The organism is Bacillus sp. AR2-1 (assembly GCF_008368755.1).
GTDB lineage: Bacteria > Bacillota > Bacilli > Bacillales > Bacillaceae_G > Bacillus_A > Bacillus_A wiedmannii.
This window is the reverse complement of record NZ_QORY01000003.1, coordinates 1-57,671: the sequence shown is the minus strand read 5'-3', so window position 1 is coordinate 57,671 and position 57,671 is coordinate 1. Positions and strand designations below refer to the sequence as shown.

The following is a 57,671-nucleotide window of genomic DNA, read 5'->3' as shown; positions in this document are numbered from 1 at the left end:
ATTAATAGATAGTTTTAGAGTTAATTAGCTTATTTTCAGGTGGATTACTAGCCACTTAGCAAAGCTTGAAGTGGGAATTTTACAATTAAAGGAATCGATTATGAAATAAAACATTTTAAGTATATATTAAAATAAATATATGTAATATTGCATGAGAAAATCGGTTGTTATTTTTATAAATTGTAACTATACTGATTACAGGTTGACCGTATCCAATCCAACAAATTACATCATTATGAATGAAGATGTTACATTAGGAACCTTCACATCATTTAAAACAGTTGCAGTAGAATTACCATTTGCTTTAGGCTCTCTTAGTTTTTTCGCCAATAGGGCCTAATTAGACATCTATTCAATATGATGTAACATCATATTTACTTATATGCACAGTGTCAATGATTACCCTTTACAAATATGTATAAAATTTGTACAAAAAATTTGTGTGAATTACTTTTTTTAAATAAAACTTAATATCATGTTGACGTATTAATATTGGCTTAATTATAATAAATTATAGTTAATTTTCCGTATATTTAAATTTAATAATTTATCCGAAAACTTTTAATTGTATATTTTTTTTGACATATCTGTAGATTTTTCGCCATAAAACAACACAAATAAAAGACGAATTAGGAGAAGGAATTATGTATACAAAACTATTAAAATCAATTACATCATTATCACTTATAGGTGGTGCCATATTATATACAAATGGCAATGATGTGAAAGCTGCTGAGACAGTGCAAAATAAAAAGCCTGCAGTTATGGTACAAGATACAGGGGATGCGGCATTATTAACAGCGTTTAAAGAGGAAGTACAAAAGCGTATTAATGCGTATGAAACAAATATTATACTTCCATATAAAACGGAAAATAGTAATAGAAAAGAAGTGATGGATACACTAATTAACGCATATGAAGAAGTGGCAAGTAAAAATGAGTATACAAATTATAATAGATCGAATGTTTCATATAAACAATCAGGATTACCTGGAAATTATACATTTACGATAAAGATTACATATCGTGAAACGAAAGAACAAACGGAATATGTAATGAAACAAGCGAAAGCAATCGTTTCTTCTATTACTCAAGTTGGAATGGATGATCACGAAAAAGTGAAGGCAATTCATGATTATGTTGTAAAACATGTTTCTTATGATACGTCTTATACAGCTTACACAGCATATGAAGCACTCGTAAATCGTTCTGCGGTTTGCCAAGGTTACGCACTATTAACCCATCAATTATTAAACGAAGCTGGTATTGAAAATCATTTCGTAACAGGAACTGGTGACGGACAACCTCATGCTTGGAATTTAGTGAAAATCGAAAACAAATGGTATCACTTAGATACAACATTCGATGATCCGGTTCCTGACAAACAAGGTCGCGTAACGTATTCATACTTCAACTTATCGGATGAGCAAATTGAAAGAAATCACGTGTGGAACAAAAGTGATTATCCGCAAGCCACAACAAATTATTATGATACACTGACGAGTAAAATCGCAGGTGGCAACTCTAAAACAGCTGCATATCAACAGATTTTAAAAGATACAAAGTTAAATTATTTAGGAAATGAATATATCGCAAATAACTATAACGAATTAAAAAATAAAATGCAGCAACGTTATAGTGAAAGACCAGAAAAAATTGAAATTCTTTATAAGCAATCAATAAATGGTGCATTGCAAGATGTGAGAAAAGCAATTGGAGAAATCGGTTATCCGCAAGGGTCAAATCGGATTTCTTATAAAGCAGAGCCTTACAATGCGAAAGAAGGATATTCTTTGGTGACAATTACGTTTATATATTGAGAATGAGAACAGGTGGTTTTATTTTCCATTAATTTGTTTTCATACCTGCAGATTCTAATAAAATTTCAAAAATTTCATTAGAAAATTTATTACCCAAATGTGCTTGTTACGTATCTAGTCATACTTAATCAACTAGCTTATGTATAAATTCATACTTTTTCAAAAATAACCATTGACAATAAAAAAGATGTACGTATAATAAAATTTAATTCATTAAAAATTTTTATATTCAAATATAAACATAGTGATTGGGAGTAGTAGAAGCTCATTATTTGGTCCAGAGAGCTACGGGTTGGTGTGACGTAGTCCAATAATACTTTGAACTCGCCCAGGAGTGGTAATTCAGAAAGAGTGCAGAGGTATTCTCTAAGTATTAACGACTAACCTTCGTTATCAGGTTTTAAGCAGGGTTCTATTTTAAGAACCAATAAGAGTGGTACCGCGGTTGGCTAAAGCTTATCGTCTCTTCTCTCATTTAATAATGAGGTAGAGATCGATAAGCTTTTTATTTTATAAAAAATGGAGGAAAAGATTATGGAAAAAGAAAGCCAGAGTTTACAACGTAAAATGAATTCACGTCACATCACGATGATGGCGTTAGGAGGAGCAATTGGAGCTGGCCTCTTTAAAGCAAGTAGCTCAGCTATTGATATGGCTGGCCCCTCAGTTATCATTGCATATTTAATTGGCGGAATAATTTTATTATTTATCATGCAAGGTCTTGCTGAAATGGCAGTTCGAAATAGTAAGGCACGAACATTTCGTGATTTAGTTCAATCGGTATTAGGAAAGTATCCAGCATATTTTCTAGACTGGATTTATTGGAAAATGTGGGTATTAAATATTGCTGCTGAAGCAGTTGTATCTGCTATTTTCATTCAGTACTGGCTTCCTGATTATCCAATTTGGATGCTTGCTTTAGGTGTATCTGTTATTATCACATTCATTAATTTGCTTTCAGTTAGCGTATTTGCTGAAACAGAATACTGGCTGGCTTTAATAAAAATCACAGTAATTGTAATTTTTATCTTGGCTGGACTTCTATTATTATTCGTATCATTTGGTAATCATACTGCGACAGGGTTTTCAAATTTAAGCAGTCACGGTGGCTTCTTTCCAAATGGTACAGCAGGTTTGATTACATCTATGTTGGTCGTTATCTACTCTTACGGGGGAACTGAAATTATTGGGGTAACCTTAGCTGAAACGAAAGACCCCGAAAAAGTGGTTCCGAAAGCTGTACGCAGTACATTGACACGTATCATTGCCTTTTATATATTCCCATTCTTTATCATTGTGAGTTTGATTCCTTGGAATAAAGTGAATGGTGTTTCTGAAAGTCCCTTTGTTATGGTATTTAAGATGATTGGAATTCCTGGAGCAGATCATCTTATGAATGCAGTTATCTTGTTAGCGGTTATTTCCTCTATGAATTCAGGACTTTACGGTTCATCCCGTATTTTGTACACACAAGCAGTAGATGGCAGGGTACCGAAGGTGTTTTCGAAACTTTCCGTCAAAGGGGTTCCGGTATATGCAATTTTAATGTGTACATCATCACTTTATTTTGGTGTCCTAATTTCTTTATTTGCTGGAAGCAAAACATTTAATTATTTAATGGGATCTTTAGGATATACAGTATTGTTTATTTGGATGATTATTGCAATTGCCCACTTAAAGTCACGAAAGGCTCAGCCAGAGGCATCTAGTAGCTACTATGTGAAATGGTTCCCTTACACAACGTGGTTTGCCATCATTGCACTAAGCGCTATTTTATTGGGTGTTATCTGTACAACCCCTATCATTATTACAATCATCACACTAGGCATCTATTTGTTTATTACAGCGACTTATATTTTTAAAGGACGCTTTTATTAGGCTTCAGTATCCGGATATGCTAAATAAAAACAGAACCCTATGAAATTTTATAGGGTTCTGTTCGTTGACAAAATAATCATCATCAAATTATGATGTTATTTACGTTTCTTAATGCCTTTAGGAAAATTATTTTCAATGATTTCAGCTACTCTATAATTTTTTGTTTTGGGGAAGAAGGTATTTTTTTAGTTGACAGCGATGGGATAGCATCAGTCCATCATACCAGATGGACTCTTTTTTTACTGTCTACCTATAGAGGATAATACCATATCCGGCCCATATTGATGGACCAATCGCATAATTGTTGTATGCGCTAAGAATATCCCTCTTTCCTCCATCATTTCTACCAAATCACGAAAATTGAGATTGCACCGTAGGTACAAACGTGCAGTTAACAAAATAATATCTGACTGATAATGTTTCCACTTAAATATATTCTCCTTTTCCATACCAATCACACACCTTTTGTAGAGTAGTACTATCAGTATGTCCAAGCTTGATAGGCCATTTTCATATACTTCAAAGTTTTTGCACCAGAACCGAAAATTGTTATTTATTGCATGTTCAGCTAGTCTTTCTGATCCATAACATTGCGTTTTGCAACACGCTCAATTATATATAAACTAATTTTTTTGTAAGAATAAAACCAAAAGTACAATCCAATTTATAAAAAAATATTGACTAATTAAATGGTTGTAACTAAAATAATTACATCTTGTTTTGTATAAGGGGACGAATATATATATGAAATATTTTAATATAACCATATTTATTGGACTATTTATTTTGTTAGTAATCAAATGTAATATAATAGGTGGATTGGATATTTTTAGGGATAATGAGGTAGGGGGCGGCTCAACAATAAAAACGAAATTAAAGATAGAAGAAAAAATGGTAGAAATTGATGGCCAAAGTATTTACTTTAAGCAAATTGGAAAGGAAAATCCACCCCTGCTTATGTTTCATGGATTTGGAAACTCTTCGGATGGTTTTTCTGATATCTATTCAGACTTAGCAAAGAGACATACTATTATATCAGTTGATATATTAGGATTTGGACGTTCCTCAAAGCCCATTAATTATTCATACACATTTCCAAATCAGGCAAATATGTATTATAAATTAATGAAAAAGTTAGAGTATAATACATTTGCAATACTGGGTCATTCCATGGGAGGAGAACTAGCCTTAAATTTAACATATTTATATCCTAATGCAATTACGCATCTTATTTTGGTTGATGCACCAGGGATAGAGTCTTTGCAAAAAGAAACGTTTTCACCTAAACCAAGTCTAAAAAATACTTTAAATACAGTGTCTGATATTCGAGAATATCAAGAAAATGATGTGAAATATAACAGGAATAATACAAGTCATTATAAAGAACTGCGAAAAATGATAGAAAACCCTATATCTATGGATCCGAAAGAAATACAAGCTCCAACCTTAATAGTTTGGGGGAGAAAAGATAAGAGTGTTCCCTTGGCGGATGGTGAAAAATACCAAAAATTAATAAAAAATAGTAGATTAAAAATTATTGAGGATGGATACCATGCACCATTTCGTCAAGAGCCAAAGGAGTTTGTTGAGTACATTAATGAATATTTTGAGGGAAATCCCCTATTAAAGGAATAGGTAATAATTCATATTAGTGTCAATATCAAAAAGAATTCATTCATCAATTATTTAGATTAACAGCGTAAAGAACGATTCCAGTAGGAATCCTCATTATTCTTTGAAAGGTATCCTTTATTTGCACCATAACGCTGTAGGGTATTTTCTCTTTTTGCGCATTATATCCATTATGTGTTCATTGATTTTTTATGTACATTTGATACAATTTACTTAAAGTATTGCACTGAAACATTCTGTATATAATAAAAGGAGAGCTGCTGGATAAATCCCTTCTGGTAACCGTTTCCATAAGGCGGGTAGTTACTAAATAAAGTTATTTTCTTTTTACAAGGGTCTTAATGACCAATTACATGCAGTGTATGTTATTCAATTTATAATATTAAATTATTTTAGTATCTGTTATCTCCTGTTGTGAATTCCTAATTTATATTTAGGAATTCTTTTTTTGTTCATAAAGGTACGCTTAGGGAGGGGAAATTTCCTCCCTATATTTTTTTAAAAAAATAAAACTATTGATTTTTTAAAAAATAGCCCATATAATAAAAAACAATAAGTTTCGACAGGATATCTTATAAAAGTAATGATGAGGACACGAGTTGTTTTTTACGATTCTCAGAGAGGGAAGCCTTAGGCTGTGAGCTTCCTAATACGAAAAGACAAGCTTACCACCTCTAAACTTCAAGAGTGAACTGCATGTATGATGCATTGTAATTCTTGGCGGATAAAACCGTTATCAATTTACACGAGCTATAAAATGAGCTTATTTTGTTATAAATTCATTTTATTAGAATAAGGGTGGAACCACGATTTCAACACTCGTCCCTTTGTTAGGGACGGGTGTTTTTTTGCGTTCTTTTACGGGGAAGTATGCTTGAAAGAGGATAGATGACGGATTTTAATTCAGAATATTCTGTCTAATATAAATTTGGAGGTTAGTAGAAATGAAATCATCTTTAAAGTTTTCTGAAATGTTTGCAGTAAGTTTAATGTTATTTGCACTGTTTTTTGGTGCAGGTAATATGATTTTCCCACCAGCGTTAGGACAAGGTGCTGGAACGGATGTATGGATTGCATTGTTTGGCTTTATCGTATCAGGAGTTGGAATCTCTTTATTAGGGGTAATTGTTATAGCTTTAAAGGGAGATATTAATGAGCTAGCGGGACGTGTACATCCTATATTCGCACTTGTTTTTATCACTGCAATTTATTTATGTTTAGGCATATTCGTAAGTGTTCCACGTACAGGAACAGTAGCTTATGAAATGAGTGTTGCACCGTTTTTACCAAGTGAAATAGCAGGTCAATCCTATCCACTTGTTATCTTTACACTTATTTACTTTGCAGTAACTTTCTATTTAGCTTTAAACCCTTCGAAATTAGTGGGTCGTATTGGTAAAGTATTAACACCAATTTTATTAGTTGTTATTGCAATTATTGTAGTGAAAGCACTTATTACACCAATTGGAGAATTTGGTGCACCGACAGAAGCATATAGTGCTCCGCTCTTTAAAGGTTTTATTGAAGGATATTTAACTTTAGATGGACTTGCAGCACTTGTATTCGGAAATGTTGTCATTAATGCTTTAAAAGGAAAAGGCATTACTAATAAAAACAGTATTGCGAGAGTAACAATCTTTGCAGGATTTATTGCAGCGCTTGGTTTACTACTTGTGTATTTAGCACTTGCTTATCTTGGAGCTTCTAGTGTGTCACTTGGAATGGGAGCAAACGGAGGAATTATTTTAACAAACGTTGTGAATCATTTATTTGGTAGTTATGGAACTTTATTATTAGGAATCGCAATTGCAGCAGCATGTTTAACAACTTCTGTAGGGATTGTAGCAGCTTGTGGGGAGTACTTCTCTTCCTTATTACCAAAGCTTTCTTATCAAAAAGTCGTTTTCATTTTCTGTGTATTAGCATTTATGGTAGCGAATCTTGGGTTAACGCAGTTAAACGCATTAGCATTACCGATTTTAATTGCAATTTATCCAATTGGAATCGTATTGATGATATTATCACTTGTTGAAAACTATATTCGTCTTCCTTTAGTAATGTACGTAGGCGGCATTGTAGGGGCATTCATGATTAGCTTCTTCGATGGATTGCACAATGCAAATTTTGAGATTGCAGCGCTAGCACCTATTTTAAATAAAATCCCATTATATAGTGTAGGGATGGGTTGGTTAGTTCCTGCTTTAGTAGGGATTGTAGTTGGATATGTAATTTCTTTGTTTCAAAAAGAAGAAGTTGTTGTAGAAAAATAAAGATAGAAGGGAAAATAAATAAATTACTTTCAACCTCTTTTCTTTTTTATTATAATATATTAATAATTTGTTTTAGGGCTCCTTTTTTTATATTTTTGTTAATATCCTAATCATTTGCAGCAGATTAGAGAAAAAAGACACCTAAGGTGCCTTCCTTCGACTTAATAACTATACTTTATGATTCCATTGTTACACTTCAAATGTAACAATTTATGAGTATAAGAATATTCTTCAACTTTTAATGTAATGTAAAATTAGTAAGGAACTTATTTTATGAATAAACATTAACCGAAAGAGAGTTAGAAGTGGCTATTTGAAGAAATTAATAATATCGTGTTTATTGGCTACATTCTGTCTAAATATTGTAGGATGTTCTAATAATATGGGTACATTAAGGGATAAGTCTAAAACTTCAACACCTGTGAAGTTTAAACGCATCAACAAAGCGTGGTACAAACATATGTAATAGTGTAAAGAAACTTGAAATGTTTGATGCTAAAGGCCATAAGGCAAAATTAATTAGGCCGATAGTAGATGATAATGCAGATCAAGAGAAAAATATAACAAAATTACATTTAAATTTAAGTAATTAAAAAATAAAAGGGTCTAAATTTAGACCCTTTTATTTTGGATATTTTTCACAAAGAAAAGACACCCTAAGGTGCCTTCCTCCGACTTGAACCATCTTAATTTTAATAATATGTATTGGACATTAAGTAAACACATCCTATAAAACAGAATCATTTTCGATTGTAGAGTTTCTTATAACTAGTGTACTTAAAGAGCTTTATTATCAGATATAATTGCAAACACGGTTGGAGTTATTAATTAGGTATTTATGGGGCACCTTAGGGTGTCTTTTCTTTATAGCGGCAATCATATCCTTTCGAGAAAATTGTACGCTAAGGAGTTTATATAGGTTGTGTGGCTTTAATCAATGTTTATAAATATTTTCGGATGTATTTATAGACGTAACAAATCTTGATTTTATAAGGACACAAGTTATGTCCTTAAAGATATGCCTTTTTAAACGATTGTTTACTTTTTATATTGGTTAAATTAGGATCTTCTTTTTTGATAAGGTGAGGAACACATCAATTTCTTATTTTTTAACCCATGTACAATCCTGACGTCCCTTGAAGTTCAAGGTGCTGAGAATGCAATCGATCAAATGAAATATGAGATTGCACAAGAATGTGGCGTACAACTTGGTCCAGATACAACATCTCGTGCAAATGGTTCAGTTGGTGGCGAATTTAAAAAGCGTTTAGTAGCTATGGCTGAACAACAACTTGGCGGTGGATTCACTCATTAATATCAGTCGAAGACACGAAAGTTATAGAAAGTAATAATATATATGTTTTTTCCTGTATTGGGTTTATGAATATATTTTGACACTCACACGATAAGCATCCAAATAGGGTGCTTTTTCTTACGATTAGTCAACTGTTTTTTTGAGTTCTAATTGATTAAATGTCAGAGATTTTAAGTCGGTTAGAATGCAAACCAAATACCCCTAATATGTGTCCGTTTTTTAATAGGGGGAAGATATGGTGTGATGAATCAAACGATGGCTTCAGGTGGTTAACCAATAATCATAGTACATATTATGTGTAATGAGGTAGAAGAGAAGCTTTAATAACTTATTTACACATGCAATGGACGCAACTTTATGACATTTGTTATAAAGTTGCGTTGTTAATTTATCGTAATACTCAACAATATGATTTTGTCCGTAACGTCGTTGTTTAATCATGTTCTGGATAATGAGGAAAAGGAGCTTCCACAAATGTTTATTTCCACGTTTATTGATTTTATCTTTAAAAAAGGTTTTACCTGATTGAAAACGGCGTATATCAATGCCAGCAAATGCATTGAGTTGCTTGTTATTGTTAAAACGAGTAATATCTCCTATTTCAGCCATCAAGCGTACGGCAGTATTCGGTCCAATCCCAGGAAGACTGCGAATGACATCGTATTCTGCACGTTGCTCAGCTACATACACCATCTTACTAATACAGCTTTCTTTTTGGTGAAGAAGCTCTTGATAGCGCCTTGCGTATAATTTGAACTGGTCACACAGAACCTCGTTCTGAGAAACAGCAGGATAGCAAATTTTCGCTATTTCAAGTATCTGAATCGCTTTTTTCTCCGCCGTAATATTTGATATTTTTTTATTGGTGTTGGCACGAATACGATTTTTTATAATGGTTTTAGAAAGACCTAAAACACAATCTGGGTGGGGAAATAGTTGAACAAAATTTAAAAACAAATCAGATCTACTAGTAAATATTCTTTCCAATTCTGGAAATGTTAATTGGATTACTTTATGCATACGGCCGTAAATTATTGATAATTCATCATCCAGTTCACTATATAATCTAGAAAGAGATTTTAACTGATAGAATAAATTATCAGTTCCGGTAGATACCCTTCGGGTAACTGTAAAATGAGTGAGAGCTAATCGGTGTGCGTCGCTTCGGTCTGTCTTATGAATCCGCAAGGAATCAAATTGTATTTTGGTTTCTAGTGGGTTAAATAAACAATATGTATACTGGTTATTTTGCATAAATCATTCTAGCTGTCTGGAACAGATTCCTGTTGCTTCGAACACAATTTCAGGTGATTCGCCGGTTTCATCTGTAAGCTTATGTATCTTTTCTTGTAGCTTTTTAAAATCAGGATTAGTATGCTTGATTTCACTTTCGAATACGCATTATTTTTGTACATTATAAATTACCATATAACTTTTACCCATACTGACATCAAATGCAATAACGTGTTTCATATAGCTCCTTCTCAGGTGGAATTGAAGTCTTCAACTTACACTTATCGATTCTCATTTCTTATACACGATCTCGAAGACCAACATACTAAAAACTGATTCAAATAAGGTAAATGAGGGAATCAGCCAAATCACTAACTTTGTTGAGTATGCAACCGAACAATATCCAGTAGATCACGACCATTTATATTTACTTGGATTTAGCCAGGGAGCCATTGTATCTATGACACTTGGCTTAACATTGGGAAATCGAATTAAAGGTCTTGTAGCACTCAGTAGATATATTCCCGCATTCGTCAAGGAAGAATACGCAATAAGCTCTGTTGATAAGCTTTCTTTGTTTATTTCTCACGGCGAATTTGACAATGTTCTACCTTATAAATGGGGATTAAAAAGTAATGAGTTTTTTCAAGGTCTAGGTGCACAAGTATCCTTTCGGACCTATACAGAAGGACATACTGTTTCATTAGAGAACCAACAAGATTTTAAGAAGTGGCTCATTAATGATTTAGGAAAATAATAAAAAACAGCATCAAAGTTCAAACCTACTGTACAAACTCAGTTTTCGTGATTTGGTGGAAATGATGGAGGAGCGGGGCTTATCTAGTTCTCATACAACGATTATACGAAAGCTTCAAATTCAATCGATTATCCTCCAAGTAGACACTTTTTTAAAGGTGTCTACTTGGAGGAGGTAAGTTCAAGCAAGGCTGTCTTCCATGTTTGTTGTTAACGTCCTATTCAACTTATAAAAAAACACACTTTGCCCATCTTTTTATAACTCCGTCTTTTGTCGTTATGATGATTTGTATTCATAAGACGGTTCCTATTCTATAACTCGGTAAGTAAAATGAATTCCTTTGTGAAAACGGATGGTTGCTTTCCGACATCAAGACACCTAGGACATTCTCGGAACATAACATAATATAACCTAACTATAGGAGATTTTTTTGAAGAGCACAGAAGCATTAACACTTGAATTATTTGAATACCAATTAAGAATTATGGATGGAGGTTTTACTTTGAAATATCAGCAACCACAAAATTTTAATCAACCTTTTTATTATCAAAATTTACCGTACAACTATTATCCTCCTGTACAATATTCCATTGAGCAGGAATATTGTACAGGAGGTAGTAACACAAATAAAAGAATTACACTCAAGGAAAATGCGGGTCCTGCAAGCTTCCTTACCCCCGAGAACTCTGTACTCTTGCTCATCGACCATCAGGTCGGGCTTATGCAAATTATTGACGACATGCCTCCTGAGCAGGTAAAGAACAACGTTCTTGGTCTAGCAAAAACCGCCAAGACACTTGGTATTCCTGTCTTACTGACAACTAGTCGTGATTGGGGACCAAACGGACAAATCCTGCCCGAAATCAAAGCGTTGTTCCCAAATTTAGAAATCATTCGGCGCCCTGGGGTCATCAATGCATACCGCTGGCCGCCATTTCGCCAAGCCATCGAAAAGATAGGACGCAAGAAAATTATTATCGCAGGTGTCACAGATTCAACATGCTTGCAGTTCCCGTCTCTCGATATGGTTCTTGACGGTTATGACGTACATGCTGTGATTGATGCATCAGGTGCCGAATCCCCCGGCCAAATCGTACGTGAAGCAACTATCGCCACGCTTACACAAGCCGGTGTAAAAATCAAAACTTGGTTCGGTGTTGCCGCAGAACTAATCGCCGACTGGCGTCGAGACGAAGCGAGAGGCTGGCCGCTCGCCACCGGTCCCGTACATGAACACCTTCCATCCTGGGGATATCTCCTAGATACTTCAATGGATTATGCTACAGGCAAAATGACCGCACCTAGTTGGTTCGTGGAAGGAAAATCAGAGCCAACCACCCAAATCCCTTCGATAGGCCATCGCCTTTCTATAAACAATTAGGTGAGAAGACCTCCACCTCAAGGATTATGAGTGGTGGTTAAAAAACGAAATTGAGAAAGTTAATGACTCTCAAACACAAACATTAAACGAGGATCAATGGTTTTGGTTTTAACCAAAACATTATCTATTTATCTAAGTTATCTTTTCTCTCGGTTATATCAACCAACAAAATATATAAAAGCCTAACACATTGACATGGATGGTTCTACTATTAATGTTATAAAAAGAAAAAATTAGCTGTTTTTTCTAGGGTATATAAACATTATGATTTTTATACATTAAAATATAGACAAATTCTATACAAATATTAACAATATATAACTATAAAAATACGAAAAGCAGATAGATGTAAGAAAAAATATACTTGAGAAGGGAAAAAATCTGTAAAAATAAAAAAATAAACGGAATTTGCTTCCAAACAATACAAGAAATACTCATGAAGTTAAAAAGTTATTTGTCCCTTTAAACGAGAGCATGAGCTGAATCCCTTGAATAACTAAATGAGATAAAATTTTGTTTTAGGGATACCTTATGGTACCAATTAATCTAGGGGGGAAGCGGTGACATTTTATGTTGGGTTCCATCCCATTTAATTAATCTCACCAAAGTTCATTGAGTCACAATAACAGAGAAAATATTCATGGGAATCCTGGCATTGATTCAGCCAGGTCAGAGGAGAATATTTACTTTGGCCAAAAGGACATCCGAAGTGTATATAAGGATGTCTTTCAAGAAGCAGTGGACAAGTATAATGAGAAACAAAAACAAAAGTTTAGACTTCTTGTCTAAATAGTTTTTAGATTCATGTCCTTGTACAGTACATTAAGATAGGAGGGGAGTTTAACGAATACTTTATCACTACAGAAATTAATTTAATCTAAACTATTTATCGATTTTAAAATAAATAGTTACGTTATTTTAGCAAACTATATATAACTTTTTTAACAGATGTAAATAACTAAATGTCGCATTTTGTCAGTTTTTGTTATATAATCTATTACTTAATCTTAATATATCAATGGAGTGAATTTAATTGTCGTTTTTGAAAAACAGTAAAATTGGTACAACATTAAACGTATTGGTAATTATATCAAGTGTCGCTTGTATAATATTATCTATACTAGGATTTGTGGGACTCAAGAAAGGTGAAGATGCTTCTTCTACTATGTATGAAGGTAGTTTATTACCAATTCAGTGGATAGGAACTGTAGAGTCTAATTTTTATCATATTAATATGAATGTAATGGAAATAATGATATCCAAAGATGAAAAAAGAATGAAAGAGCTTATTACAGAAATAGAGAAAGCTCGTACAGAAACGGATCAGTTATTAAAAAAGTTTGAGTCTAGAATTAGTTCTACTAAAGAAAAAGAATTATATACAACATTTCATGAAATATTTAATGAAGTACGAACACAGATGAAGAAAATAAAAGATATAGCACAATCTAACAATGAAGAAGCATACGCTTATTATGTAAAAGAAGTTGACCCTAATGTAAAAAGGGAAATTCAGGCACTTCGTGAACTTATCATACATAATACTAATAATGCAGAGCAATTACAGAAAAATAATATCAACAGTGCAACAAATACCATGATGCTGTTTGTTAGTATCTCTATTATAGCAATCGCAATCGTTATGTTTATTGGCTATATCATTAAAAGTGCGATTAAAAAACCAATTGAATTATTACAATGGGATATGGAGCAAATATCTGAAGGAGACTTAACAATACGTACTTCTTATACAGCGAATAATGAATTAGGAAGTATTGTGAAATCCTTTAATAGTATGCTGGATAACTTGCAACAATTAATTGGAGCAGTAAAAATCACAACACAGGAGGTTATTTCCTCTACTAATGGAATGTTGCAAGATACAAAACGAGCATCTCATATATCAAGAGAGGTTGTTCAAACAATATCTGAGGTTGATAAAAAAATAGAAGGACAAGTTACTAGTATGCAAGAAAGCTCCTCAGCCATGGAAGAAATTGCGACTGGCGTTCAAACAGTAGCTGAATCTTCAGCAACGGTTACAGAAGTGGCTGTCACAACAACAGAGCAAGTTAATTCTGGTAGTGAAGTAATCAAACAATCTATCCTTCAAATGAATAGTGTTCATGATGTTGTTGAAGAAACATCCAAAGTAATAGAGAGACTTGTTATGCGTACGCAGCAAATTGATAAAGCCCTAGATGCTATCACTAATATTGCTGAACAAACAAACCTCCTTGCCTTAAACGCTGCGATTGAAGCTGCACGTGCTGGAGAAAATGGGAAAGGTTTTGCAGTGGTTGCAGCCGAAGTGAGGGATTTAGCTGAGCAGTCTAAAACATCCGCAAATGAAATCAATCATTTAATAAAATCTATTCAACAAGATACACAAGATACAGTTGATGTGATGCAAAAAGGCAAACAAAAGGCTGCAGAGGGAAAAGAAGCTGCTTATAAAGCAGATCAAGCATTCTCATCTATTATGGGGGATATAAATAAAATCACCAGCCAAATTCAAGAAGTATCTGCAGCGACAGAGGAAATGTCTGCCGGTACAGAAGAAGTGAATGCCTCTATGTCGATTGTTTTTGAAACGGCAACGCAAGTAGCTAAGGAAACAGCTCATACTGTACAGTCAATCCAATCACAAGCGACCTCAATTGAGGCCATATCGAATCAATCTAACAAAATAAAAGAAAAAGTAGAAGCTTTATCAAAATTAGTTTCAAAGTTTATTATTGAAGTGAAAAAAGACGAGAAATAAAATATATCAAATAAAACAAAAAAGTACAGGTCCTTTATCAATTAAAGACCTGTACTTTTTTATATGTTTTGTGTTACCGCCTTTTGCATTTTCAAAGTTTGCTTCAGTAAATTCTTTTGGGTCACCATTATCTCCACATGCTGCAGGTACTGTAAATGAGAAAGCTCTTACTTTCATTAACGTAATTGTTATGTACAAATTTATTCCTCATTTTACCCCTGAAAAATAGGACATGGTCTGTATTTCATTTCCATTTAGATAGAAGGAAAACCATTTTTCGTTTTGGGGTATTATTTGAGCTTAATAGCGATACGTTAGTACCTTCTTGTAGGACAAGGGTTGTAATAAATGATATAAAATTACAAATGTTCAGAAAATTTTATTCCATTTTACTTTATATTCCATTTATGTGAAATTAATTGTGAGTACAATTTTTAAAACTTTCCCCTAATAAAGTTTTGAGAGAGTTGTCTCAACATTCTCCATGTTGTAAGTATGCCAAGGAAAGAGAGCCTATATGGGTTCTCTTTTCTTTTAAAATTAATTTTTTAATCTCATATTTAAGTAATATAAAACTCTATCAGGGATACCATTGCTGTATTCAACAACAAGGGTAGATAAAACCGATAGTATTGTTTTCGCCTTTTCCATAATGTTTTAAGAGTAGAGAAGCATAATTTTTTAGGAAGTAGTAGAAAAAGCACTCGAAAGAGTGCTTTTTCATTCATAGAATTATAAATCAATATAAAAGTAAATGAATTGTATTTTACTTTTAATAGAATAATTATGTATTTTAAGAGGGGTAATCTCGAGAAGAACAACAGAATACATATTAGGGCTTATCGGTGAAATTATGAGGATCTTATTTTCAATTTATGCTATGTATTTAATGGAAATAAGGAGTTTGTACATGTAATATTGCATACATAAACAAAAATCCTTAAAATCCATATATAATAATTATTGCATTTTCTTAAAATAATTTAGAAAATAGGTTAATTATTTATCTAAAACTAATAAAGGATTGATATAAAATGTCAAGAATTAGCATAACAAAGTCCCAAGATAGTATAATGATTGCATGGCAATCAGCAGAGATTACCATCCCTTTAAAAGATATTATTACTATATCTACGAATGACGTTCCTCATAATAAGCTCGATCATGTTGTTTATATTGGAACACCATCTACCTCGAAGAATAGAATACTAATACATACTACAAATTTAAACTTCATTATATTTGTTGTTAATCCATCTATAATCTTAGAAGAAATTAATATTGAGTAATACATTGGACTCATTTAGTTATATTTTTACTAGAGTAATACAAAAATACTACCAAAATTCGAAGGTAGTATTAATAGTTTAGAGTTTCATGTCTTTGTACATTTGTAATTGTAGAAAGACAGAAATGTAGGAACTATTTTTATAACGCGAAATGTTGAATTATCAACAAATTTAATGTATTTAGTACCCACTTTCCTGTCCATATATCGAGACAAGAAAATGGGTACTTTTTTAAACAAAGACACCAAAGTGGAAACTTTGTAAAAATAGCAAATACTAAATAGATGTGAAGTTAAGATCCAGTTCAATGTTATTAACAAAAATATTCATGAAGGATTTACTTTCTTATCTCATTAGCAGGACATGAGAGTCTAAACTTCTTTTAATTTTTCCCATTCTTATGTTGATGGGTATAGGAAAGGATTCCACAAACACCAAACAAGCTTGACAACAAGAGATTACAAGTGTAATATTCAGTTGTGGATTACAAATGTAATACAGAGAGGTGTAATTTTAAACAATGAAAGAATTACCTAAAATTTCGGAAGCTGAATTAGAAGTTATGAAAGTACTATGGTCGAACTCTCCACAAACGGCAAATGAGGTAATTGAAGCGTTAGAGGTGAAAATGGATTGGAAACCCAAAACGATTCGAACGCTAATTAACCGATTAGTCCATAAAGAAGCAGTTGCTTATCATCAAGATAAAGGGCGTATGTATGCTTATTATCCTTTAGTATCGCAAGATAGTTATTTACAAGTGGAAACGAAATCTTTACTTAAACGTTTCTATGGTGCAGCATTTAAGCCCTTGCTAGTAAATTTCCTGAAAGAAGAAAAGCTGTCTTCAGAAGACATTAACGAACTTAAACGTATCCTGGATGAGAAGACTGAGGAAAATCAGAGGAAGGATAGATCATAATGATAGAAATGTTTATTAATGTCTATCTGCCTCGTTTTTTCGATTGGTTGATAGAGACATCTATTATGGCTAGTATATTAGTGGGCCTAATCTTATGTATCAAGGTCTTGTTTAGAAATAAGTTAACTCCACGTTGGCAATACATGCTATGGATCATATTAATAATAAGACTTGTATTACCTTGGTCGCCAGATAGTTCCTATAGTATCTATTCTGTTCTTACTTACAAGAGTGATGATGCATTCATTTCTAGCCAAAACCATGTAGCTAGTTTTCTTTCAAAAGAACGTATGCAAGAATTGAAAGGTATAGACAATAAAAAGGTACTCACAAAAGAAGATACTTATACCTCAAGTTCAACAAAAACTGTTCAGACAAACAAGACACAAGCAGGTAGTAATGAAAAGCAGGAAGATGAGTCGATTTCATTTTATACAACCTGTATATACATTTGGCTTACTGGCGTTCTCCTTCTAAGTGTTGCTACTTTTGTAATGAACAGGCGTTTATTACTTTACATAAAAAAACAACCTGTTATTACAGATGAGAAGATTGTCCAGATTTTTGAAAAGTGTAAGCAATCTATGTCTATTCAACGGAATATCCCTCTATTTGTATCTGGAAAGGTTTCCAGTCCAACAGTGTTTGGATTTATTCGTCCCAAGTTGCTATTGTCAACTGTACATATGAAAATATTAGATGAGCAACAGTTACGATATATTTTTCATCATGAATTAGCTCACATCAAGCGAAGAGATGTTGGTGTGAACTGGCTTATGCATGGCTTACTCATTTTAAATTGGTTTAATCCCATTCTATGGTATGCCTACTCATGTATGCGGGAAGATCAAGAACTAGCATGCGATGCATTAGCTCTTACATGTATAGATGCAGAGGAACAAATTGCGTATGGACATACTATTATTAGTCTATTGGAACACTACACAAGTTATTATCAAGTACCAAGTATAGCAAATTTTAGTAAAAACAAGAGAGCGTTAAAAAGGAGAATTCTAATGATTAAAAAATTCCAAAAAAAATCATATCGCTGGTCTGCGATAGGGGCTGTGGCAGTGATTGCAGTATCATCTGTATCCTTATTAAATGCCCGTGCTGATAAGCCGACTAACCCTGAGAAACAACAATTAGAAGTGAAAAATAATATGAAAGAAGTAAAAGCACAAACCGATATTTCTATACAGCAAATTGTAGAAAAAATGATTGGTACAAAAGAACGGGCAGATGCAGAATTTTTTGTTTCAGAGGGAGAGTATAATACTTTACTTAAAGAAGTTGGTTTGGCACGAAATCTGTTTACAAAAGAAGAATTTAAACGATTTATTGATTTAGAAACAGTAGCATATACTTTGGGTAAAAAAGTAAAGTTAGTAGGAAGTCCTGAAAAGTTAGATTCAGAAGAACAAAAAAAATATCAGAAAAACAGTGAAGAAATTGGACCATTTAGACAGAAAATCACTTCGGAATTTACATTAACTAAAAAGGAAGCACAGAAATATGTTGATTTTCCAATTAAGACCCCAAGTTATGTGGTAAAAGGGTTTAAATTAACTGGAGAAGGTGTTACAACACCAAAGACTACTGGAAAAATGAATCCCGATTTTATTTATGAATATCAAAATGAAAGTAAAGATAATGTATATATTGTGCACCAATCTGCAGTTACTGATGATGCAAAAAATTTCTCGAATAAAAGAGCGGAGTATAATGAAAAGGTAACAAATTATGAATTAGAAGGTACAAAAATAACCTTAGTTGAAAGTCTTGATCCAGAGGAACCCTCTAAAGCAATGCAAATGATTGTTCCTGCAAAAGGAAAGAATAGCGCTTATCAAGTCTTTATTATTACAGGTGATTTAAGTAAAGAAGAAACAGAGAAAATTATGCTGTCCTTTCTAAAATAAAAATAGAGTCTCAGGATCCCGTTCTTGAGGCTATATTTTTTTAGCTTAAACGAAACCTATAAGTGGGAAGAGAAATTAGTATAGTCTATATAATAAGAAAGTAAAATGATATTTAGTTTTGCTAGCTTGATTGAGGTGGATAAAAAATAACAAATTAAAACATAAATTGAATCTAGGTAGGTATATTGTATGGAGAACAGGAGGGAGTATGATTCAAAAAGAAGTAATGGAAGAATACTAGCAAATGGTGATGTATTTTACCGCTATCACCTGGATTGAGAAGTAAAACCTCATCATTTAGATATAGTTTTACTTGAGATGAAGCGGTTTGAGGTAGCAGATTCATATTAAAGCCAATTCCAGTGATCCATCTAAATTAGGAGAGAATAACTCATACGAAACATTACCGCTTTTAGGGAAAGTTATTTTTTTCTTTGATCCGCTCTTACAACTAATTCTTCTGTATTAGTATCTTCCAACATAAAATTAAATAAAGGAATAGTTAATGCTACAGAAATTAACTTTAGTGTTTGTAAGGATGGATTCGTGATCCCTTACTCAATTTTGCTTAACATGGAAGGTGTTATATTAGCTATTTCAGCTAAACGTTTACTAGTTAATCCTGCACCTTTTCGAAATGCCATAATTTTTTGAACAACATTAATATTATTCATATAAATAATCCCCATTAAATGAGTGGAGTATATTAAATTAAAATTAATTTTATTTACTTATACTTAATATACTGTTAATATATATTTAATTAAAATAAATTATGATTAATTTTCAAATTGTCAACTGATGCGAAAACGTGGAAAAAGAATCTACTTAGAAGTAAAGGGATTACTGTTATTGAATATACAACAGACTATAGTAAAGCGGTAGAAAAAGAAGAATACAAGCTAATAATGTATTCTTAAGTTTTTAAAGGACGTGAAATGAACATGAAACCAGTTTTAAAAAATATAATTATTTCCCTTGTTTTTTCGATAGTAGGGGTGTGTTGGGCGCTGTTTGACTTCTTTATGTTAGATGCAGACTGGCTATTGATTTGGATAGGTGTATTAATGGCATATCTATCGTTGTATATTATGATAGGTCTATATAGTAGAAAAACGTACGACTCAAAATTGGCTAAAGTACTTCTAAAAACAATAATTACAACCTTTAGTTTTGGAGCATTAGGAATATCATTCGGAGTTGTACACGAGATATTAGGACCATTGAGTCTTACTTTAATGACATGGTATTGGTTTATAATGCTATTTTTATATTTAATACCCATAATATTATTAGTGATTTTAGTATTGGTAAATAGTAAAAATCATAATTTCCCTTGGGTATATAGTATACTTATACTTCTAAATATACTTCTTACGTTATGGCCGTTATTTTGGCCGTTATTTATTAATTTTATGGGATCTGCTATGAATGCAAGTGCAGGATGGTAGCAACTCACAGATTATAAAAGGATTAAAATAAAAAGGTTATGAATTTTAAGCTTATAACCGAATATAAAAAAGTATGAATAAGTTAAATGAATGGAATAAGAATTAATATAGGGTTTAAATATTTGTAAGAGTGTGTTTAGCTAAATATATAACAACACGCTCTTTTAACTGCCTATTTTTTATTATTTAAATTTTTAAAAATAATATTGATTAAATGAAAAAGAGAGTTTTGCTCTCTTTTTTTGCATTTCAGCAAAACCTAATTAAATGTGAAGTGGAAATTCATATGGAATTTATATTAGTAACGAAAGATATTCAAGAAGTATCTACTTTTGTGTCTAAAAAGTATCCATTTTCATGTCTTTCTACAACAAGCATGTAAGATTTCTATCTTTTAAGAGAATTGTTTTAGAAGAGGTTGAAGATCTAACTCACCATATTTACAGTGTATAACGTCTATTAAATTAAAGGAAGGAACCTATCATATTTCCTAATAGGTTCCTTTTTTAATACAAAAATTTCAAATATATAGAGTTATGCTTCGAATCGTTTGTATTTTTATAAAAATCTTATAAAGTTAAATTTCTTGTTTTATTTTAGCTTAATATTGATAAGGTACTAGCATCCTATTTTTTTATTATTTAAATTAGAATAAATATCTACTGTCGTTTAATAGGTAATGAATAATAGCCAAAAGCTAAATCCAGCAAGGAACTTGCTTCTTGACGCAGTAACACATCTTTCGGACGGAACATAAAAGATCCGTCAGCATTGATGGAAGTATCAGGGTCTAGAATTCCTTGGGAGGCAAGTGCTTGAATAGATTGGACTGCCCAATCATCTGCGGCATCAAGTAATTTAACTTTACTAGATTTATCATTTTGAATCATTTTCAAGTCTTGAATTTGCTTTACGTTTTGAATCATGGTTGCTGCGACCTGTCGTGTAATCGGGGTAGCACGATTATACTCTGGAATTCCATTCATCATTTTTTCCCTTGCCTCCTTGGATTCGTCTGGAAAACCGTTCCATCCGTGAGCAAGTAACAGCATATCCGCAAATTCTCCTTGTGTCATGGTGTCCATCGGATTAAATAGATTATCTGTTTTAGCACCCATAATGTTTAGAGCATGAAGGTTATCAATGTGACTTCTATATTTACTCTTTGCTGGCACGTCATCAAACGGTGATTTGTTGTTAATTTTCTGAGCATCTGCTACAAAATCAAGGCTTTTAGGAGAGGTGTAGTGAAAATATGTGATTTCTCCTGCTGAATTCTTTTTGAAAGCGACTTTATTGCCTTCTGAATCCTCAAATAACAATGGATGAATCATTTTGAGAACTTGTTTTCCCGTTGTTCCACCCTCCATGATCAAATTCCCATTTTCATAAGTAAAATGAGTGCGAATGGCAGCGAAACGCGTGTTCTGGAATAAACCCAAGTATTTATGAGCCTCTTTTTCCTCTAACGGGAGATAACTTGTTTTTACTTCATTCTTCTTAGCGGGGAAATAGTGATCCATGAGAGCTTCATATATGTCTATACTCATCATTGAATCATTATTGTAAGAAATGAAGAATGCTGTTTTTTGTTCAGGCACTAAAATCAGTAGTGATTGATGCCCAGGCATACTTCCACCTTTCATTACAACATGTTGACCGTTAGCAAATTTATTAAAAGGCGTTTCAAATCCAATTGTCGCAACAGGGACTGTCTTATCATCAAAAACTTGATAGGCATGCATCATATCTATGCCTTTTTTACTTACAATTTCTTTGTCTTTAAACGTTCCTTTCTGTAGTTGCATAATCATGTATTTTGACATGTCTTCCGCAGTAGATAAAATGCCTCCTTGTGGTGTATCCCTTAAACCGCTCCCACTTGTTGGAATCGGATCACCTGTGGGACCATAATGTGTAGCCATTCTTTTGAGAAGGTCAGGCGTAAAGCTCATACTCGTAGATTCCATATCTAATGGTTTGAAAATATTTTTTTCCATATATTTTGAGAAAGGGGTGTTAGTAGCATTTTCTACTGCAAACCCTGCGAGCGCAAATGAGACGTTGTCATACGTATAAGCTTCCCCTGGTGGCCGTATCACCGTTGGCATATGCTTAGAGAAAAATTCTTTCATTGGTATACTATTATGTACGTATTCGGGTCCAGTTATATTTGTGAGATCCGGAAAATCTACCCCGCTAGTATAAGTAAGCATATCAAACAGGGTGAGAGGTTTCCCTGTTTGATTAGGAATTTGTAATCCACCAAGGTATTTTTGTACATCTTGATCTAGTTTAAGCTTTCCTTTATCGACTTGCTGCATCACAGCCAAAGCAGTAAAGGTTTTTGAGACTGAAGCGATTTGAAAGACCGTGTCCTTAGTGACAGGGATTTTCTTTTCTTTATTGGCATATCCATATCCTTTATTGACAACGACCTTTCCATCATGAACGACGACAAAACTAGAACCGTTCACATTATACTTCTTCATCTTTTCTTCAAATAACGGGTCTGCAAAAGATTCTATTTCTTTTTTATTATTAGGTCCTTCCATCATTTGAATATTAGTTGAGGATGCTAATGGTTTTGATTTTTCAGCTTCTAATAATTGTTGGGAACACGCAGAAATCATTGTTGAAGAAGAAAGAAGAACTGCAACGATCCCCAGTTTGTTAATTGCTTGTTTCATTTTTATAAGCTCCTTTAATTGATTTGTTTTTTTTGTTAGCGAAACGAGTTAGCACCCGTTAGCGTATGAACAGAGTGTAGCAAGAGGCCAGTCATAGTAGGTAGTGAGTTTTTGTCATATTTATAAAGGAGAACAAAATTGAGTGGATAAGGCTGTATTAATAGTTATGTCATAAAAGTCATGACATTTTGACATTACCGTGTGTGACAGAAAAACATTTAGAATCAAGGAGCAGTTTTTAACGCATTAACAATAAATGGGGAGGGGAGATCTACATTGTGTATGTTAAAAAATATAATGAGGCGTGAAAGGGGAAATAGGCATGATTTATTTATGAAAAACAAACCAGTAATAAGAGTGGTTCTTCTAGGGTTAACATACATGCGGAAAAAGAGGGATTTATCGTTTGTTAGAATACAATTGCATTTGTGAAAAAATAATTAGCAAGATAATTACAAATGTAATATTGAACTTTTAATAGAGGTGATAGCTGTGTGCTTAGTATGAAACAGCTAATAACCATCTACACAATATGAATAGAGGAGAGGGAGGATCTTATGAAAACAAGTAGGCAAATTACGAGTGCAAGTCTATCACTTTTAATAGCTGGAAGTTCCCTGTTATACATAACACCAACATCAATTGTAAAAGCAGAACCTACGCAAAATGTATCTAGTTCGTTACAAACAAGTAATCAAAGCGATCGTAATTCTGTTAAGAAAGCAATGCGGGATGCACTCCAACTTGGATACCCTGGAATACTCGCTCAAATTTCTAAGGGTGGTAAAAATTGGAGCTACGCCGCCGGGATAGCGGATCTGAGAACCAAGAAAACAATGAAGACAGATTTTCGCTTTCGCATTGGTAGTGTGACGAAAACGTTCATTGCAACATTTCTACTTCAATTATCTGGAGAGAACCGTTTGAATCTAGACGACTCCATTGAAAAATGGTTGCCTGGTGTTATTCAAGGAAACGGATATGATGGTAACCAGATTACGATCCGGCAAATATTGAATCATACAAGTGGTATTGCTGACTATGTAAATTCAAAAGACTTTGATATTATGGATACAAAAAAATCGTATACGGCTGAAGAATTCGTCAAAATGGGGATTTCATTTCCCCCAGACTTTGCCCCAGGAAAGGGTTGGTCTTATTCAAATACAGGATACGTATCACTGGGGATCCTTATTGAAAAAGTAACTGGCAACAGTTATGTCGAAGAGGTTGAAAATCGGATTATTGAACCGCTTGATTTGTCAAATACATTCCTACCTGGCAATTCAAGCGTGATTCCAGGCACCAAGCATGCCCGTGGCTATTTCCAACTAGACGGAGCAAGTGAGCTAAAAGACGTTACTTATATTAACCCAGGTAGCTCGGATGGAGATATGATTTCTACTGCTGACGATTTAAACAAATTCTTCACTTACTTACTCAGTGGTAAATTACTGAAGGAACAGCAATTAAAACAAATGCTTACTACAGTTCCTACAAATAGAGAGGGAACCGGATATGGTCTTGGAATCTATGAAATTAAGCTTCCGAACGGTGTCTCGGTATGGGGACACAGGGGGGTCGTTCCAGGGTTTACCACTTTTGCTGGTGGCACACTTGGAGGTAAGCATACATTGGCCGTCAATTTGAACAGTTTTAAAGCTGATAGTCCTGATCCATTTAAAAGTATTTTACTTGCTGAATTTAGCAAGTAGGTAAAAAGGAAAACCAGATAAAAAGTGAGTTTTAGGAATTAGAATAAATGTATCTTAACAGTAATAGGGGGGTTAATAGTTTAAACTGGGATCCTTAGAGCATGTCAAAAAACTAATAAGTAAGTATTTCAGGAGGGTTTTATGAAAAAGGAAATAATTATTGCAATTGTTGCTTCTGCTATAACAATTACTCATTTTGTAGGAAATACTTATGCAGATTCGAAAACAGAGGTTTCTGTTACAGCTCCCTACAATACAAATCAAATAGCGAAATGGTTAGAAGCACATGCAAAGCCTTTAAAAACAACTAATCCAACTGCATCTTTTAATGATTTGAAACCACTTAAGGATATGGTAGGTTCAGCTTCAATTGTAGGTTTAGGTGAAGCTACGCATGGGGCTCATGAAGTTTTTACGATGAAACACCGTATTGTTAATTATTTAGTATCTGAAAAGGGCTTTACCAATCTAGTTTTAGAAGAGGGATGGGATAGGGCCTTGGAACTTGATCGATATGTTCTTACTGGTAAGGGAAACCCAAGCCAACATCTATCACCTACATTTAAGACGAAAGAAATGCTAGCTTTACTTGATTGGATTCGGCAATATAATGCTAATCCAAAACATAAATCTAAGGTACGTATCATCGGGATGGACATTCAATCAGTAAACGAGAATGTTTATAATAATATAATAGAATATGTTAAAGCGAACAATTCAAAACTGTTGCCTAGAGTAGAAGAGAAGATAAAAGGTCTTATTCCTGTAACAAAGGATATGAATACTTTTGAAAGCCTTACGAAAGAAGAAAAAGAAAAGTATGTTTTAGATGCTAAACAAATTAGTGCTTTATTAGAGGAAAATAAAAGCTATTTAAATGGAAAATCTAAAGAGTTTGCATGGATAAAGCAAAATGCTCGTATTATTGAACAGTTTACTACAATGTTAGCGACACCTCCTGATAAACCATCGGATTTTTATTTGAAACATGATATTGCAATGTATGAAAATGCGAAGTGGACGGAAGAACATTTAGGAAAAACGATTGTATGGGGACATAATGGACACGTTTCGAAAACAAATATGCTTCCTTTTATATATCCTAAAGTAGCTGGGCAGCATTTAGCAGAATATTATGGAAAACGGTACGTATCTATTGGAACGTCAGTTTATGAAGGACAATATAATGTCAAGAATAGCGATGGTGAATTTGGCCCTTATGGAACATTAAAATCGGATGATTCAAACAGTTATAACTACATCTTTGGACAAGTTAAAAAAGATCAATTTTTTATTGATTTACGCAAGGCAAACGGCGTGACAAAAACTTGGTTAAACGAACAACATCCAATTTTCGCTGGAATAACTACCGAAGGGCCTGATATACCAAAAACTGTTGATATATCATTAGGTAAAGCGTTTGATATACTTGTTCAAATTCAAAAAGTGAGTCCATCTCAACTACATCAATAAATTTGTAATAATGTGGCTCAACGAAGTGTAGTATTGATGATAGTGTTAAGTGTCAATAGAGTTGTTTAGAAATGTCAGTTAGGTTATTTCATTAAAGGATTATTAGATGAAATAAATGTTTTCAAATTAGAGACGATGTGGGATAGAAGCACATTATCATTAAGTTAACAAAATAAAATTCTCCCTAAGTAGATAAAATGAGGAACTAAGGAATTTATCCCACATTAACGGACAATAAGAGCTCAACCTCAAAATGTAGCGAAAACAAAGAAGTTAGGCTGGGTGGGTTGCCCGTAAAAAACTGATTGGTGAGGGCTGATTAAAGTTTACTTTATACGTGTGATGGACTAAATCAAGAAATTGATTAGGGTACGTCGTTTCTTTTAGGAATCCTTATTATAAGGATTCCTTTTTTGTACCAAAAAATTTGCAAAGAAAAAAGATAAAATCGGGAACACAATCTTATCTTTAACATAAAGAATTAGCGTATGAACAGAGTATAACAAGCGGCGGGTCATAGTCGATAGTGAACTTCTGTCATGTTTATAAAGAACAACAAAAATTAAGTAAATAAGGCTGTATTGATAGTTATGTCATACAAACCATGACATTTTGACACTACCGTTTGTGACAGAAAAATACTTAGAATAAAAAAGTAGCTTTTAACGCATTAGCAATGAATGAGGAGGAGAGATTTTAATGATGAAAGCGTCAGCTCAAAAAACTTTGCAAGATTTTTATTTCTTGTTATTTACCTTTGTATCCGGTTTTTTTTACTTTTGTTTCTATCTGATCAGCATTACATTTGCATTAGTAATGACGATTATTTTTTGGGGTATTCCCTTATTAGCGTGGGTACTACAAACAACTCAAACGTTTGTTCAGTATGAACGTATCCAGACGAAAGTTTATACAGATATATCGATAGATCTATTCGAACCAAGAAAAAAAGAGGAGAGAGATAAATGGATTATAATGAGGGATATAATCCTTAATAATAGCAACTGGAGGGCTATTTTTTGGCTCATGCAGAAAATTTTTGTCGGAATAATAAGTCTTATATGTGCTGTTTTACTGTATGTAATGCCAATAGTATGTATCGTTACCCCCTTACTTTTTCAATATTTTAATATATACTTATTGGGCATTGCTGTGAATTCATGGGAGACAGCAATTTTTGTCATGATTGTTGGTTTCATTCTCATCTGGATACATAATCTTATTGGAAACGACTTAGTTCGAATTATTGGAATGTACACGCGTTTCATGTTTAAAGCTATAAAGGAGTGATAATTTGTTTAAGACTTTAAAACTATGGTTTTGGTATGATTGGGCCTTACTTTGTATACGCTTTATTGTTTGGCTATCATTGATATCAACGACTATACAACAACAAGATCATTTGACAGTACCACTTTGGATCATAATCCTTTGGGAAGTCGTTTCATTTTCAGTACCTTGGATTTGTTTAATGTTCAGTTATCGCTATTATTTATTTACTGAAATAATATTATTTGGCGGAGTTTGTTTCTATTTAACTTTATTATTTCCGTTAGCATATCTTGCTTTTTTAATGCCAACTTTTATGATTGCGGCAAATAGCGTTCATAAATCTTACCGCTGGTCGGGTCCTATCACAATTATTTTGTTCCCGTTGCTCATTGCGATATTTTCCGAAGTGACAGATTTATGGGTAATCATCCTACAACTCAGTTTAGCTTTTGCTATGGGCTCTTTCTTTCGTTTACTGGCTATTAATTACCGTCAAAGTGAAATTATTCGGAATCAGAAACATGTATTGGAACAATACGTATCCCAAGTTGAGCGGATTACATTACTGGAGGAACGTGATAGGCTCTCAAAAGACTTACACGATACGATGGGGCATTCCTATACTTCAATTATTATGGGGATGGAAACATTGCGTGTGGAATTAAAGTCTAAAGAAGGAGAGCAACAGCTAGATTCATTATTACAATTGGCCCGTAACAGTATGGAAGAAGTAAGACTGTATTTACACCAATTAGATTTATCACAAGAGTCGCTTCCCTTAGCTACTACACTACAACAATTGACAGAGGAATTTAAGAAACATGCAAAAGTAAATGTACGTACTCGAATAATAGGGGAAGAGTATATGGTCTCCAAACAATCAAAAATGACACTATATCGGAGCTTGCAAGAATCACTAACAAATGCTGTTCGCCATGGGCATTCCACAGAAATCATTGTGTCACTTCATTTTGAACCACAACAGATAAGATTGGATGTAGAGGATAATGGCTGTGGGGTAGAAGAGTGGAAGGATGGCTTTGGATTAACTGCAATGAAAGAGCGTGTAAGTCAGTCACAAGGAAGAGTCATTGTTTATTCCAAAAAAGGGGAAGGGACATTAATTTCATGTGTTTTACCGAAACAAGTACAACTGGCTAACGAGCAAATTCGCCTGTGTATTGTCGATGATCATTCTTTTATCAGAGAAAGTCTTCATACAATTTTGGGTGGACTGGATGATTTACAAGTAGTGGGAATGGCTGAAGATGGAGAACGGGCTTTGGAATTGTGCGAGAGACTAAAACCAGATGTAGTATTAATGGATTTAGAGATGCCAAATCTGGATGGGATTCATGCAACTAAAATGATTAAGAAAAAATGGCCAGACATTCGTGTACTTATTCTGTCAACCTTCCAGAATACAGAAAGGGCAAAAGAAATCATACGAAATGGTGCGGATGGATATGTATTGAAATCCATAGATTCGCGTGAACTAGCTGAATCAATTCGTCTAGTCTATCGAGGAGGCACGATGATTACTCATGACTTGTTCCATAGGATGTGGGAAGAAAATGAAGAAACAGGATTATTTGAATCACGATCAGCTGGAATAGAGTATGGATTGACGAAACGAGAATTAGAGATTTTGAAACTATTATCACAAGGAAGCCGTTATAAAACAATAGCTTCGACACTTTATTTGTCAAACGGAACAGTAAGAAATTACGCCTCCAATCTCTATGAGAAGCTAGGAGTTAAAAATCGAGAAGAAGCAGTACAAAAGGCAAAAGATATAGGACTACTTTCATGACTCTCCCACTTGAACTAGTTAGCTGAAGTTAATGGGGAACTTACAGATGATGCAGAACATCACTACCCAATCCCACATTTGAAACTACAATGAAAAATAAAGATTTGGAACGCTTCTGCTTTTTTGTGAACAAAGTTGTTTAAAAAGGTTATTTGGATTCTCATATCGAAAAAGTAAAACACTATAGACGAAGACTATAAAATGTGTAGACTATAACTAAATTTGAAACAAGGTTTAAGGTAGATAAATGTTTTATTGAAACCTATCTTTATAGAGGACTGGTAAATAGTTTTCATATTTGTTAGTACATCGGTCCTAAATCTAAAAGTAAAATAGGTATTTTTGGGTCAATAACATCTTTGATTTAGATGTTATTGACCCAATTTAGAAAATATCTATTAAGTTGCCACGAGTAATTTTAGAATTGAAAGAGGGAATTTCGTAAATTCGGGGATAATAATACTTACTAAATTAAAGCTCTCTATATAGAGAAGAATTTAGAAACTAAAGAAATCAGTGTGACGGTGCTTGATTGTAGTCAAATATAAAATATGTTGTTTTGAGTTGAAGTAAGATGTGTAATTGAAAAAGATAACAGGATAATATATTTCTAATCATTTAAAGGGAAGGGGATGTGATTGAGGTGAATAATACATATAATGAAAAGACGCATACATTGATTAAACAATTATTAAAAAAGTTTTCACCAAAAGTTCCAGGCTTTTCATATATTGCTAGTTTTGATAGCGGAGTAACTTATAAAGGTGCAGTTGGCTTAGCTTCTATAGAGAAAAATCTACCCATAACTACCAAAACCGTTTTTAATATAGCCTCAGTTTCTAAACAATTCACAGCATTTTCTATATTACTCTTAGAACAAGAGAGGAAATTGAGTTTAGATGATTCAATTGTAAAATTTGTCCCTTCTATAGGTGCATATGCTGAACCTGTAACATTGAGACATCTAATTCATCACACTGGTGGACTAGTTGATTATATGGAATTGGCTCAAGCAGAAAATATTAAATTTACTGATATATTAACTGTGGAAGAATCGCTAAAGCACCTTAAAAATCATCAAATTGCAAGATTCCCAGTTGGCACAAAATTTGAGTATAGCAATACAGGATATTTTTTATTGTCACTAGTGGTAGAGAAGGTAAGTGGCAAATCCCTACGTCAGTTTGCAAAGGAACGTATTTTTGATCCTTTACACATGAAAGACACAACAATTGTGGATTGCTACCCAACTACTATATCAGTTGCTAATGGATATTCGAGGAATGAGCAAGGAACATATAAAATCTATGAAAGCCCTTGGGAACATACAGGGGATGGAGCAGTTCATACAAATGTTGAAGATCTTGTAAGATGGGGAGAGAATTTAACTATAGGTACTGTTGGTGGAAATGACCTTGTTAAAAGGATGAGCGAAATAGGTCCAAAAATTTCTCCAACTGGAGAGACGATTATTGACAATGAAGATTATGCTTTTGGGCTAAGGCTTGCGGAAGGTTTTAACTGTAAATACTTAGAACATTCAGGAAGCTGGGCAGGCTATCGTTCACACTTCATGAGGTTTCCAGAAGTATCTTTGTCTGTTGTGGTACTAAGTAACTATGATGAATTTGACTCTAAAAAATATGCTAATGAAATAGCAGAAATTGTTTTAGAAAAGTAAAAAATAGGGCGTAGAAGACAGTATCTAGATTTGGTTAACCTCACGTTGTTTTAGGTTTAATTGATTATGAGAACGGAGGGCAAGCATATATTTATGCCTGCCTTTTTTCGTATTAAAAGGAACATAAATATTAATATTTATACAGTTAAAATAAATTAGAAATTCTTTAAATATAGATCAATTAATGAGGTCGGATTTTAAATTATTTTATTTAAAATATAAAAAATTATATATAATGATTATCAAACTTAATTTTATTAAAAATTGAAATATTAATTAATATTCCTACCGATATTAAATTGACCATTAAAGAACTTCCACCAAAACTTACAAATGGAAATGGGGTACCTGTAAGAGGAAATAGTCCTGTAATACCACCTAAATTTACAACAGATTGAATACCGATCATACATCCTATACCAATTGCTATAAAACTGCCGAATGGATCTACACATAATTGTGCAATTTTTAAGGAGCGAAGTACTATAGTCAAAACTCCAACCAATATAATAAATACACCAATAAATCCTAGTTCTTCAGAAACTATTGCCATTATAAAATCAGTGTGTGGTTCTGGCAGATAACCTGTTTTTTGTATACTATTTCCAAACCCACGACCAGTGATTCCTCCAGAGCCAATGGCAATAAAAGAATTTACAAGCTGGTATCCATTTCCTTGTGCATCAACAAAGGGATTGAAAATCGTAGTAATACGTGTCTTTTGAACTTCTGATAAACTATATTGAATCAAATAATATAAAATAGGTAACCATAAAATAGAACCGATGGTAGTTCTTTTGATTAGTAGATTTATATTTATTCCTGAGCAAAGAAATATGCTAAAACCTATACCTAATATTAAAAGTGCAGATCCTAAATTTGGTTGTTTAAAGATAAGAAAAAAAATTGTAACTAAAAAAAATAAAAGTTTTCCAATACCACTCCAGTTATTTTTAGCTTGTTCTTGTCGTAATGCAAAAAAACGAGCTGTTACAAGTATTGTTCCTAATTTAAGAAATTCAGCTGGCTGTATTCCAAAGATCCATGATTGAGCATTATTTACCACTTTTCCTTTCCATAAAACCATAATTAATAAAAAAATCCCCCCAACCATAATACAGATTGAGACTATTCGTTTTTTCCATATTTCATATGGGAGTAAAGCACAAACTATTAACCCTATTGTTCCTAAAAGTAGCTTTGTTAATTGAGAATCAACAAAATGTCTACTGTTATAACCGTAATGTTGGACAGCGACAATGGAGCTTGCACTATACATCATAATAATACCTAAAGTACATGTTATGAATAGAGGAAGGAGCAATAGATAATCGAGTTTTAATATTTTTTTCATTTTAATATCCTCCTGATTTAAAACAAAACATAATATTCCATTTGCTAATGAATAGAATCTTGTTCTCGTCAATTATTAAATATGACTTTTGTTTAGGAAGATTCTATTGCTTACTCCCTGTTTTTTTACGCAAAAATCCCCCTAGTATGTAACTAGAGGGATTCAAAATGGCATGACTAAATAAGGCTTTTCTCCCCCTAGTAGAGCTTTGGCACTATACAACGTAAAGTAATGAAAATTCATTACTTAGCTATCTTAAGAAGAGCCTTAATCCGACAATTCCTGTTCTACCCATTGGCGTCTTTCGACATTTTTGGGCAATAGCCTGTGTTTGCATAGGAGCCTCACCTAACAGGTTAAGCAATATAAATTTTATGTGTTTGTTTCGTGTAGCAAGCATAAATATATTTTTTTTGCTTGTCAAGCAACCATATTGCTAATTTTATCTGTTTTATTGCTTTATAGTCCTTTGAGAAATGATATGAGAAAATGTATGTAATCATTCTGTATAAGTATATATTTTCAACTTGTAGTGTATAGTTTGATTAAGTAGTTTAACCATATAAATTTGATAAACAGTAAAGAAGATTTTAATCATAAAAGAAGATTTTTTTATGAATGTTCTTTTGATATACAGAATGACTAATTATTCATCTTCTGTTATAAAGTTGGAATTTGTTTAAAAACAATAAGTTTCATATGTTTTATAACGTTTCTTCGAATTAAATCTATTTGAATTCTATGTTTTTTTAGGGGAATTTTAAATTTATAATAAAATATAATTTCATTTTCCATAAAAGGTTTTTTTATGAATGGAATTGAAAGTCAGTTGACAAATATTAAATTCTGGTTTAAATTTTGAAGTAATTTAATAAACTTTGTTAGGTGAGGCTCCTGTATAGAGAAACGCTGCTGCCCAAAAATGTCGAGAGACGCCAATGGGTCAACAGGAACGGTCGGATTAAGGCCCTTCTTAATGTAGCTGGTTATAAAAACCTATGCTATACAGTGCTAAAACTCAACGAGGGAGTGGTATACGATTTGATAGAAAGGCACCTCTGTGATTTTGGCAGAGCTGTCTTAATAATCATTTATTTGTATTGTAAAAAACCTTTACTCCTTTTTGAGTAAAGGTTTTTCTGTTTAATGTTATTTGTTTTATCTTGTCTATATTCAAAAAGGAGGTAATTCTAAATAATGAATTGATTGCAATGTAACTATTATTGCTCTAATAAAAAATTTAAGACAGATAAAATAAAACAAAACCACTCATGAAACTCTAGAGTCTCCCTTAGCAATATGAGGAGGAGTTAACATGAAGAAATTATTAAAGGAATTACTTGCAACCAAAAATAATTTGGATACAGAGAAGGTTTTACGTCTTCGGTCGTATGATGTTGCGCAAGAAGTAAAACGGTTTTCAATTGAAGATCAAGTTATATTGCTAAATATGATTCCTGTATTAAAAAGCTCTAAAATTCTTCATTATATGAGTGCAGAAGAAAAATATAATATCTTAATTCACTTATCTGAAAATAAAGCTAAAAAGTTACTAAATTTACAACCGATTGATGAATTAGTAGATTTACTTCTAACGGTTCATCCGGAAAAACAGGCTAAATTAATGGCGTATCTAGATAAAATTACAAAACATAACGTAAAAAAATTGATGACTTTCAAACCTGAAACGGCAGGAAGTCTTGTTACAAGTGATTTTGTTGCAGTTAGAGGAAATTGGTCAGTAAAAATGACATTGAAGTACATTAGGGAACATTCTGAAAATGTAGAATCAATATCTTATAGTTATGTTCTTGATAGTCATGGTTATCTTGAGGGAATCGTTTCCATACATGAGTTATTACTAGCAGCAGATGAAGAGATATTATCTACTATCATGATTCAAGAGGTAATTTCAGTACACGCTGAAGTTGACCAGCAAGAAGTTGTAAAAAAGTTATTGAATTATAATTTAGCAGCAATACCTGTGACAACAGCAAATAATAAAATGATTGGTATTATAACATTTGATGACGTAATGAATGTTATGGAAGCAGAAGCTACAGAAGATATTCAAAAGTTAGGCGGAAGTGAACCATTGAACCAATCTTACTTTGAAGCTAGCATTTTGAGCATTTTCTTAAAACGTCTACCATGGTTATTACTTCTTTTTGTTGCTGAGGCATATACAGGTACAGTATTAAAGTATTTTGAAGACGAAATTGAAACTGTAGTTGCTCTTGCTTTCTTTGTTCCATTATTAGTAGGTACTGGAGGGAATACAGGAACACAGGTTGTAGCAACAATTACTCGTGCAATCGGTATTGGAGAGGTCAAATTTAAAGACATTTTCCGTGTAATGAAAAAGGAATTTGCAATTGGTATGCTTCTTGGACTTGCACTTGGGATAGCTGGGCTCACTCGTGCTTATATGTTAGGAGTTGGAACAGAAGTTGCACAAGTTGTAGCAATTACTTTATTATTTATTGTTATTTGGGCCTCTCTTGTAGCAGCTGTTTTACCTTTGATTCTAAGAAAATTAAAGCTAGATCCTGCAGTTGTTTCAGGTCCATTTATTACAACATTTGTTGACGGAACAGGATTAGTAATTTATTTCATGGTTGCAAAAACGTTATTAAATTTATAAATATACACTTAAAAAACGAAATTTGGAATAAGTATTTTTCCCTAATTGCTAAAATATAGCGGGGAATTCAGGCATGAGGAAATCAAACACTTTTGTCTTTAGATAAATAATATTTTAATGGATTTATTGAATGTAATGAATGCTGGAGGATAAAACTATGAAACATCTCAGAAAAATCTTCAAACGAATTTTGCTTCTATTGTCTATTTTCATGCTTATTGGCATAGGAATGTTATTTGGTACTAGCTATGGCCGGGAGCTTCGCATAACAATGGCTGGTAGTATACTAACTTCTCAGCATCCGCAATATGCGAAATATACATTCTTATCCCAAAAGGAACTAGATAAATTGCAAGATAGAATTAATCATCCGAAATGGTCAAACAGTGATGAGCATATTTATAAAAAAATAGCAGGAAAAAGATTAGAAGAATTAAGAAATCAGCCATTAGAAATTGATGTAGAAACAATTAAAAGTAATAAAGATAGTCGTTTTCTTTTCGAAGGGAAATTAGTTACTATTAGTAATCCCTTCAATGTTAAACTTGTTAGCCATCAAGGAACACAGGGCGCTAACAGAGGAGAAAAAATTAGCGTAATGGCAAAGCGTAATCATGCACTTGTTGCTGAGAATGCAAGTGGGTTTGCTGATGAAACAGGAAGGGGGGGAGGAAATGTTGCTACTGGAATAGTAATAGAAAATGGGAAAGCTATTGATACGAATATGGATAGTAATACCTCTACAATTATTACGGGTTTAACAAAGTTTGGGCAAATGATAACAGGAAATTATTCTACCCAACAACTTTTGGATAAACAAGTCGTTTCAGCAGCAGGATTTATGCCACAGTTAATTGTAAATGGAGAAAAAATGATTACAGAAGGAGACGGTGGTTGGGGTTCTGCCCCACGAAGTATTATGGCCCAAAAAGAAGATGGTACAATTATGTTTCTAGTCATTGACGGTAGACAGACGCATAGTATAGGAGCTACGTTAAAAGAGTGTCAAGATATCCTATATGAAAAAGGAGCTATTAATGCGATGGCAATGGATGGAGGTTCTTCTGCTACCCTATATTTAGGGGGAAAAGTTATAAATTCGCCTTCCACATTATCTCATGAAGATCGTTATTTACCGAATGCTTGGGTGGTAACAGCAAATTCAAAGCAAAAAATAAAGATGACAATAGATGGGGAAAAGATAAATCCCAAAACATTAGATGAAATTGGTACAAATATATAAAATAATTTATGAATTAACGACATCTATGTATTTTTAAAATTTATCTGCTAAGCATACGTAGTGAAAAATCTTGTTATAAAATAATATTGAAATCTTACTAATCCTGTTTATTTTCTGAAAAACCGAATCCATTTGGAAATTGAGATGTTAAGTAATATTTCTATTGCTATTAAATTAAATATTAAAGAGTCTTCACTAAAACTAACAAATAGAAATGGTGTAATTTTAAGAGTAATCCTGTAATATCAAATAAATTCACAGCAGATCTCCAACTATGTATTTTTTACACAATAAAATAAAGATTGAACCGAATAATGCACCTTATTTAAATGTCGTAATAAAAGTCCAGCAAAATAAAATTGCTGAACTTTTATTCTTTATTCTTTCCTAGTCTACCTAAGCTATCTTTAATAGTTGTTTCCCCAAGTTGAGTATATAACAATGCTGTATCTTGACTAGTATGTCCAAGTTGCTGCATCACTTGTAACGAGTCTTTCTCTTCCATGTATAACTTATTTGCCAATGTATGTCTTAATTTATGAGGAGACATTCTTTTTCCATAGGCCTTAGTATATTTTTCTACTATATCTTGGATGGCCCTAACTGATAGAGGCTGTGCAGTATGTTTATACTTCGATAAAAACACATTTTTTAATTCTTTTCCTGGTGCATATTTGCTATCTCTAATTTCCGTATACTTTTCAAGATCATTTAACGCAATTGGAGTAATCCATACTGAATCTTCTTTATTTCCTTTTCGTATTACATCAATTAGCCTTTCTTTTATATTTATATCTTCCATACGGAGATCGGCCAATTCACTTACACGAATACCACTACCAAGAAAAAGGGAAAGAATAGCTACATCACGATCTTTGTCTCTTAGAAAATAGAACAATTGATGTTTTGTTAAAGATTTTTCATGTTCGTACTTAACGTAATTTAAAAATTCTTGATCGTCATCATTATGAAATATCTTAGATCTCATACGTTTTGCACGGGCATTTAATGTTTCTTTATCTTTATGTATTTCAATTTTGGCCATTACATTTCTATAAAAATAACATTCTCCTTCATCATTCTCTGATAGGGAAGTAAGGTACTTGAATAAAGACTTTAAGGCTGAAATTTTTCTGTTAACAGAGGAATTCTGCATGTTTTGTTGTAGTTTTAGAAACCTCATGAAGTTCTCAACATCTTTTTTCTTTAAATTCTCCAAATCAGAGAAGGATATGTCTTTAATAGGCTTAAATTCAATAATTTGTTCAGATAATAGCCAGTTAAAGAAGACCCTAAAATCATATACATAATTCAGTAGGGTGGAGGGAGAGGCATCATGCAATTCTTTGTACTCCACAAATTCTTCTATGTAAAAGGGCATTTCATTTAGATTCTCGTATAATTTTTTACGATGTACGGATTTTTGACGTTGCTTGCTGTAATCCATAAAAATCACCTCATATATACTATAACAGAAAAAGAAGGCGAACACAAGTTCGCATTAAATTCAATTTTTACACAAACTTATTTACATAATTAAATTATGAGATGCTAAAATATAATCAATAGTGAAAGGAATTATGTATTTACTCAAATAAAAATTATAGATAATTAAGTGAGAAATTCGTATTTAACCATAAAAAATGGTGGGAAAACTACAAATGTATTTAAAATAAAACAATTTTTATATATAAATTCATGCAAAAAAATCAATATATGAAAACAGTTTAAAATTCGTTATCTAACATGTATTAGTTAATTTAATCATGATTTTGAGGAATTAATTAGTTTAACATAAGAAAAAATCCTATATATTAAAAGGTAATTTACTATGAAATTTTTCAATGAACAGTTCAGTATTTAATAATTTCTATATAAAATATGAATTATATAGCTACATACAAATATACCAAGATTCATGTGATTGAGCTTAAAAGCCCTAAATACGGTATTAGATTTTTATTTAACTATCCTATTGTTCGTAAAATTGGTATTTCGTGCGAAGTTATGGGGTGTTTTTTTTACTTCTTCATATTAACTTTTATGCTCATCTAACACACTACGTCATTCACTTTACCCTTTCATCAGTCTCAGTATCATTTAGTATCATTTAGTATCATTTAGTATCATTTAGTATCATTTAGTATCATTTAGTTTCGGCTACATTCCACTATACATATTAATATTGACTATACGATTGCTTATAGGACATATTCAGTATATATACTTAAATACAAAACAATTAACTCTAATCGCTTAACGCTAAATAGATTGTATTTCTCACAAAACTTGTTTGTCTATGATGTCGAAATAGAGTGTTTCCTTTAGTGCTTTTATATTGTACTTGGTTTAGCTGATCATTCAGCTAAACGTGATATTAATACAGATTTCAAAATATAACTTCTAAAATTCCCTTCGATCTCAATAACACAAGTATTCTTTTTTATTTGAGATTCATTGAACTCTTATGGGGCTATTGTCACATGCCCATCAACTTAGGGAAACAAGTTACCCCCAAAATGATTAAAATATATTTCAAGTCTACACAAGCATGAAATTTCCATTTAGAGGGCATTTTAATACTTTAGTTTGATAGCAAAACATCTATATATAAGGTTTTTGACTAAAATAGGTCTCCAGTCATTACAGCCATAAACTCCTTAAAAAACTGTTCATAATCCATTTGTATTGCAATCCGATGTTTGGGACGATTACCGAATGTTTCTGGTTCAAAAGTAGATCTAAAATCCCCTATACTTTGTCCTCTCGCAGTGTCAAGTACATTAACTGTTACCGCTGATTGATGGTACGTAAAAATATCATCACGATTAATCGCAATTAATGTAAGCGCATCATGAACCGGGCTACCTAGTATTCCAGGAACTTTTTTTTGATAAAATTGATAATAGTAATAGTCTAAAAGAGGCTTTAAAAATTTAGTTTTTCCTTTAGAGTGGATATAATTGACCATTTCTGGTGTTACAATAGCCGATTGTGTAACATTCAACGGATAAATTGATAGATTCTTTGCGTATCTCATTACAATATTGGCAGATCCAGGATCGCCATAAAAGTTAGCTTCAGCTATGGGAGTAACATTTCCTGGATATAGAAATGCTCCTCCCATAATATAATAAGACTGTACATATTCCATCACATCTCCATAAAGGAGAAATAAAGTTGCCAGTGAAGTTAGCCTTCCGGTATTCACAATAATAAGTTCATTTTTATGCTGCTTAATAAGTGTGAGAACCTCAAAAAAATTCTCAAATGTCTGAATCTCTAGTCCTGGGTAAATGGGCCCTATCCCAAATTTACCGTGAACTTCTGGATAAAAAGTTTCAGCTTCTGAAGACATGGAATGCTCCGCCCCACCAAAAACTTTTATATACTCTTTTCCTACGCTTTTAAGTAAAAAGCGAACATTTCTAACAACTTCAGCTTTAGGTACGTTCCCATAGTCTGCAACAATTCCTATAACATCAATTTTATCTGTCAAATGTGCATATATGATAGCTATCGTATCATCAATTCCAAAATCTCCAAAAAACAGTACTTTTTTCCCCATACAATGTTTCTCCTTCATTTTACTAGTTTTTAAAACAGATTATTATTATGTATCGTAGGATAAGATTGTTCCCATATTTTTTTGTAATATGGTATGTAAAGGAATTCATCTAATTAACATACACTTTCGTTAATAATGAGCAAATTCCTTTTGTATGGAATTAAATAGTATGGAATTATTAATCTTAACAAGTTTTGTCTGATACTCTATACTCATTATGTGGTCCTCAAAATGAATAAAATACGTTTTTCTTTCTGTAGAATTATAGGAAAGGATGGCGTTTTTGATATGAACTTATTGATTTTTGATGGACTAGAATTGTTCTCTAAAGAGTTGTAACGTTATATGTCACTTGATGTTTTAGAGGAATTAGCTATAAAGTTTGGGTTTGTGAAACGAAAAAGTAAATACCGCGCACAAGATTTAGTACCTTCTTCTAGCAAGACTTCAACTTTGTATACAAACTATTCATGCTGAGAAATCAATACATAATTGATTTCCCACAATGCTTGCGTTAAATAAAAGGATGCGAAGTCTTAGAATAAACTTCGCATCTTTTTTAATTCTTCCATAGTACCTTCATTTGATACTTCCACCAACTACATAATCAGGATAACTGTCTTTCTTTATGGGTTTACCTAACTTGTTTTATTGTATTTTTTATAGTGTCATACAATGTTTATTATTCTGGACATAGATCAAGTACATCATGAAACATAGTATATTCTACAGTCACCTGAGGGCCAAAAATTGTTACCCCTTCTGGGAATTTGAGACCCATTACAACCTCATTTACTTCTGCATAGGATAGTTGTGTATAATTTTTAGATGTTAAAGATTTAATGACTTGTTGTTCTAACTCCAATTGTTGGATCGTATAGGGCTGTGTGTCATATCCATCTAAAGTGGACATGAGCGACGCATCATCAGGACAGGCCACTGAAAATTCATGTTGTAAGTAAAATACGGGTGCCAATTTTGAAATTAATAAAGTACTTCTGTATTTTACTTGTAAATTATCTTTTTTATAAGTTTCAAATTTGAATACAAATTTTTCTGCTGGCCATATATCATCATTGTAGAAAGGTGTTGTTTGAATGCGTGCATTTTGAATAAATACAGTTAATTCTTTTGGTAATTCAATTTTGTTTTTACACCTAATTAAATATTCATTCGCGTTACCATTTACATAAAAATATTGTATTGTTTTTTTTACCAATTCATTCATATATAAATCCTTTCTTAACCCATTTTCAAATCATGTCCCCCAGATTTATCAGCCTGTTTTGTTGAGTTTAAATTAAAGTCTACTTCCCCCTGGTGTTTTCCATTCTTATTAAGTACTTCAAATCTTCCATGTTGTGTATCTACAGCATAAAGATTTTTTGTTTTTGAATCAACATATACGTCCCTTTTATTAAGTCTGCTTATTTTATTGTTCTTTTCCCAACCGTTTTGCTCTGCAATGCCTTTTGAGGCTATTTTTATTTCAGCAGCTTTTTCATTTATATTCATTTTTTCGATTTTTTTATCAAAGGCTGCTACATCGAAAGAACCTGTAGATACATTTTTTGTTACATTACCAAGTTTCTGTGCATTTTTCTCGAGATCTCCTAATTTACCAAAGGTACGGCCAATTACTTTTGGTGTACCACCAGTAACTGCAGTAAGCGTCCCCCATACAAAGTCACTTGGCGCATATTTATCATGAGTAAACATTTCCTCGCCCGTAAAGAGCTGTATACCTTGTTTTACTTCTCCAATTCCAGGAGCTAAATCAAGGAATAATGAAGTTTGTTTAGCGGAACGTTTTTGTTCTTCTAAATATTCCAGCTGAAGCAACCTCCATTCATGGTATTACTAATAAAACTGTCCACGATGCACCATCGTGGACAGTAATGTATAAAAAATTATGTGAAGTTACTGCAGGAAAAAGTCTACTTATTTATTGTATAATAGTAATAATAATAAAGTTATTGAATTTTGATTATTAAAAGCTAAGAGCCTTACTACATTCTACGTAGTAAGGCTCTTTAAAGTTGTTTCAAATTACATCCATCTGTTTATATAATACTTAAAAAATGAATAATAAAGTTGTTTACTTCTTATTGAACTAACGCATCTGTTCGTTTAAGTGTAACTCTTTACAATTACTTGATATTATATAGGTGAATAGAAAGATAAATTAAAGTTTAGTTTCGTAGTTGTAAAAGGAGGTTATTTATATTATTCTCTTATAATTTTCCAAAAAGGAGAGTTTATGAAAAAGATTATTGTTTTTGTATTAACAATATTTATATTATCCTCAGGATTCGCAACACAAAGTTATGCGTTGTCAGATTCGCAATCTGCGGCAATACAAGCGTTGCTAGATGATGCCTGTCGTATATCAGGTGTGCCGGGAATGTCAATCTCAATACTTGCTGATGATGAAGTGTTCTACTTTTCTTCAGGGTATGCAGACCGTGAAAAGGGTTTGTCTGCAAGTGAAAATACACTCTATGAGTTAGCCTCAGTCAGTAAAGCTTTTACCGGTATGGGTATTATGCTGTTGGAAGAGAAAGGGCTGCTCTCAATGACTGACCCTGTCCAAAAATATTTACCTTGGTTTACGTTAAAGTATCAAGGGAAACCTGTTGATATGCAAAGTCTTACACTAAATAACTTTCTTCACCATACCAGTGGTCTAACAAATATTAGGCATACTCAAAATATTCCACAAGGCAATACACCGGATATGTTGCAAAAGACCGTGGAAATGCTCGTGGATGCTGAATTGGCGTTCCCTCCCGGTGAACAGTATAACTATGGAACCGTTAATTATGACGTATTGGGTTTGGTTATTGAGATTGTGTCGCGGCAAAGCTATGAAGACTTTATGAAGGAACAGGTATTTCAGCCATTAGGTCTTCACCAGACGTATGTTTATAAAGAAGATGCTCAAGCGACTGGGCAGTTGGCACAGGGCTACCGTTCTTCCTTTTTTATGACAACTCCATTTAAAGCTCCGGATTATGCTGGGAATAAACCGGCAGGCTACATCATTTCTAATACAAAAGATATGGCGCGTTGGATGGGCATACAGATGGGTATTGTGCAGGACATACCCGGAATATTTCACACGGTTATCAAAAAATCACATAGGGGTGATATGTCTGTTCCGGCTGTCAACGGTATGTATTATGCGGCAGGTTGGTCCGTAAACGCCGAACAAACGATTATAGAACACACTGGGGGCAATCCAAATTTCAGAACCGAAGTAGCCATACTGCTAAATGAACGAACAGCCGTCTCCTTGCTGAGCAACGGCGCAAATACCAATATAAACATGGTACTAAAAGTTAAAGATATATTAGAAGGCAATCTAACTCAGTCATATGAAATAAGCGGCACACAGCTTTTGGATATCATTTTGTCGTCTATCACAATTATCCTTTGCCTATTGACCGTTTTGCTATTTCTCTTAGGATTGCGCAGAAGGAAAACGAATGAACGGCAGCCAATGACAAAAAAGAGAATAACCGTAACAGTTATTTTCCTGATCGCTACGATTGTCCTGGGTATACTGTGCTGTGCTTTCGATTGGTCAACAATACTTATTTGGCAAACATATAGTGTTCTTACAGCTTTGATTTCGTCAGTATTATTAACAGCAAGCATTACATGGTTTGTATACACTCACCGATAAAATACCTCGCTCCCAAGATAAGCAAAATGTTAAGTAATTAAATTTCAATTTATCGGTATGCTTAATTTGAAAAACATAAGACACTTCGGTGTCTTTTTTAATATCATCGACAATTTTCCCAGTCAAACCTAATTACTATTACTTCCACTAACCTGCTCCGTTCGTGGAATAAGGATTTTTAAACAACTTTATTATTTCTGCACATTTATAACGCTGAATTTGATTTAGGCATGATAGAAAACACTTGTATTGCTTACAATGTAGAATTTAAGGATTTTAAATCCACATGTGTTATGAAAATGTACGGCGATTATGTTGATTCAAAAAAATGGATTTCATTAAGTGATGCAACGGAATTAACGATTAAGCATCGAGCAGCAGCTGACTGTTTTGCTGTCCTGGAATTATTTCAACAACTCAAAAATAATCAAATAGATTAAAATACTGTAAATAGGGATAAATTACTAACATAAAAATAAGCACATCCTGTAAAAACAGATGTGCTTATTTTTTAATTTTTATGCGTTTTTACGTTTTAAGAAAATAACTCCACCAACAATTAACAGTAATGCACCTGCAGCCATAGAGATCCAACTTGTTAGGTCAGCACCTGTTTGCGGTAACCATCCAATTTTAGATTGAATTACTTTCTTAGGTTGTGGTTGTTCTTTCACTTGCTCTATTGGTTGTTCTGAAGTTGGAGTATTTTTATCTTGATGCGGCTGTTCTGGTTTAGGTTGTTCCGGTTTTACTTCTTTAAATTTCACTGTTTGACCCTTATCTTCGATGTCAACGTGAATAGCTACCAAGACATTATCTTGATACAATTCTTCAAACACTACCACTTCTTTACCTTGTAATGCAGAAGCATTAAATGTGAAATCGAGTGCAATAGAACCATTTTTCTCTTTTGCAGTAAACTTAGATTCTACTGTTATTTCTTTACCATCAACTAATAATGGCTTGTTTGTTGTTTTATCCATTAGTTTACCTCTTACTACGTACTCTTTACCAACAATCAAGTCTTTGTATTCCACTTTATCTTGGATTGTTACAGTTTTAGAAGCGTCTAACTCTTTAGAACCATCAGCTTTATTTGTGGCTGTCGTTTTAATAAAAGGCTCTACAAATCTAACTGTTTGACCTACATCGTTAATGTCAGCGTGAGTTGCAATTATTTGCCCTTCATGCAATAAGTCTTCAAACACAACTACTTCTCTTCCTTGCTGCTCAGCACCAACGAAAGTAAAGTCTAATGTTACAAAACCATTCTTTTCTTTTGCAATAAATTTAGTCTCAGCCGTTACTTCTTTACCATTAATTAATAATGGTTCGTTAATAGCTTTGTTCATTAATTTACCTTTTACAGTGTACTCTTTACCAACGACTAAGTTAGTGTACTCCACTTTATCCTGGATAGTGATAGAATCCTTTGAATGAATCTCTTTTCCACCATCAGCTTTGTTTGTAGCAGTTGTTTTTACTGATGGCTTAACGAACTTAACTGTTTGGCCTTTATCATTGATATCAGCATGTGTAGTAACAACTTTTCCGTCTTTTAGTAACTCTTCGAATACTACTACTTCTTTTTCTGCTAAACCAGTTGCATCAAATGTGAAGTCTAATGTAATAGAACCATTTGTTTCTTTTGGTGTAAACTTAGTTTCAGCCGTTACTTCTTTACCATTTACAACGAATGGTTTATTAGTCTTTTGATCCATTAATTTACCTTTTAAAGTGTACTCTTTACCTACTAGTAGGTCTTTGTATTCCACTTTATCTTGGATTGTTACAGGCTTAGAAGTGTGCATTTCTTTTGTACCATCTGTTTTATCAGTTGCTGTTGTTTTAATTGAAGGAACCTTTTCATCTTTTACGATATGTTTAATGATTTGACCATTCTCTTTGATCTCAAATGAAAACGTCTCTTCATTTAAGATATAACCTTGTGGTGCAAAAGTTTCTTTATATGTGTATTTTCCAAATGGTAACTTTTCAAATTTTGCGATACCTTTATCATCTGTTTTTCCTTTCACTACTTCTTTTCCTGATCCGTTATAAATCGTAAATTCCGCATTTGGAAGCTTGTTGTTGCCATTCGCAACATCTACCTTTGTAATTTCCAAATCACCTTTGATAAGATGATTAACTGCTAATAGCTCAATAATTTTTCCATGTTCTTTTATTTCGAACAAAATTGGTTCTTTAACAAGAACGTAACCATTTGGAGAAGTCTTTTCTACAAATGAATACTTACCATACAATAAATCTTTGACGTTAATCTCGCCATTTTTATCTGTCTTATATTCCCCAATTACTTTTCCACTTGCATCTTTTAACTCGAATACTGCACCTTCTAATTTTTTACTAATATCTTCGTTATCTACTTTTAGTAGTTTTACACTACCTTTTACTTCGGTGTTTTCTACTGTAAAAGTAAGTGTTTTATTGTGCTCTTTAATTTCAAAAGGATACTTTGTTTTATTTCCAATATATCCATTTGGTGTTTTTGTCTCTAAGAAATAATACTTACCAAATGTAAGGCCTTCAACATTTGCAATTCCATTTTCTTTTGTTACTGCCTTTTTCACTTCTTTTCCATCTTCAGTAAAAACAGTGAATTCAACATTAGGTAGTACTTTACCTGAATCACTAAGTTTTTTTATTTCAATGTTCCCTTTTGCTTTGTTGTTTACTATTTGAACAGCCCCTGTTTCTCCTGTCTTAACCTCAATAGTTTGTGGTTTATCACCTAAAACATAGCCTGTTGGCGCTTTTATTTCTTTTACAGTATAAGTACCAATGGGTAGATTATTTAATTCTGCAGTACCATCAGCACCAGTCGTGATTTTTCCAACTGATTCATTATTTGCATTAAAAACCTCGAATACCGCACCAGCTAATACTTCTCCATTTTCTCCAACTTTTTTAATTTTTAAAGAACCAGCAGCTTCCCAATTTACTGCAAGATCACTACTAAGCTTTTCTTCATTTCTTTCTAGTAGTACTGTAGCATTCTGAACAGTATCAGTACCGCGGTAAGCAATTGCTTGAACTTTAGTTAAATTAGCAGCAACACTTAGGTTAAATTCACCTGTTCTTGTATTTTTAGGAATTTGGATACGGAATTTTTCTCCAACTGAAAGCTGATCTCTCACTTCCCCATTTTCACTAACAATTTTAACTCCATTAGGTGCATTTTTCGCTACTACTTTATAAGAGCCACTCTTAGCGTTTGTTTGTACTGTATACAAATTTGTTTCAAAAAACTCACCTTTTAATTCTGCTTTCTGCTTTTCAGCAGGAATCACGTTCATAAAAATATCTTGAGTATCTTGGCTATTATTTGCTGCATTGATAATTGCCTTAGCCGCTTTTTCAACATTTTTATTCGCATGTTTTAGTTCATTTACCTCAAGTTGACCTAATGCATTCCAAACTGCAAGCTGAGTCGCGTAATGTGCTTCATTCTGACTAGCTACTCCCAGCTGCCCGACACTTTTTTGTGGGAAACCGTTTAATAGGACCCTATATACTATATTATCTGTTTTCCCCATTTCAGGAAGATCTTCACCATTTGGTGATTTTAGTCCAAGAGTTAAGCAATACGCAATTTTACCGCTAGAATTTTTAATCATTTCGGTTCGAATGTACTTGCCTAAACTATTACTATAACTCCAGTCCATAGAATATTTCTCGTGCGTCATAACCTCTGCACTAGCCCTTGGTAAAAATACATTAAGGAATAATGCCAGTACTGATAATAATGTAAAAACTTTTATAATAACTCTCTTACTCAATTTTGAAACCTCCCTAAAATAAATTAATCTGAGCTTATATCGCAATATCTAAAACATTCACGATCAACCCGACTCTCATTATAAAACAACAAATTCTAAATATTAAACAAATTGATTAAATAGTCAAAAAAATTACACATTTTCATGTTTTTCAAGTTTTTATCTGATTTTACTATATACAAATTCTGAAAAATCCTACGATTAACAAAACAAAAATGTATGTTAAGTATGTAAATACAATTTATTTACTCAGGTTATTATTCTGCTAACGTATACACCCTTTACTACAAGGAAATCAGAATACGATTTTGGCAGATATATTGTGCTAGTAAACCTTTATAGAACATATAAGAGCCCTCCCCATTCAGGACGGCTCTTACATGTTCTATAAATGAATTCAATTTTATAAACTGAGTTTTGTATGATAAATTTCAATAACTTTTTAAAATATTCATTTGATATAGATTGAAGTTCGCATTGTATTAAATGGAGCGTTAATAGATGTTTTTTGGTATTCAAATGTTCCCTGCTGATGCCCAGAAGCATCCCACTTATAATACCAACCAACAATTGGTTTTCCACCAATTATAGTAGAGCCAATACTTTTCACATTAAAACCATTCATTTTCGCAAATGGGTTTTGACCATATCCCATTTCCTTCGTAGTAATATATAAGTATTTTCCCCCGTGGTCACGTGTTGTGCTAAAACTGTTTGGATTAATCGTTTCTACTCCGCCCTGCTCTGACTCTACTTGTACGACATTTAGTGAAGTAAGTGGTGCTGCAGGTCCAGCAGAAGCTTCTGTTGCCATTCCTAATCCGACAAACGCAGTAATTGCTAACGATGAAATACCAAGTGCTGCTTTTTTAAACATAAAAACATCCCCTTCCATCTATTGTTTTCTCTTTCATTTCCAATATAATCCTATTAATTCTATAAGTATATAGTTTGAAACTATAGAAAAATTAGTGGGAATATTCTATCTTATGTTTCTGCAGTTATATGATCTATTCAGATACACTTCTAACCTATGAACCTATTTGGTTTTTGTTTTGATTCATCCTTCCATGCCTTATTATGACCATTATCTCTAGAGGCATATTATAAGATGAAGAAAGAAACGAGAGAAAAAGAAATTTTATGGATGTATTGAATCAGAAAAGGATTGATAATGCAAGATTGCATTTCTTATTTGGATATATTGATGTGCAATTAAATAGAACTGCTCAACATTTTTCGTTAAAGATAGTCTTTCAACTTCTAACTACCTAGTGAACTCAAGTAAACGCATCTTAAGTCATTTTAATAGGTATAAAAAACACCTTATTTGCTATAAGGTGTTTTTTATATTTGGGGTACCGTTACACATCCATCAACTTAAGAATTTTATAACACCCCAAAACAAAATTTTAAATTTTTCTACAGTTATTTATGTAAATTCAACTCGTTTTTTTCGTTTTCGGGAACAATGCATTTCTTAAGTTAATGGCGATGTAACAGGCCCCCCCATTTGTTCGGATGCTTTATCTGACTTTTCTATATTCATAAATTGATAATATTAAACCTACTACAAAAATAAAGGAAATACTACAAATACCAATAGGATAATTAATAAAAGTTCTTCCAATTCCTTCATGAGGACTAAATATTAATGGTACTATCCAAGGATACAATACATTCCCATGTACATTAACTAAAATTAAATTCAAAAATAAAACTATACAGATCAGCAAGACTACTGTGAGAAAGCTTTTCCATTTAATCGCAAAAAATGACGCTATAGGTATTAAACAAAAATGCATAATCGCCATTAATGAAACTATTTTAAGCTGTTGAATAAATAAACCATATGTAAAAGGAAGATCAGTAATTAACATACCTAAAAAGAAAGGAAGAAAGAGCAGTATAACCATTGTAAAAACAATAAAGCTAAATACAATTTGCAATTTACCGCAATAAAATTTTAATTTAGGAATAGGACTTGTAAATAAAATAATATTTGTCCCTTCTTGATATTCTCTAGCAAATATATATCCTGTAAAAATATAAAAAATAGCAGTACCTGTCATAATGTTAAAAAACATATAATTTGTCTTATAATATGCGTTCCAACCTGTTTCAGTAATAGAATATTTAGGATTAACGGCGTAAATAAAAAATACAAGTAATATAGGAATCAATTGCAACGCAGTAGTAATATATATTAATTTAGAACCTTTAAATTTAATAAGTTCAGATTTTATTATCGATTACACTGATTAATCCCTCCTGTTATTTGCATGAAATAATCCTCTAAATCAAGATAATCATAATTTATGGGTCGAGACAGTTGTTTAGCTTCTTCTACAGAAGCTACAAATTTATCCCAGGGCATGACTGTTTCTAATACCACAAAAGGATTCACATTTTCTTCTCAAGCTTTAATTAACGCAGTTCCTAAGTCTGCATAATGAAGAATTTTTTCATTTAGCGCTTTTCCTTTTTTTATGGATATCCTCTTGCTGCTTTCTTCCCTTTAAAAGAAACTAAATCACCTGAGTCCATATAAATATAGAACTCAGGTGATTTAGTTTCACTTTTTAAATACTATCTACTTGGCAGAGGTGTATTTCAAAGGAATAGAGCAAACTTTTTATCAAATGCATATTATTTAGTTTTACTTAAAAATCCAAGAACTTCGTTGAAAGTATCTTGACCAGCTGAAGTATTCATTTTAAATTGAAATTCATGTCCTAACTCCCCAAAAACATTTTTATCAAAGAAAAGACTATCTACTAATACACCTTCTCTTTGTAAAGCAGAAACTAATGCTTTTCCTTGATTTTCAAATGACGCCGTATTACCATCTGTTATAAAAGTTGGTGGATAATTTTTTGTGACATGATCTAAAACTGAGGCTATTTTCGTTTCGTTTAACCCTTCCCAATTTTTCTCACCTAAATACGCCCAACCAGCAGTACGCATAAATTCTTGTATTTCTTTAGTAGATTCTATTTTAGCTAATTCAGACATACTATATGGACCGCAAAATAACAATACACCCTTTATTGTTGTAGGGTCAACAATAGAATCAATCTTAGTTAACTTCGCGTACTCTGCAGATGTTTGAATATTAACAAATTGGCTAGATATCTGTGCCCCAGCAGAATCTCCTGCAAAATATACACGATCTAGTTTCAAGTCATACTTGTTTAAATTTTCTTTTATGTATTCGTAAGCTTCACCTAATTGTAGTACCGGTGTTGGATATGTACTTTTAGGAGCAAGGGCATAGTTGATATTTACCACTATATAACCACGAGAAGCCAGCTCTACCGCATAACCCGTAATATCTGATTTATCCCCTCCCACAAATCCACCTCCATGTACCCAAAAAATAACAGGTGTAGTTTCTTTATGGTTTTTTGGATAAACTAAATCTAATGTACCATCTGGAAATTTAGAATTATAATTAATATCCTTGACTCTTATTGTTTCCTTTAGGGCATTTCTATAATTGTTAGAAGGTTCAAACATCCCACCTTCAAATGCTTTTTTAATTAAAAATGCTTTTGGATATGGCGAAAAATTCCAATAACTGACTCCCATGATACCCAAGGCCAACACTATTATAAGAAATATAAACATCCTTTTTTTCCATAGACCCTTAGGCTTTTGTTGTTTTATTTTCATTTTAAAATTCTCTCCGCTCCTTAAGTGTCTAACCTCAGCCTTTCCTACGAAATTACTTTTATTCATTTAGTTGCTGTATAGTTTGTTTTGTCTTTTCTAATTGTTTTACTGTTAACTCATATTGAGATGATGAGTATACAAAGAAGACAACATCAATTACTAATAGTTGGGCAAATCGAGAACTAGTTGCCGCACTGCGAATTTTCGCCTCAGGGGCACGTGCCGTAAATAAAGATACATCTGCTAACTCGGAAATTTTACTGCTTCCTGAACGAGAAAGGCTAATTGTTTTCAGTCCTAGATTTTTGGCTGCTTTCATTAGCTCTATCACATCACTTGTTTCTCCACTATAAGAAACCCCCCAAAACAATGCATTTTGGGATTGGGTAGCCAATGCGACTGCTAACAAATGTCGATCTGAAATTGCATAAGCTTTTTTTCCTAAACGAATCCATTTCTGTGCTACATCCTCTGCAATAAGAAAAGATGCCCCTACTCCATAAATGTAAATAACTTCTGCTTCTTTTAGAAATTCGACTGCTTTTTCAATAGATTTCGTTTCTAATTGCCCCACAGTATCATGAAGTGTTTGTACTGTATTAGATAACGTTTTATCAATTACGGATTGTACTTTTTCATCAGGTTCAATATCAAAATACCCGACATGATGTATATGCTTTATTTCAGCATATAGGCGTGCTTTCAAGTCTGGAAAACCTGTTACCCCTAATGACCGACAAAAGCGAACAACAGCTGCACTACTTGCTTCTGCTTCTTTTGCTAATTGATGTATTGTCATTTGAGTCACCTCTTTTGTGTAAGAAAGAACATATTGTGCTATCTTTTTCTCAGAGACAGGTAGCTCATCTAAAACTAATTCTATTTGTGTTCGAATACTATTTACCGTCAATTATTCCAACTTCTTTCCTTTTTTTATTTCTTCTATAAAAATTTCACCTATTACTCTCCTTGATTTACCTACCACTTTACGACTTTTGGCGAATATAACGAGAACAAGTTTTTGTAATTGGATCTTATCAGATATCTTTAGTATACAAAAAACGTAGATTTACGCCTACTGACATTCGTCTCCCATCTAAAATTGGTACTTCACAACTTCTCGTTTATAAGGAAGGAGTCTACTGTTGTAGAAAGACAAAAAAGTACGACCATCCAAAGGATTAATCGTACTTTCACAAAATTCCTCACTATTATTCCTGTTCCACCATTGCTTCTTTTGGTACACCAAAGAAATATGTGAGAATAAATCCAGCGGCATATCCTGCAAATAATCCAATGACATAGTTTAGCCATACTCCATTTGCAATTAATGGAACTAGTGCCATACCAGAAGGCCCAATTGCAATTGCACCAACTTGCCCTAATAGACCTATAACTGCTCCACCAATACCTCCGCCGATACAAGCGGTAATAAACGGACGTCCTAACGGTAATGTTACACCATAAATAAGTGGTTCACCAATCCCAAGGACACCAACTGGAAGTGCACCTTTGATCATATTTGTTAATGATTTATTCTTTTTACAGCGGACCCATAATGCAACTGCTGCCCCAACTTGTCCAGCACCTGCCATTGAAAGAATAGGAAGTAATTGTGTTGCACCTGTTGAATTAATCATTTCAATATGAATTGGTATTAATACTTGATGTAGACCTAACATAACAAGCGGTAAAAATGCCGCTCCAAGCACGAATCCTGAGAATACACTACCATGTACCAATACCCAATTAATTGCACCAATTAAATTATTTGATATAAAACCAGCAAATGGCATGATCAAGAAAATTGTAATCAATCCCACGACTAACAATACAATTGTTGGTGTAACAATAATGTCTACTGCATCTGGAACAAATTTACGTAATTGTTTTTCCATAATTGATAATATCCAAACAGCTAATAGAACACCCAGTACCCCACCTTGCCCTGGTGATAATGGTTCACCGTTGAATATATTATTTATTGGAAGATCAGATGTCACTCCTGTTAAAAGAGTCACCCCACCAATGACTCCACCTAGGGATGGAGTTGCTCCAAATTCTTTTGCAGCATTAATCCCTACATAAATAACCAAGTAACTAAATATTGCATTTTTAATAACATTAAAAATGGTTACATACTGCTGCCATGTAGCACTATCTAAATTCCCCGCCGTAATATTATTTGATAAAATCGATGCAATACCAGCAATTAAACCCGCTCCAACAAAAGCTGGAATTAAAGGAATGAAGATATTTCCGATTTTTCTTAGAAAAGATTTGAAAGGTGTATTATTCTTTTTCTTTTGTTCGGCCTTTATTTTGGCACCTTTTGTTTGTAAATCTTCAGCAGAAGATGTTGTCGAACTAACAGATTCTTCCTTCCCTTGCGCTACAACAATGTTGAATTGCTCTGATACTTTTGTAACAACACCTGGCCCAAGAATAATTTGATAGGTTTCATCATCAACAACTCCAAGAACTCCGTTAACTTTTTTTACAGCTTCTTCATTTATTTGATCCCGATTTACCGGTGTGATTCGAAGACGTGTCATACAATTTGTATAAGATAATACATTATTACTTCCACCAATAGCTTCTAATATTTCTAATGCCATATTATGATATTTACTCATGATAAACACCTCGCTCGTTTTGACTATTTAACTGCTTGACGAATAAAACCCTGAGTCTCTCCTAATCGCTGTATAGCTTCTTCTTTTGAAAAACCTGCTAAGATCATTACAATTGCAACCTTGGGCTTATTATCAGCCTTTGCTAAATATAATTCCGCTGTTTCATAGCCACAAGATGTAGCCTCCATTACAATACGTTTTGCACGCTCTATAAGCTTTTCGTTTGTTAATTGTACGTCTACCATTAAATTCCCATATACTTTCCCTAACCCAACCATAGATGCGGTTGAAAGCATATTACAAATTAATTTTTGAGAAGTACCAGATTTCAATCGAGTAGACCCAGTTAATACCTCTGGTCCATTATTAACCTCAATCTTAATTTTTGCCTCTTTTCCAATTGCGGAACCCTTATTACAACTTACAGCCACTGTTTGCGCCCCAATAGAATTCGCGTATTCTAAACCGCCAATCACATAAGGTGTACGTCCGCTAGCAGCAATTCCAACTACCACATCTGTATTTTTTAGATGCATGTCCTTTAAATCTTGAATTCCTAATTCTTTACTGTCTTCTGCACCTTCTACTGCTTTGATAAAAGCTTTCTTACCACCAGCAATTAATCCAACTACTTCTTCAGGGGCTGTCCCAAAAGTGGGCGGACATTCAACTGCATCTAACAACCCAATGCGACCACTTGTTCCAGCACCAAGATAGATTAAGCGTCCTCCTTTTCTCTTCGCCTCTATAATTGCTTCTACTGCTGTTGCAATTTGTGGAATTTCTAACTTCACTCTGTCCGCTACTTTTGCATCCTCTTCATTCATGACTGTAAGAAATTCTATTATCGACATCTCGTCTAAGTTCATAGTTTTATCATTACGAGCTTCTGTTGTTAATTTTTCTAACATGTATATCACCCTTTTTTATTAAATTAATTGTCTGAGAACGTTTTCTTTATTGCAAATATAGAATAGCATTTTTGAAATTAAATTTCAATATTTTTATATTTTTTTAGAAATTAAATTTCAAAACTTATTAATTCCTCAGTAAAATAAAGGCTATTTTTTATTACATATACACTCTAATTAAGATCTTTCACTAACTTAATAACCATTAATGTATAGATGATGAAATGAAATTTTCTTACGTCAATTTGACTGCTAAAATTACTGATTTAGGTTTAAGTTTTTTTACGATTTGTTATCTTAATGAACATAGGACACTTTCTCTAAAAATAATGAAAAAATATACCAAACTAATGAATAAATTTTAATCATTTAAAATTAATAAATATATCGTACTGATATACATAAAGGAGGTGTACATCATGACCTTAAATAAAATGAGCATAGACACTAAAAATAATAAAAATGTTGAAATCATTCAAACAAACAACTTACAGGAACTCAAGTGCAAAATAGAAGAAATTTTTGATGTTTGTGCAGATTTAATTGAACATCCTCTACATTTAAAAACAAAAACCAATGTTTCGCTTTATTATTTTGAAGGTCTTACGGATACTGTTACATTAAAAGAAAATGTTATCAAACCATTATTAGAAAAATATATTATAATATACAAATATTTAATTTCTATATGATTGCTGCTTATACAAAAATAGTATATACATGGAATGAGATTACAGAAGGATTACTCGAGGGGCAATGTGTATTATTTATGGAAGGAGAAGAAAGAGCACTTCTCATAAATACAAAAGGATGGGCAGAAAGATCAATACAGGAACCTGTTTCAGAAGTGGCAATCAAAGGTTCTCATGATGGATTTATTGAAAACGCCTCTAAGAATATAGGGCTTATTCGAAGATATATTCCTTCTACACAATTAAAAATCAAAAAGCTAACAATAGGAGAACGTGCTACTACTTCTATATATGTACTTTACTTAGGGGATGTAGCTAATAAGATGTAGTGCAGGAAGTACAAAAAAGGATTTGTAAAATTAAAACAGATACGATTTTAAGCATTGGAGAATTATCTAACTTTACAAAAGATCAAAATTGGACTCCCTTCCCTCAAACTTATTTAAGTGAACGTCCAGATGCCATTTCTCACCATATTCTTGATGGGAAAGTGGCAGTGTTAATTGATAGATCTCCAAGTGTGATGATTGTTCCGATGAATTTAATAGGTTTTTTTCAGACCCCCGAAGATTATAATCTACACTGGCTAATCGCATCTTTTTTTCGCTTATTACGATTTCTAGGGTTTCTTATATCTATATTTTTACCTGCATTATATATTTCAATGGTCACATTTCACTTTGAAATTATACCTTTAGATTTATATATTTCTATTGCATCATCAAGGATTAAAGTTCCGTTCTCCCCTTTAATAGAAGCATTCATTATGGAAATCACCTTAGAAATGCTCCGTGAAGCGGGAGTTCGCGTTCCTTGAGGAGGGAGTCTTCTTATAAAAAGTTAATGAAAGAATTGAAAAAGTAGGCTTACCAACTATTTAAGAATTAAAAAAGCAGGATTATCTCCTCAAACAAAATAAATATATACCATAAAAAAGCCTTTAATCTAAAGGCTTTTTTATTCTAAATTAAACTTTTGAATAATGATTTACTTTGAAGAATAGTAAAAAAATACAGGTTAACAAAAAGCCTAGCAATTACTAGGCTTTTGATGAGTAAAAGAATTACCATATTTATTTAATTCTATTTTCGAAATTCACAAGATTATATATACATTTTAAATAGAAAAGATATATCCATACTAAATTTTTCACATAATTTAATCAAACATAAAATAACTCGTGCTTTTTATTTTAATAATAGTTTACATATTTAAGTTGATGGATATAAGGGACTAACACATTGAAAATGAATTTATACTTTAAAAAATTCTATACACTACAAATCTAGCATTTACTTTCTGTGTACCATTGGTTGATAAATTAGGTAAACTTATAGTATCGCCACTTGCATTGATAATTTGAAGAGTTGCTCCTGTATCTAAAGTTAAAATTCTTGAAACAGATATTTCTCCACCAGTTGGATTTGGAAGTAATATTATATTACCTGCCGTGTTACTTGAACCAACTCCACCTATAATGAAACAAATTGGACTTGAAGAAGGCGAAAAAGAGATATAATATTCAACTTTATACACTCCTGGATCGATTATTGTTATTGTATTAAATGTTGAAAAAGTTAAATTTTGAACAGTATTAACGCTACCAGAAAATCTAACAGGCGATAAATTCAAAACATCCTGTGAACCTGCATTAGATAAGTCTGCAAAAGTTATAGGAATGTTTGGCCCTGTCGGGCCGGTAGGACCAGGTTCCCCTTGAATCCCTTGAACCCCTTGGGGACCTGTTGGTCCCTCTGGCCCAGGCTCCCCTTGGATTCCTTGAACCCCTTGAGGGCCTGTTGGTCCCTCTGGTCCCGGCTCCCCTTGGATTCCTTGAACCCCTTGAGGCCCCATTGGGCCAATCGGACCAGTAATTCCAGGAATCCCTTGTAGTCCCGTAGCCCCAGTGGGTCCCGTTGGTCCAGATGGCCCAGGTGGTCCACCTGAAGGACCTGTTGGGCCAGTAACCCCTGTAGCTCCGGTTGGTCCTGGTGGTCCACCCGAAGGGCCTGTTGGTCCCGTTGGCCCAGGTGGCCCAGGTGGTCCACCTGAAGGACCAGTCGGGCCAGTGTTTCCTGTAATGCCCGTTGGTCCTATTATACCTATCCCTGTTGCACCTGTTGGTCCCGTCGGGCCTATATCCCCTTGAGGTCCCGGCTCTCCTTGAATCCCTTGAACCCCT

At 33.1% G+C, this 57,671-nt stretch carries 34 protein-coding genes, 11 pseudogenes, 2 riboswitches and 2 other annotated features; of the genes and pseudogenes, 26 read left to right on the top strand and 19 right to left on the bottom strand.

The window, feature by feature from the left end; genetic code table 11:
* Positions 1 to 740: 740 nt before the first annotated feature.
* A pseudogene (locus tag DT250_RS03320) lies at positions 741 to 1,820 on the top strand (transglutaminase domain-containing protein); the annotation flags it as partial.
* A gap of 235 nt (positions 1,821 to 2,055) precedes the next feature.
* Positions 2,056 to 2,290, top strand: a binding site (T-box leader).
* Between the two features lie 64 nt (positions 2,291 to 2,354).
* Positions 2,355 to 3,698: an amino acid permease gene (locus tag DT250_RS03315; RefSeq protein WP_149212506.1), complete on the top strand. Its 1,344-nt coding sequence runs from the start codon at positions 2,355 to 2,357 to the stop codon at positions 3,696 to 3,698.
* 266 nt (positions 3,699 to 3,964) lie between these two features.
* On the opposite strand, the pseudogene DT250_RS03310 reads toward DT250_RS03315, so the two are convergent.
* A pseudogene (locus tag DT250_RS03310) lies at positions 3,965 to 4,147 on the bottom strand (IS6 family transposase); the annotation flags it as partial.
* A gap of 295 nt (positions 4,148 to 4,442) precedes the next feature.
* Between DT250_RS03310 and DT250_RS03305 the strand changes: the two are divergent.
* From DT250_RS03305 to DT250_RS03295, 3 genes are all read left to right on the top strand, one after another.
* Positions 4,443 to 5,333 carry an alpha/beta fold hydrolase gene (locus tag DT250_RS03305; protein WP_149212505.1) on the top strand — a complete coding sequence of 297 codons (891 nt, stop codon included), beginning with the start codon at positions 4,443 to 4,445 and terminating at the stop codon, positions 5,331 to 5,333.
* A 571-nt stretch (positions 5,334 to 5,904) separates the two neighbouring features.
* Positions 5,905 to 6,160: a binding site (T-box leader), on the top strand.
* A 114-nt stretch (positions 6,161 to 6,274) separates the two neighbouring features.
* Positions 6,275 to 7,600 carry a branched-chain amino acid transport system II carrier protein BrnQ6 gene (gene brnQ6, locus DT250_RS03300; protein WP_149212504.1) on the top strand — a complete coding sequence of 442 codons (1,326 nt, stop codon included), beginning with the start codon at positions 6,275 to 6,277 and terminating at the stop codon, positions 7,598 to 7,600.
* Positions 7,601 to 8,723: 1,123 nt separating this feature from the next.
* Positions 8,724 to 8,915: an alpha/beta-type small acid-soluble spore protein gene (locus tag DT250_RS03295; protein ID WP_098760622.1), complete on the top strand. Its 192-nt coding sequence runs from the start codon at positions 8,724 to 8,726 to the stop codon at positions 8,913 to 8,915.
* Between the two features lie 261 nt (positions 8,916 to 9,176).
* On the opposite strand, the pseudogene DT250_RS03290 reads toward DT250_RS03295, so the two are convergent.
* A pseudogene (locus DT250_RS03290) lies at positions 9,177 to 10,388 on the bottom strand (IS110 family RNA-guided transposase).
* A 43-nt stretch (positions 10,389 to 10,431) separates the two neighbouring features.
* Between DT250_RS03290 and DT250_RS03285 the strand changes: the two are divergent.
* From DT250_RS03285 to DT250_RS03265, 5 genes and pseudogenes are all read left to right on the top strand, one after another.
* Entirely contained in the window at positions 10,432 to 10,905 is a 474-nt protein-coding gene (locus tag DT250_RS03285) for an alpha/beta hydrolase (RefSeq protein ID WP_149212503.1), read from the top strand.
* 25 nt (positions 10,906 to 10,930) lie between these two features.
* Positions 10,931 to 11,014: pseudogene (locus tag DT250_RS03280) on the top strand (IS6 family transposase); the annotation flags it as partial.
* Between the two features lie 321 nt (positions 11,015 to 11,335).
* Positions 11,336 to 12,286, top strand: coding sequence for an isochorismatase family protein (locus DT250_RS03275; RefSeq protein ID WP_218951290.1), 951 nt, complete (start codon positions 11,336 to 11,338; stop codon positions 12,284 to 12,286).
* A gap of 612 nt (positions 12,287 to 12,898) precedes the next feature.
* Positions 12,899 to 13,063, top strand: a pseudogene (locus DT250_RS03270) (plasmid recombination protein); the annotation flags it as partial.
* Positions 13,064 to 13,319: 256 nt separating this feature from the next.
* The gene (locus tag DT250_RS03265) at positions 13,320 to 15,050 is read left to right on the top strand and encodes a methyl-accepting chemotaxis protein (protein ID WP_149212502.1); all 1,731 of its coding nucleotides are present in this window, start codon (positions 13,320 to 13,322) and stop codon (positions 15,048 to 15,050) included.
* Positions 15,051 to 15,056: 6 nt separating this feature from the next.
* Here the strand turns inward: DT250_RS03265 and DT250_RS03260 are convergent, their stop codons facing one another.
* On the bottom strand, positions 15,057 to 15,248 hold the full coding sequence (locus DT250_RS03260) for a hypothetical protein (protein ID WP_149212501.1): 192 nt from the start codon (positions 15,246 to 15,248) through the stop codon (positions 15,057 to 15,059).
* Positions 15,249 to 16,084: 836 nt separating this feature from the next.
* Between DT250_RS03260 and DT250_RS32620 the strand changes: the two genes are divergently transcribed.
* The 3 genes from DT250_RS32620 (at position 16,085) to DT250_RS03245 (ending at position 19,183) form a co-directional block, all read left to right on the top strand.
* Positions 16,085 to 16,339 (top strand): SunI/YnzG family protein, encoded by a 255-nt coding sequence (locus tag DT250_RS32620; protein ID WP_046956905.1) that lies wholly within the window; start codon positions 16,085 to 16,087, stop codon positions 16,337 to 16,339.
* Positions 16,340 to 16,859: 520 nt separating this feature from the next.
* Positions 16,860 to 17,261, top strand: coding sequence for a BlaI/MecI/CopY family transcriptional regulator (locus DT250_RS03250; protein ID WP_000661432.1), 402 nt, complete (start codon positions 16,860 to 16,862; stop codon positions 17,259 to 17,261).
* A complete protein-coding gene (locus DT250_RS03245; RefSeq protein ID WP_149212500.1) occupies positions 17,261 to 19,183 on the top strand; it encodes a M56 family metallopeptidase in 1,923 nt (640 codons plus the stop codon). The genes DT250_RS03250 and DT250_RS03245 overlap by 1 nt, the downstream gene beginning before the upstream one ends.
* Positions 19,184 to 19,436: 253 nt before the next feature.
* Here the strand turns inward: DT250_RS03245 and DT250_RS32085 are convergent.
* A pseudogene (locus DT250_RS32085) lies at positions 19,437 to 19,857 on the bottom strand (helix-turn-helix domain-containing protein); the annotation flags it as partial.
* Between the two features lie 117 nt (positions 19,858 to 19,974).
* Between DT250_RS32085 and DT250_RS32615 the strand changes: the two are divergent.
* Together DT250_RS32615 and DT250_RS03230 are read left to right on the top strand one after the other, a co-directional pair.
* Positions 19,975 to 20,073 (top strand): annotated as a pseudogene (locus tag DT250_RS32615) (hypothetical protein); the annotation flags it as partial.
* Between the two features lie 54 nt (positions 20,074 to 20,127).
* A complete protein-coding gene (locus tag DT250_RS03230; protein ID WP_149212499.1) occupies positions 20,128 to 20,634 on the top strand; it encodes a DUF3902 family protein in 507 nt (168 codons plus the stop codon).
* Between the two features lie 659 nt (positions 20,635 to 21,293).
* Here the strand turns inward: DT250_RS03230 and DT250_RS03225 are convergent.
* Positions 21,294 to 23,324, bottom strand: a complete 2,031-nt coding sequence (locus DT250_RS03225; protein ID WP_149212498.1) for a serine hydrolase domain-containing protein — start codon at positions 23,322 to 23,324, stop codon at positions 21,294 to 21,296.
* A 557-nt stretch (positions 23,325 to 23,881) separates the two neighbouring features.
* On the opposite strand from DT250_RS03225, the gene DT250_RS03220 reads away from it, so the two are divergent.
* The 5 genes from DT250_RS03220 to DT250_RS03200 all read left to right on the top strand — a co-directional run bounded on the left by DT250_RS03220 (position 23,882) and on the right by DT250_RS03200 (position 31,278).
* Positions 23,882 to 25,039, top strand: coding sequence for a serine hydrolase domain-containing protein (locus tag DT250_RS03220; protein WP_149212497.1), 1,158 nt, complete (start codon positions 23,882 to 23,884; stop codon positions 25,037 to 25,039).
* 141 nt (positions 25,040 to 25,180) lie between these two features.
* Complete coding sequence (locus tag DT250_RS03215) at positions 25,181 to 26,512, top strand: erythromycin esterase family protein (RefSeq protein ID WP_149212496.1); 1,332 nt, start codon at positions 25,181 to 25,183, stop codon at positions 26,510 to 26,512.
* Between the two features lie 699 nt (positions 26,513 to 27,211).
* Complete coding sequence (locus DT250_RS03210; RefSeq protein ID WP_149212495.1) at positions 27,212 to 27,802, top strand: sensor domain-containing protein; 591 nt, start codon at positions 27,212 to 27,214, stop codon at positions 27,800 to 27,802.
* Between the two features lie 4 nt (positions 27,803 to 27,806).
* Positions 27,807 to 29,597 carry a helix-turn-helix transcriptional regulator gene (locus DT250_RS03205; RefSeq protein WP_149212494.1) on the top strand — a complete coding sequence of 597 codons (1,791 nt, stop codon included), beginning with the start codon at positions 27,807 to 27,809 and terminating at the stop codon, positions 29,595 to 29,597.
* 643 nt (positions 29,598 to 30,240) lie between these two features.
* Positions 30,241 to 31,278, top strand: a complete 1,038-nt coding sequence (locus tag DT250_RS03200; RefSeq protein WP_149212493.1) for a serine hydrolase domain-containing protein — start codon at positions 30,241 to 30,243, stop codon at positions 31,276 to 31,278.
* A gap of 226 nt (positions 31,279 to 31,504) precedes the next feature.
* On the opposite strand, the gene DT250_RS03195 is transcribed toward DT250_RS03200, so the two are convergent.
* Positions 31,505 to 32,632, bottom strand: coding sequence for an FtsW/RodA/SpoVE family cell cycle protein (locus DT250_RS03195; RefSeq protein WP_149212492.1), 1,128 nt, complete (start codon positions 32,630 to 32,632; stop codon positions 31,505 to 31,507).
* A gap of 186 nt (positions 32,633 to 32,818) precedes the next feature.
* Positions 32,819 to 32,995: riboswitch (M-box (ykoK) riboswitch) on the bottom strand.
* 507 nt (positions 32,996 to 33,502) lie between these two features.
* A riboswitch (M-box (ykoK) riboswitch) is annotated at positions 33,503 to 33,668 on the top strand.
* Between the two features lie 279 nt (positions 33,669 to 33,947).
* Between DT250_RS03195 and mgtE the strand changes: the two genes are divergently transcribed.
* Positions 33,948 to 35,276 (top strand): magnesium transporter, encoded by a 1,329-nt coding sequence (gene mgtE, locus DT250_RS03190; RefSeq protein WP_149212491.1) that lies wholly within the window; start codon positions 33,948 to 33,950, stop codon positions 35,274 to 35,276.
* 157 nt (positions 35,277 to 35,433) lie between these two features.
* The gene (locus DT250_RS03185) at positions 35,434 to 36,519 is read left to right on the top strand and encodes a phosphodiester glycosidase family protein (protein WP_149212490.1); all 1,086 of its coding nucleotides are present in this window, start codon (positions 35,434 to 35,436) and stop codon (positions 36,517 to 36,519) included.
* A 370-nt stretch (positions 36,520 to 36,889) separates the two neighbouring features.
* Here the strand turns inward: DT250_RS03185 and xerS are convergent, their stop codons facing one another.
* From xerS to DT250_RS03165, 4 genes are all read right to left on the bottom strand, one after another.
* Positions 36,890 to 37,966: a tyrosine recombinase XerS gene (xerS, locus tag DT250_RS03180; protein ID WP_149212489.1), complete on the bottom strand. Its 1,077-nt coding sequence runs from the start codon at positions 37,964 to 37,966 to the stop codon at positions 36,890 to 36,892.
* A gap of 1,176 nt (positions 37,967 to 39,142) precedes the next feature.
* The gene (locus DT250_RS03175) at positions 39,143 to 40,087 is read right to left on the bottom strand and encodes a nucleoside hydrolase (RefSeq protein WP_149212488.1); all 945 of its coding nucleotides are present in this window, start codon (positions 40,085 to 40,087) and stop codon (positions 39,143 to 39,145) included.
* A gap of 682 nt (positions 40,088 to 40,769) precedes the next feature.
* Positions 40,770 to 41,315, bottom strand: a complete 546-nt coding sequence (locus DT250_RS03170; RefSeq protein ID WP_149212487.1) for a hypothetical protein — start codon at positions 41,313 to 41,315, stop codon at positions 40,770 to 40,772.
* Positions 41,316 to 41,329: 14 nt separating this feature from the next.
* Entirely contained in the window at positions 41,330 to 41,929 is a 600-nt protein-coding gene (locus DT250_RS03165; protein ID WP_149212486.1) for a colicin E3/pyocin S6 family cytotoxin, read from the bottom strand.
* Here DT250_RS03165 and DT250_RS32780 point away from each other — a divergent pair.
* The 3 genes and pseudogenes from DT250_RS32780 to DT250_RS03150 form a co-directional block, all read left to right on the top strand.
* A pseudogene (locus DT250_RS32780) lies at positions 41,908 to 42,036 on the top strand (3'-5' exonuclease); the annotation flags it as partial. The gene DT250_RS03165 and the pseudogene DT250_RS32780 sit on opposite strands and share 22 nt — an antisense overlap.
* 311 nt (positions 42,037 to 42,347) lie before the next feature.
* Positions 42,348 to 43,775, top strand: coding sequence for a serine hydrolase domain-containing protein (locus tag DT250_RS03155; protein WP_149212485.1), 1,428 nt, complete (start codon positions 42,348 to 42,350; stop codon positions 43,773 to 43,775).
* 197 nt (positions 43,776 to 43,972) lie between these two features.
* Positions 43,973 to 44,215, top strand: a pseudogene (locus DT250_RS03150) (3'-5' exonuclease); the annotation flags it as partial.
* Positions 44,216 to 44,293: 78 nt separating this feature from the next.
* Here DT250_RS03150 and DT250_RS03145 read toward each other — a convergent pair.
* From DT250_RS03145 to murQ, 8 genes and pseudogenes are all read right to left on the bottom strand, one after another.
* The gene (locus DT250_RS03145) at positions 44,294 to 47,575 is read right to left on the bottom strand and encodes a VaFE repeat-containing surface-anchored protein (protein ID WP_149212484.1); all 3,282 of its coding nucleotides are present in this window, start codon (positions 47,573 to 47,575) and stop codon (positions 44,294 to 44,296) included.
* Between the two features lie 451 nt (positions 47,576 to 48,026).
* Positions 48,027 to 48,452 (bottom strand): DUF4879 domain-containing protein, encoded by a 426-nt coding sequence (locus DT250_RS03140; RefSeq protein ID WP_048525317.1) that lies wholly within the window; start codon positions 48,450 to 48,452, stop codon positions 48,027 to 48,029.
* Between the two features lie 649 nt (positions 48,453 to 49,101).
* Positions 49,102 to 49,821, bottom strand: coding sequence for an ABC transporter permease (locus DT250_RS03135; protein ID WP_255449982.1), 720 nt, complete (start codon positions 49,819 to 49,821; stop codon positions 49,102 to 49,104).
* Positions 49,822 to 49,871: 50 nt separating this feature from the next.
* Positions 49,872 to 50,097 (bottom strand): annotated as a pseudogene (locus DT250_RS32080) (hypothetical protein); the annotation flags it as partial.
* 127 nt (positions 50,098 to 50,224) lie between these two features.
* Positions 50,225 to 51,250: an alpha/beta hydrolase gene (locus DT250_RS03125; RefSeq protein WP_149212482.1), complete on the bottom strand. Its 1,026-nt coding sequence runs from the start codon at positions 51,248 to 51,250 to the stop codon at positions 50,225 to 50,227.
* A gap of 58 nt (positions 51,251 to 51,308) precedes the next feature.
* Complete coding sequence (locus DT250_RS03120) at positions 51,309 to 52,160, bottom strand: MurR/RpiR family transcriptional regulator (RefSeq protein WP_098134548.1); 852 nt, start codon at positions 52,158 to 52,160, stop codon at positions 51,309 to 51,311.
* 301 nt (positions 52,161 to 52,461) lie between these two features.
* The gene (locus tag DT250_RS03115) at positions 52,462 to 53,886 is read right to left on the bottom strand and encodes a PTS transporter subunit EIIC (RefSeq protein ID WP_149212481.1); all 1,425 of its coding nucleotides are present in this window, start codon (positions 53,884 to 53,886) and stop codon (positions 52,462 to 52,464) included.
* Positions 53,887 to 53,909: 23 nt separating this feature from the next.
* Positions 53,910 to 54,797, bottom strand: coding sequence for an N-acetylmuramic acid 6-phosphate etherase (gene murQ / locus DT250_RS03110; RefSeq protein ID WP_149212480.1), 888 nt, complete (start codon positions 54,795 to 54,797; stop codon positions 53,910 to 53,912).
* 419 nt (positions 54,798 to 55,216) lie between these two features.
* Between murQ and DT250_RS03105 the strand changes: the two are divergent.
* A pseudogene (locus tag DT250_RS03105) lies at positions 55,217 to 56,303 on the top strand (spore germination protein); the annotation flags it as partial.
* Positions 56,304 to 56,749: 446 nt separating this feature from the next.
* On the opposite strand, the gene DT250_RS03100 reads toward DT250_RS03105, so the two are convergent.
* Positions 56,750 to 57,671, bottom strand: a 922-nt coding sequence (locus DT250_RS03100) for a collagen-like protein (RefSeq protein WP_149212479.1), incomplete at its 5' end; no start/stop codon positions are given.

Excerpts from the sequence above, each read along its gene's own strand:
- xerS (WP_149212489.1), bottom strand. The coding sequence starts at position 37,966 with ATGGATTACAGCAAGCAACGTCAAAAATCCGTACATCGTAAAAAATTA.
- DT250_RS03170 (WP_149212487.1), bottom strand. The coding sequence starts at position 41,315 with ATGAATGAATTGGTAAAAAAAACAATACAATATTTTTATGTAAATGGT.
- DT250_RS03210 (WP_149212495.1), top strand. The coding sequence starts at position 27,212 with ATGATGAAAGCGTCAGCTCAAAAAACTTTGCAAGATTTTTATTTCTTG.
- DT250_RS03195 (WP_149212492.1), bottom strand. The coding sequence starts at position 32,632 with ATGAAAAAAATATTAAAACTCGATTATCTATTGCTCCTTCCTCTATTC.
- DT250_RS03305 (WP_149212505.1), top strand. The coding sequence starts at position 4,443 with ATGAAATATTTTAATATAACCATATTTATTGGACTATTTATTTTGTTA.
- DT250_RS03230 (WP_149212499.1), top strand. The coding sequence starts at position 20,128 with ATGAAACCAGTTTTAAAAAATATAATTATTTCCCTTGTTTTTTCGATA.
- brnQ6 (WP_149212504.1), top strand. The coding sequence starts at position 6,275 with ATGAAATCATCTTTAAAGTTTTCTGAAATGTTTGCAGTAAGTTTAATG.
- DT250_RS03185 (WP_149212490.1), top strand. The coding sequence starts at position 35,434 with ATGAAACATCTCAGAAAAATCTTCAAACGAATTTTGCTTCTATTGTCT.
- mgtE (WP_149212491.1), top strand. The coding sequence starts at position 33,948 with ATGAAGAAATTATTAAAGGAATTACTTGCAACCAAAAATAATTTGGAT.
- DT250_RS03115 (WP_149212481.1), bottom strand. The coding sequence starts at position 53,886 with ATGAGTAAATATCATAATATGGCATTAGAAATATTAGAAGCTATTGGT.
- DT250_RS32620 (WP_046956905.1), top strand. The coding sequence starts at position 16,085 with ATGTCAAGAATTAGCATAACAAAGTCCCAAGATAGTATAATGATTGCA.
- DT250_RS03250 (WP_000661432.1), top strand. The coding sequence starts at position 16,860 with ATGAAAGAATTACCTAAAATTTCGGAAGCTGAATTAGAAGTTATGAAA.
- murQ (WP_149212480.1), bottom strand. The coding sequence starts at position 54,797 with ATGTTAGAAAAATTAACAACAGAAGCTCGTAATGATAAAACTATGAAC.
- DT250_RS03155 (WP_149212485.1), top strand. The coding sequence starts at position 42,348 with ATGAAAAAGATTATTGTTTTTGTATTAACAATATTTATATTATCCTCA.
- DT250_RS03215 (WP_149212496.1), top strand. The coding sequence starts at position 25,181 with ATGAAAAAGGAAATAATTATTGCAATTGTTGCTTCTGCTATAACAATT.
- DT250_RS03245 (WP_149212500.1), top strand. The coding sequence starts at position 17,261 with ATGATAGAAATGTTTATTAATGTCTATCTGCCTCGTTTTTTCGATTGG.
- DT250_RS03315 (WP_149212506.1), top strand. The coding sequence starts at position 2,355 with ATGGAAAAAGAAAGCCAGAGTTTACAACGTAAAATGAATTCACGTCAC.
- DT250_RS03175 (WP_149212488.1), bottom strand. The coding sequence starts at position 40,087 with ATGGGGAAAAAAGTACTGTTTTTTGGAGATTTTGGAATTGATGATACG.
- DT250_RS03125 (WP_149212482.1), bottom strand. The coding sequence starts at position 51,250 with ATGAAAATAAAACAACAAAAGCCTAAGGGTCTATGGAAAAAAAGGATG.
- DT250_RS03140 (WP_048525317.1), bottom strand. The coding sequence starts at position 48,452 with ATGTTTAAAAAAGCAGCACTTGGTATTTCATCGTTAGCAATTACTGCG.
- DT250_RS03220 (WP_149212497.1), top strand. The coding sequence starts at position 23,882 with ATGAAAACAAGTAGGCAAATTACGAGTGCAAGTCTATCACTTTTAATA.
- DT250_RS03225 (WP_149212498.1), bottom strand. The coding sequence starts at position 23,324 with ATGAAACAAGCAATTAACAAACTGGGGATCGTTGCAGTTCTTCTTTCT.